The organism is Aliidiomarina iranensis (assembly GCF_003987135.1).
Lineage (GTDB): Bacteria > Pseudomonadota > Gammaproteobacteria > Enterobacterales > Alteromonadaceae > Aliidiomarina > Aliidiomarina iranensis.
On the sequence record NZ_PIPJ01000009.1, the window covers coordinates 1 to 57,671 of the forward strand.

53 protein-coding genes and 1 riboswitch (1 of these 54 running past the window's edge) are annotated in these 57,671 nt (G+C 47.0%); of the genes, 40 read left to right on the forward strand and 13 right to left on the reverse strand.

All coding sequences use genetic code 11. The annotated features are described in order from the left end of the window. The first annotated feature begins 12 nt into the window (after positions 1-12). From CWE08_RS10240 to CWE08_RS10295, 12 genes are all read left to right on the forward strand, one after another. Complete coding sequence (locus CWE08_RS10240; RefSeq protein ID WP_126768010.1) at positions 13-666, forward strand: RHS repeat domain-containing protein; 654 nt, start codon at positions 13-15, stop codon at positions 664-666. Further along, positions 663-1,370 carry a hypothetical protein gene (locus tag CWE08_RS10245; RefSeq protein WP_126768012.1) on the forward strand — a complete coding sequence of 236 codons (708 nt, stop codon included), beginning with the start codon at positions 663-665 and terminating at the stop codon, positions 1,368-1,370. Before CWE08_RS10240 ends, CWE08_RS10245 begins: the two co-directional genes overlap by 4 nt. Further along, complete coding sequence (locus tag CWE08_RS10250; protein WP_126768013.1) at positions 1,358-1,861, forward strand: hypothetical protein; 504 nt, start codon at positions 1,358-1,360, stop codon at positions 1,859-1,861. The genes CWE08_RS10245 and CWE08_RS10250 overlap by 13 nt, the downstream gene beginning before the upstream one ends. Before the next feature lie 97 nt (positions 1,862-1,958). Continuing rightward, the gene (locus CWE08_RS10255) at positions 1,959-2,372 is read left to right on the forward strand and encodes a hypothetical protein (protein WP_126768015.1); all 414 of its coding nucleotides are present in this window, start codon (positions 1,959-1,961) and stop codon (positions 2,370-2,372) included. 6 nt (positions 2,373-2,378) lie between these two features. Next, the gene (locus CWE08_RS10260; protein WP_126768016.1) at positions 2,379-2,651 is read left to right on the forward strand and encodes an RHS repeat-associated core domain-containing protein; all 273 of its coding nucleotides are present in this window, start codon (positions 2,379-2,381) and stop codon (positions 2,649-2,651) included. Positions 2,652-2,664: 13 nt separating this feature from the next. After that, the gene (locus CWE08_RS10265) at positions 2,665-3,624 is read left to right on the forward strand and encodes a hypothetical protein (protein ID WP_126768018.1); all 960 of its coding nucleotides are present in this window, start codon (positions 2,665-2,667) and stop codon (positions 3,622-3,624) included. Then, positions 3,603-4,073: a hypothetical protein gene (locus CWE08_RS10270; protein ID WP_126768020.1), complete on the forward strand. Its 471-nt coding sequence runs from the start codon at positions 3,603-3,605 to the stop codon at positions 4,071-4,073. Before CWE08_RS10265 ends, CWE08_RS10270 begins: the two co-directional genes overlap by 22 nt. 320 nt (positions 4,074-4,393) lie before the next feature. Then, on the forward strand, positions 4,394-5,185 hold the full coding sequence (locus CWE08_RS10275; protein ID WP_126768021.1) for an ankyrin repeat domain-containing protein: 792 nt from the start codon (positions 4,394-4,396) through the stop codon (positions 5,183-5,185). Between the two features lie 202 nt (positions 5,186-5,387). Further along, positions 5,388-6,026, forward strand: a complete 639-nt coding sequence (gene gmk, locus CWE08_RS10280) for a guanylate kinase (protein WP_420837084.1) — start codon at positions 5,388-5,390, stop codon at positions 6,024-6,026. 109 nt (positions 6,027-6,135) lie between these two features. Further along, positions 6,136-6,417 carry a DNA-directed RNA polymerase subunit omega gene (gene rpoZ / locus CWE08_RS10285; protein ID WP_126768024.1) on the forward strand — a complete coding sequence of 94 codons (282 nt, stop codon included), beginning with the start codon at positions 6,136-6,138 and terminating at the stop codon, positions 6,415-6,417. A 180-nt stretch (positions 6,418-6,597) separates the two neighbouring features. Further along, positions 6,598-8,712: a bifunctional GTP diphosphokinase/guanosine-3',5'-bis pyrophosphate 3'-pyrophosphohydrolase gene (spoT, locus tag CWE08_RS10290; RefSeq protein WP_126768026.1), complete on the forward strand. Its 2,115-nt coding sequence runs from the start codon at positions 6,598-6,600 to the stop codon at positions 8,710-8,712. A gap of 1 nt (position 8,713) precedes the next feature. Continuing rightward, positions 8,714-9,106, forward strand: coding sequence for a RidA family protein (locus CWE08_RS10295; protein ID WP_126768027.1), 393 nt, complete (start codon positions 8,714-8,716; stop codon positions 9,104-9,106). A gap of 75 nt (positions 9,107-9,181) precedes the next feature. On the opposite strand, the gene CWE08_RS10300 is transcribed toward CWE08_RS10295, so the two are convergent. Further along, the gene (locus CWE08_RS10300) at positions 9,182-10,555 is read right to left on the reverse strand and encodes a Na+/H+ antiporter NhaC family protein (RefSeq protein ID WP_126768029.1); all 1,374 of its coding nucleotides are present in this window, start codon (positions 10,553-10,555) and stop codon (positions 9,182-9,184) included. 195 nt (positions 10,556-10,750) lie between these two features. Here CWE08_RS10300 and CWE08_RS10305 point away from each other — a divergent pair, with 195 nt between their 5' ends. The 12 genes from CWE08_RS10305 (at position 10,751) to hemB (ending at position 23,378) form a co-directional block, all read left to right on the forward strand. Then, positions 10,751-12,277 carry a carbon-nitrogen hydrolase family protein gene (locus CWE08_RS10305; RefSeq protein WP_126768030.1) on the forward strand — a complete coding sequence of 509 codons (1,527 nt, stop codon included), beginning with the start codon at positions 10,751-10,753 and terminating at the stop codon, positions 12,275-12,277. A 36-nt stretch (positions 12,278-12,313) separates the two neighbouring features. Next, complete coding sequence (gene recG / locus CWE08_RS10310) at positions 12,314-14,398, forward strand: ATP-dependent DNA helicase RecG (RefSeq protein WP_126768032.1); 2,085 nt, start codon at positions 12,314-12,316, stop codon at positions 14,396-14,398. A gap of 100 nt (positions 14,399-14,498) precedes the next feature. Next, positions 14,499-15,251, forward strand: a complete 753-nt coding sequence (ubiE, locus tag CWE08_RS10315; protein WP_338024017.1) for a bifunctional demethylmenaquinone methyltransferase/2-methoxy-6-polyprenyl-1,4-benzoquinol methylase UbiE — start codon at positions 14,499-14,501, stop codon at positions 15,249-15,251. Next, positions 15,251-15,844 carry a ubiquinone biosynthesis accessory factor UbiJ gene (locus tag CWE08_RS10320; RefSeq protein ID WP_126768034.1) on the forward strand — a complete coding sequence of 198 codons (594 nt, stop codon included), beginning with the start codon at positions 15,251-15,253 and terminating at the stop codon, positions 15,842-15,844. Before ubiE ends, CWE08_RS10320 begins: the two co-directional genes overlap by 1 nt. Positions 15,845-15,892: 48 nt before the next feature. After that, a complete protein-coding gene (ubiB, locus tag CWE08_RS10325; protein WP_126768035.1) occupies positions 15,893-17,533 on the forward strand; it encodes a ubiquinone biosynthesis regulatory protein kinase UbiB in 1,641 nt (546 codons plus the stop codon). 146 nt (positions 17,534-17,679) lie between these two features. Then, positions 17,680-17,910, forward strand: coding sequence for a twin-arginine translocase TatA/TatE family subunit (gene tatA / locus CWE08_RS10330; protein ID WP_126768037.1), 231 nt, complete (start codon positions 17,680-17,682; stop codon positions 17,908-17,910). A gap of 2 nt (positions 17,911-17,912) precedes the next feature. After that, entirely contained in the window at positions 17,913-18,272 is a 360-nt protein-coding gene (gene tatB, locus CWE08_RS10335; RefSeq protein ID WP_126768039.1) for a Sec-independent protein translocase protein TatB, read from the forward strand. After that, complete coding sequence (gene tatC, locus CWE08_RS10340; protein ID WP_126768040.1) at positions 18,272-19,003, forward strand: twin-arginine translocase subunit TatC; 732 nt, start codon at positions 18,272-18,274, stop codon at positions 19,001-19,003. Before tatB ends, tatC begins: the two co-directional genes overlap by 1 nt. Then, entirely contained in the window at positions 19,000-19,701 is a 702-nt protein-coding gene (locus CWE08_RS10345) for a hypothetical protein (protein WP_126768042.1), read from the forward strand. Before tatC ends, CWE08_RS10345 begins: the two co-directional genes overlap by 4 nt. A gap of 20 nt (positions 19,702-19,721) precedes the next feature. Beyond that, a complete protein-coding gene (locus CWE08_RS10350; RefSeq protein ID WP_126768044.1) occupies positions 19,722-20,528 on the forward strand; it encodes a TatD family hydrolase in 807 nt (268 codons plus the stop codon). Next, on the forward strand, positions 20,525-22,336 hold the full coding sequence (locus tag CWE08_RS10355) for a sensor domain-containing diguanylate cyclase (RefSeq protein ID WP_126768045.1): 1,812 nt from the start codon (positions 20,525-20,527) through the stop codon (positions 22,334-22,336). Before CWE08_RS10350 ends, CWE08_RS10355 begins: the two co-directional genes overlap by 4 nt. A gap of 31 nt (positions 22,337-22,367) precedes the next feature. After that, the gene (gene hemB, locus CWE08_RS10360) at positions 22,368-23,378 is read left to right on the forward strand and encodes a porphobilinogen synthase (protein WP_126768046.1); all 1,011 of its coding nucleotides are present in this window, start codon (positions 22,368-22,370) and stop codon (positions 23,376-23,378) included. 21 nt (positions 23,379-23,399) lie between these two features. Here hemB and CWE08_RS10365 read toward each other — a convergent pair whose 3' ends face one another. Together CWE08_RS10365 and rhlB are read right to left on the reverse strand one after the other, a co-directional pair. Further along, a complete protein-coding gene (locus tag CWE08_RS10365) occupies positions 23,400-24,881 on the reverse strand; it encodes a Ppx/GppA phosphatase family protein (protein ID WP_157981250.1) in 1,482 nt (493 codons plus the stop codon). Between the two features lie 83 nt (positions 24,882-24,964). Further along, positions 24,965-26,227 carry an ATP-dependent RNA helicase RhlB gene (gene rhlB / locus CWE08_RS10370; RefSeq protein ID WP_126768049.1) on the reverse strand — a complete coding sequence of 421 codons (1,263 nt, stop codon included), beginning with the start codon at positions 26,225-26,227 and terminating at the stop codon, positions 24,965-24,967. Positions 26,228-26,326: 99 nt separating this feature from the next. Between rhlB and trxA the strand changes: the two genes are divergently transcribed. The 4 genes from trxA to fre all read left to right on the forward strand — a co-directional run bounded on the left by trxA (position 26,327) and on the right by fre (position 30,845). After that, the gene (gene trxA / locus CWE08_RS10375) at positions 26,327-26,653 is read left to right on the forward strand and encodes a thioredoxin TrxA (RefSeq protein ID WP_007419984.1); all 327 of its coding nucleotides are present in this window, start codon (positions 26,327-26,329) and stop codon (positions 26,651-26,653) included. Between the two features lie 440 nt (positions 26,654-27,093). Beyond that, a complete protein-coding gene (rho, locus tag CWE08_RS10380) occupies positions 27,094-28,356 on the forward strand; it encodes a transcription termination factor Rho (RefSeq protein ID WP_126768051.1) in 1,263 nt (420 codons plus the stop codon). Between the two features lie 311 nt (positions 28,357-28,667). After that, positions 28,668-30,140, forward strand: a complete 1,473-nt coding sequence (gene ubiD, locus CWE08_RS10390) for a 4-hydroxy-3-polyprenylbenzoate decarboxylase (protein ID WP_126768052.1) — start codon at positions 28,668-28,670, stop codon at positions 30,138-30,140. A 3-nt stretch (positions 30,141-30,143) separates the two neighbouring features. After that, a complete protein-coding gene (fre, locus tag CWE08_RS10395) occupies positions 30,144-30,845 on the forward strand; it encodes an NAD(P)H-flavin reductase (protein WP_126768054.1) in 702 nt (233 codons plus the stop codon). 39 nt (positions 30,846-30,884) lie between these two features. Here fre and iadA read toward each other — a convergent pair whose 3' ends face one another. From iadA to CWE08_RS10410, 3 genes are all read right to left on the reverse strand, one after another. Continuing rightward, positions 30,885-32,066 (reverse strand): beta-aspartyl-peptidase, encoded by a 1,182-nt coding sequence (gene iadA, locus CWE08_RS10400; RefSeq protein WP_126768055.1) that lies wholly within the window; start codon positions 32,064-32,066, stop codon positions 30,885-30,887. 3 nt (positions 32,067-32,069) lie between these two features. After that, the gene (gene yfcC / locus CWE08_RS10405; RefSeq protein WP_126768057.1) at positions 32,070-33,599 is read right to left on the reverse strand and encodes a putative basic amino acid antiporter YfcC; all 1,530 of its coding nucleotides are present in this window, start codon (positions 33,597-33,599) and stop codon (positions 32,070-32,072) included. 93 nt (positions 33,600-33,692) lie between these two features. After that, positions 33,693-36,467: a TonB-dependent receptor gene (locus CWE08_RS10410; RefSeq protein WP_126768058.1), complete on the reverse strand. Its 2,775-nt coding sequence runs from the start codon at positions 36,465-36,467 to the stop codon at positions 33,693-33,695. A gap of 483 nt (positions 36,468-36,950) precedes the next feature. Between CWE08_RS10410 and CWE08_RS10415 the strand changes: the two genes are divergently transcribed. The 8 genes from CWE08_RS10415 (at position 36,951) to CWE08_RS10450 (ending at position 46,175) form a co-directional block, all read left to right on the forward strand. After that, positions 36,951-38,657: a cyanophycinase gene (locus tag CWE08_RS10415; protein ID WP_126768060.1), complete on the forward strand. Its 1,707-nt coding sequence runs from the start codon at positions 36,951-36,953 to the stop codon at positions 38,655-38,657. A gap of 78 nt (positions 38,658-38,735) precedes the next feature. Beyond that, a riboswitch (TPP riboswitch) is annotated at positions 38,736-38,844 on the forward strand. A 94-nt stretch (positions 38,845-38,938) separates the two neighbouring features. After that, positions 38,939-41,065 (forward strand): TonB-dependent receptor, encoded by a 2,127-nt coding sequence (locus tag CWE08_RS10420; protein ID WP_126768061.1) that lies wholly within the window; start codon positions 38,939-38,941, stop codon positions 41,063-41,065. A gap of 107 nt (positions 41,066-41,172) precedes the next feature. Further along, the gene (locus CWE08_RS10425; protein WP_126768063.1) at positions 41,173-41,427 is read left to right on the forward strand and encodes a YkoF family thiamine/hydroxymethylpyrimidine-binding protein; all 255 of its coding nucleotides are present in this window, start codon (positions 41,173-41,175) and stop codon (positions 41,425-41,427) included. Beyond that, positions 41,420-42,058, forward strand: coding sequence for a nicotinamide riboside transporter PnuC (pnuC, locus tag CWE08_RS10430; protein WP_126768064.1), 639 nt, complete (start codon positions 41,420-41,422; stop codon positions 42,056-42,058). The genes CWE08_RS10425 and pnuC overlap by 8 nt, the downstream gene beginning before the upstream one ends. Positions 42,059-42,084: 26 nt before the next feature. Next, a complete protein-coding gene (locus tag CWE08_RS10435) occupies positions 42,085-42,876 on the forward strand; it encodes a phosphotransferase (protein ID WP_126768066.1) in 792 nt (263 codons plus the stop codon). A 91-nt stretch (positions 42,877-42,967) separates the two neighbouring features. Continuing rightward, positions 42,968-44,323, forward strand: a complete 1,356-nt coding sequence (locus tag CWE08_RS10440; protein WP_126768067.1) for an MFS transporter permease — start codon at positions 42,968-42,970, stop codon at positions 44,321-44,323. 12 nt (positions 44,324-44,335) lie between these two features. Beyond that, on the forward strand, positions 44,336-45,448 hold the full coding sequence (locus tag CWE08_RS10445; RefSeq protein WP_198677156.1) for a sensor histidine kinase: 1,113 nt from the start codon (positions 44,336-44,338) through the stop codon (positions 45,446-45,448). 40 nt (positions 45,449-45,488) lie between these two features. Further along, complete coding sequence (locus CWE08_RS10450) at positions 45,489-46,175, forward strand: response regulator (protein ID WP_126768070.1); 687 nt, start codon at positions 45,489-45,491, stop codon at positions 46,173-46,175. A gap of 3 nt (positions 46,176-46,178) precedes the next feature. Here the strand turns inward: CWE08_RS10450 and CWE08_RS10455 are convergent, their stop codons facing one another. The 6 genes from CWE08_RS10455 to pheA form a co-directional block, all read right to left on the reverse strand. After that, the gene (locus CWE08_RS10455) at positions 46,179-47,537 is read right to left on the reverse strand and encodes a TrkH family potassium uptake protein (RefSeq protein WP_126768072.1); all 1,359 of its coding nucleotides are present in this window, start codon (positions 47,535-47,537) and stop codon (positions 46,179-46,181) included. Continuing rightward, positions 47,534-48,187 (reverse strand): potassium channel family protein, encoded by a 654-nt coding sequence (locus CWE08_RS10460; protein ID WP_126768073.1) that lies wholly within the window; start codon positions 48,185-48,187, stop codon positions 47,534-47,536. The genes CWE08_RS10455 and CWE08_RS10460 overlap by 4 nt, the downstream gene beginning before the upstream one ends. 135 nt (positions 48,188-48,322) lie before the next feature. After that, entirely contained in the window at positions 48,323-49,243 is a 921-nt protein-coding gene (gene trhO, locus CWE08_RS10465; protein ID WP_126768075.1) for an oxygen-dependent tRNA uridine(34) hydroxylase TrhO, read from the reverse strand. Positions 49,244-49,552: 309 nt separating this feature from the next. Further along, the gene (locus CWE08_RS10470) at positions 49,553-50,026 is read right to left on the reverse strand and encodes a Dps family protein (protein ID WP_126768076.1); all 474 of its coding nucleotides are present in this window, start codon (positions 50,024-50,026) and stop codon (positions 49,553-49,555) included. 157 nt (positions 50,027-50,183) lie between these two features. Continuing rightward, positions 50,184-51,983 (reverse strand): ExeM/NucH family extracellular endonuclease, encoded by a 1,800-nt coding sequence (locus tag CWE08_RS10475; RefSeq protein ID WP_126768078.1) that lies wholly within the window; start codon positions 51,981-51,983, stop codon positions 50,184-50,186. Positions 51,984-52,032: 49 nt separating this feature from the next. Beyond that, complete coding sequence (pheA, locus tag CWE08_RS10480) at positions 52,033-53,196, reverse strand: prephenate dehydratase (protein WP_126768080.1); 1,164 nt, start codon at positions 53,194-53,196, stop codon at positions 52,033-52,035. A gap of 199 nt (positions 53,197-53,395) precedes the next feature. Between pheA and CWE08_RS10485 the strand changes: the two genes are divergently transcribed. From CWE08_RS10485 to CWE08_RS10500, 4 genes are all read left to right on the forward strand, one after another. Further along, positions 53,396-53,989 (forward strand): hypothetical protein, encoded by a 594-nt coding sequence (locus tag CWE08_RS10485; RefSeq protein WP_126768081.1) that lies wholly within the window; start codon positions 53,396-53,398, stop codon positions 53,987-53,989. A 141-nt stretch (positions 53,990-54,130) separates the two neighbouring features. Beyond that, positions 54,131-54,763, forward strand: coding sequence for a uridine kinase (gene udk / locus CWE08_RS10490; protein WP_126768083.1), 633 nt, complete (start codon positions 54,131-54,133; stop codon positions 54,761-54,763). A 43-nt stretch (positions 54,764-54,806) separates the two neighbouring features. Further along, positions 54,807-56,018, forward strand: a complete 1,212-nt coding sequence (locus tag CWE08_RS10495; protein ID WP_126768084.1) for a NupC/NupG family nucleoside CNT transporter — start codon at positions 54,807-54,809, stop codon at positions 56,016-56,018. Positions 56,019-56,097: 79 nt separating this feature from the next. Continuing rightward, the gene (locus CWE08_RS10500; protein WP_126768086.1) at positions 56,098-56,772 is read left to right on the forward strand and encodes an MlaC/ttg2D family ABC transporter substrate-binding protein; all 675 of its coding nucleotides are present in this window, start codon (positions 56,098-56,100) and stop codon (positions 56,770-56,772) included. A 53-nt stretch (positions 56,773-56,825) separates the two neighbouring features. On the opposite strand, the gene CWE08_RS10505 is transcribed toward CWE08_RS10500, so the two are convergent. Further along, positions 56,826-57,671, reverse strand: the 3' portion of a protein-coding gene (locus CWE08_RS10505; RefSeq protein ID WP_126768087.1) for a hypothetical protein. 195 nt of this gene lie beyond the right edge of the window; only the last 846 of its 1,041 coding nucleotides appear in the window; the start codon falls outside the window, past its right edge — the gene reads right to left on this strand; it ends in the stop codon at positions 56,826-56,828.

A 57,671-nucleotide genomic window follows, 5' to 3' on the forward strand; every position in this document is an offset into this window, starting at 1 on the left:
TAAGTTTAAAGTATGGTAGCAAAGGCTACTGCTAAAGACTTAGCTCCAATAGAGTTTGATAGTTGGATAAAGCCGGCCCATACGGAAAGCAGCACCAGCACCGAGCAAGGCAAAACCACCACCATTACGCAGCATGGCGTAGCGGAGCTTATCAGTGAGGGGGGCGAAACCTGGTTCCGGCGTAACTTGGGCAATGCGATTGTTGAGTTGCGACAGGGAGAGCGCGGTGAAAGCATCACCACCCGCTATGTATACACGGACCATTTAGGTAGCGTGGATGTGATTACCGATGACGCGGGGCAAGTAGAAGAAAAGCTCAGCTTCGATGCCTTTGGTAAGCGCCGGGCGGTGTTTAAAAGCAATAACCAAGCCGTGAACTTTACCTTGGCCTCGATATTAAGCCTCACGCACAAAGGTTACACCGGCCACGAGCAGGTAGACCACGCCAGCGTAGTGCAAATGGGTGGGCGGATATACGACGCCCACATTGGCCGTTTCCTACAAGCCGCCCCATTCGTACAAAGCCCAAGCAACAGCCAGAACTTTAACCGCTACAGCCATGTATTCTCGGCTCTAGTCTATTGCGGGGCGCAGCGGTTGCCGGCGCTTCAACATGGGCGTTTACGCCATCAGGCGGACCGGCAGCACCGACAGCGAGTCAAGTGACGGTTCGCTTGGGAATAAATATCGTTGCGGCACACAATCCGAATATGGGTCAGGCGTTGATGTATATCTCTGGGAGTTTAGGTGAAGATTTTGGCGGTTGGGTGCGAAATGCGGTAGGTAGTTACGGGCAATACAAAGCGCAATCCGAGTTAACACGCTTTGCGGCTAAAAATGGCTTGAGCTTGCAAGAGCTGAACCTAATTTTGGCGCTCAATTCCAAGATAGGGCTTGAAGTGGCGGGGACGACTTACAACTCTGAAAGTGGTACTGTTGAGGGATTCCTGTCAAGAGAAAAACCTGGTGGCATATTTGGACGAGCCTCGCGCTATATCGGAGTGCTTTGGGATATTAACGATACACTGCTTAATGCTCAAGGGTTGTTGGATGCTGTGTCATTGCAAGTGATTAACTCCGGCCATACTGGTCATCTAACAGGGCATAGCCTCGGCGCGTGGCGGGTCAATAATCTGGTGCGGCAAGGCTTTATCGAGTCTGGCACTTTGTTGTCGTTACCTGGATTTGCTTACCCGGCTGCAGGAACATCCGGAGCTTGTGCAACATTGGATCTGATTTGCGGAACCGGGGCTATGACGATATTCAGACCGGGGACAACATCAGTGGAAAGCCCGAGTTGGTGGCGTTGGATATATAGAAATCACACCATTGGTACGGTTGATGGTTATGGAGAGAGGTGGCCTGGCTGATGAGATGTATAAACTATTCGCTTATAGTGCTCCTTACCATGCTGCTCTCAGGGTGTGCGTTAAAACCAACGGAGAGTCAATGGGTTGGTGCCTGCAAGGAACTGCTGATTGAGCACAAAATATGGGATGGTTCTGAACAAGCATCTATGGGTACTACTTTACTGGCTCCCAGTGACGTGGAAAGTATATTCTGGCGGAAGCAGATTATCGGTTTGCTACCACCAGGGACGCAAGTCCGCATTGCTCATATCTATCAGGACTGGAATGGTTCTTGGGGACACTTCTTAAGAATAGAGGTTGAGGTACTGGAAGGGGAGTTTCGCGGATTGATAGCGGAGGTGCCAAGTATTGCACCCCATCATCCAAGGCCTCGCTGGATTTTGGCATGGGTGTCGGATCCTGATGCTTTACAGTTTAATCCAGAGCTACTAAAAGAATGTCCCGCTCCAGCCGTTCACACGGCAGGGGCGGGCAAAAGGCTTTTTGTTTAAACCTTAAGCAACATCCGATTCCAACTGCTTGAATACAGCGGTTAGACAGGTTTCTGACCGCGTCAGTTCTTTAACACCCCCTTAAAGTTAGGGTTAGGTGAAAATTAATTTAATGTTTAGCGTTTGTTCTACTCTCAATTTTTATTACAACTTCAGCTACGACAACAACGGCAATGTGACTTCGGATGGCAGGCACAACTTTACCTACGCCGCCTTTAACAAGCCGAGCCGCATTACCCAAGGCAGCGACCAGACCGAGTTCTGGTACGGCCCGAATTGCGAGCTGTACCGCCAGCGCGATGTACGCGGCGGCGAAGTAACCGACAGCCTACTGCTGGATGGGCTGTATGAGCGGGTGCAGTTGCCGGGAGGGGTGATTGAGCACAAGTTCCGGGTCGGCAATGCCCAGGCGGTGCAGCGCAGCAATGGTACCGGTGAAGAGCACTACTTTCATAGCGATGGCTTGGGCTCTACCGTGGCTGTGACCTCGCAGGCCAAAAATGTCTTGTAACAGCTGATGTACGATCCTTGGGGCCGGCAGTACGCGGTGCATACCCGCAGTGTAATGCTCAGCTACAGCTTACTGGGCGACTCTAAAGGCTACACCGGCCACGAGCAGGTAGACCACGCCAGCGTAGTGCAAATGGGTGGGCGGATATATGACGCCCACATAGGCCGCTTCCTACAAGCCGACCCATTCGTGCAAAGCCCAAGCAACAGCCAAAACTTTAACCGCTACAGCTATGTACTTTCAGCTTATGTTTTAAAGAAAGCCACTGAGCTACACTGACCCGAGTGGGTATTTGTTTCAGAAGCTTGCTTCGCCTTTTAAACGTGGCATTCGTGGGGTGTTTAAAGCATTGGGTGCGGATATCAGCCAAACCATTGTGAGTATTGGCTCTCTGTTCTGTGGCCCGTGGGCGCCCGCTTGTTCAGCCGCGGGAACTTATAATGTTGCGCGCGCTCATGGCGCATCCTCTAGTCAAGCCTTGCGGGGCGCAGCGGTTGCCGGCGCTTCAACATGGGCGTTTACGCCATCAGGCGGACCGGCAGCACCGACAGCGAGTCAAGTGACGGTTCGCTTGGGAATAAATATCGTTGCGGCACACAATCCGAATATGGGTCAGGCGTTGATGTATATCTCTGGGAGTTTAGGTGAAGATTTTGGCGGTTGGGTGCGAAATGCGGTAGGTAGTTACGGGCAATACAAAGCGCAATCCGAGTTAACACGCTTTGCGGCTAAAAATGGCTTGAGCTTGCAAGAGCTGAACCTAATTTTGGCGCTCAATTCCAAACTGGGGCTTGAAGTGGCGGGGACGACTTATAACCCTGATAAGCAACAGGTTACGGGTTTTAGCACTAGAGAAAATGGATTGTTGGGAAGCTGGGGTGGTGTCATCGGTGTGCTTTGGGATATCAATGACTCTCTACTCAATGTTCAGGGATTACTTGATGCGGTTTCAATGAGTGTAGTGAGTTCTGGTTACACAGGGCATTTAACCGGGCATAGTCTTGGTGCATGGCGAGTAAATAATCTGGTGCGTCAGGGCTTTATTGAATCAGGTACTTTGTATTCATTACCAGGGCTTGCGTATCCTGCTTCTGGAACATCTGGTGCATGCATCAGTACCGATCCGGTTTGCGGTGGCGGGTTACTGAATCCGTTGCGTGTAGGTACCATGCGTTTCACTAAGCCCAACAGTATTTGGGCTTCTCACAACTTTGATGAGTATGTACGACAATGGCAACAGCGAAGACACTAAACAGAGGGCGGGCACTGTTGCTTGCCTTACCACTTGGCTTGACGGCTTGTACTGGCGTAACCTCTTTATCCGAAGAAGAACTTTATTCGGACATGATTGGACAGTGCTATGTATTACAGCAAGATATGAAAATCCATGAAAATGGATGCTGGAGCCTTGGTGGTTTAATTTTATCACCGGATGAGAGTTACTGTTTCAAAGGAAATGTAAGTGATGTAGAACAAGGGGCTCAGATTAGGCTCTTTGATATAAGGCAACAGCAATGGGGTAGCGCTGGGTTTTGCCCTCAAGCCGTAGTGAAAGTGAAAGGCACTGAAACCTCTGGCAGAGAAGTATTCATTCCTCTTTGTTTTTCAAATGACCATATAAGCTGGCTGGAAGATCCTCTTTGGCAGCGCGGAGATGCGATTAGATTGAGAGAAGAGTATGTACTTCCTTGCGGTAATTAACGGTGTTGTTTTGTTTAATCCTGCTAGTTTTACATGCCGGCGCATCCATTACGCACTTTCGGAGTTCTGCCGATGCGTTACGGCTGATTAATGCCGTGACGCCTACCACAGTTTATGGCCAGAAAGTATCGTTGGGTCCGGCTGGTTGGCATACTATGAGCCATGCGTGTCGACGCGCCGCCAATGCCTGTTAATGAGGGAATATGATGAATTATAGGATTACATTGCTCGTTTGTATCAGTGCAGCACTGTTGCTTAGTTGTACGAATACGATACCTTAACAATCGGCACCTACAGAATTGAATGAGTTGATAAAGCGAATGGATGCAAACCAAAAAGAAGCGAGTCAGCGAGAAGATGAACAACCTGCTGTCAGTCGCATGTCTTTGCGCCGGATGTTCCCAGATAGGCAGGTGCGAGCATTGGCAAGTGCTGCAGGGAGAGGGCGACTTGAACGGATAGAGCAGTTAGTGGCACAGGGCGTTGATGTGAATGCTCGAGGTACAAGTGGTGCTACTCCATTGTACTGGTCGTTTCGTCGTAAGAATTTATCAGGATTTAAGAAACTTCTGGAGCTTGGTGCCGATCCCAATGTGATTTACGAGGACGGCACCTCGATCATGTATTTTGTTGCCGCCGAGGATAATCTGGAGTTTTTGAGGTTGGCATTGGAGTTTGGTGCTGATCCGAATTTGGTTTCCGGGCGGCGGGAACGGAGTATCGACCATCCTGAGTGGGCTTTTTCTGGGCATACACCATTGTTTCATGTAGCTATTTTCAATCCAAATGCGATTGAAGCGGTTGATCTGCTGTTGGAGTATGGAGCAGATATTAATGCCCGTACTCGACGAATAGGTCGAACAGGTCGGTCAGTATCATTGCTTATGTCTTCAACTTCTGGAGGGAAATATTATCTAACCCTTCACTTACTCGAACATGGCGCAGATTACACATTTGTGAATGAGGTCGGTGATAGTTTGATGACTCGCCTTACAAGGGACTGGTTAGGATACAAGCCAGATACACCCTTGGGTAGAAAAATCACTGCAGACATGGAAAAAGTGGTAGATTGGCTGGCTGATCGGGGTATTGAAATTCCAGAAAGTAACTAAGTTTTATTTACCTCGGCAGCCCTAGCCAAGTAAGGGATTGGAGCACCGAGCAAGGCAAAACCACCACTATTACCGAAAGGCTACACCGAACATGACCAGGCAACCCCCGAGCATGGTGCGGTAGCCGCAGATTATATAGAAAAGTGGTTTTTTGGTGGTATTCGGTGTACTTTATTGTGCACCTTTGAACTCACTTGTAAGCGTGCTTATGTCGAACGTTAGTGGAAATCTTTTTGTGATCGCTGCGCCAAGCGGTGCTGGAAAATCAAGTATGATTAAAGCCTTGCTGGATCGGCACCCAAAAGGCTCTATGCAAGTATCGGTGAGCACTACTACTCGTGCACCGCGGCCTGGTGAAGTAGATGGTGTGCATTATCACTTCGTAAGTGAAGAGGCTTTTTTACAACAAGTTGAAAAGCATGATTTTTATGAGTGGGCAAAAGTGTTTGATAACTATTACGGCACTTCGCGCACGGTAATAGAAGATACGTTAGCCAGTGGTATTGATGTGTTTCTTGATATTGATTGGCAAGGCACTCGGCAAGTGAAAGCCGCTTATCCCGGTGTGCACACCATATTTATTCTCCCGCCTTCCAACGAAGAACTTGAACGCCGTTTACGTGAGCGTGGGCAAGATAGCGATGAAGTGATTGCAAAACGCATGGCGAAGGCCCAGCACGAAATGTCGCATTACGCTGAATTTAGTTACTTAATTGTGAATAATGATTTTGCTACATCAGTGGATAATTTAGAGCATATCGTGATGAGCCAGCGCTTACGCCGTTCGAAGCAACAAATTCGGCATCGAGAAATATTACATAATCTACTTGCTGAAGAATAAAAACCCAAATAAAACAATGCAATGAGCAATAGATCTTGGCGGATCTGTTACTTTGCAGTACACTATTTGCCCTTTCAAAGAATCAATTTGAGTTTCGCGGAGTAATAAGATGGCACGGGTAACAGTAGAAAACGCAGTAGAACGCATTGGAAACCGGTTTGATTTGGTTCTGGTAGCAGCACGTCGTGCGCGTCAAATAGCGAACTATGGCAAAGAGCCTATGGTGCAAACCACAAACGATAAACCAACTATTATTGCACTTCGCGAAATCGAAGCAGGGTTTATCGATGCTGGCCGCCTTGATCAAGACGATCAAGATGCGCAATATGCGCAAGATGAAGCGGAAGTAGCAGCAATGGCCGCATTGAAATCGAGTGATACGAGCGATTAATCGATTTTCTCAACGGGGGCAATCTGCTCCCGTTGGCATTTCCCCCGTTGGCAAATTGTTTGTTTCCCCTTATCCTCTCTGTTATACCTAAAAAAATACCTAAAAATAGTATTTAAAAATAATCTTATAAATTATTTGAACAAACAATAAAGTAGTTAACAGAGAAGTGAGAGCGCTGAAGTGTATCTTTTTGAAGGTTTGCGCACATTAACCGAAGCTTATTTACCTGCTGATCAAGTAACACGCCTTGAGCAGGCTTTTGTTGTGGCTTTTGATGCGCATGGTGAGCAAAAACGCCAAAGTGGCGAGCCCTATATTACCCACCCAGTAGCGGTAGCATGCATGCTTGCCGAGATGCGGCTTGATCATGAAACGCTCATGGCAGCCTTGCTGCACGATGTGATTGAAGATACACCGGTAACGCAAGAAGATCTTGCTGAACAGTTTGGCCCTACGGTGGCGGAACTGGTTGAGGGTGTTTCGAAGCTCGATAAGCTACAGTTTAACAGTAAAGAAGAACATCAAATTGAAAACTATCGCAAAATGATTATGGCGATGGTGCAAGATATTCGCGTGATTCTAATCAAGCTAGCTGATCGTACGCATAATATGCGTACCATTGGTTCATTGCGCCCCGATAAACGCCGGAGAATTGGCCGGGAAACCCTCGAAATTTATGCCCCGCTGGCGCATCGCCTAGGTATCCATAACATAAAGAACGAGTTAGAAACTCTCGGCTTTCATGCTCTTTATCCTTGGCGTGCCCGGCTGTTGGATAGCCAAGTTCGCAAAGCCCGAGGCAACCGCAAAGCGCTGCTGGAGCGCACCCACAATGAGGTGCTATCGCGCCTTGGTGAAATGGGAATCAAAGCCCGTGTGTATGGCCGTGAAAAGCATCTATACAGTATCTACAAGAAAATGCTGAATAAAGAGCTTAAGTTCACGCAGGTAATGGATATCTATGCATTCCGCGTAATCGTTGATTCGGTAGATACCTGTTATCGCGTGCTGGGAGCCGTACACAATTTATATAAACCCATTGAAACGCGTTTCAAAGATTACATTGCGATTCCGAAATCGAATGGTTATCAATCGCTGCATACGTCGTTGAAAGGGCCTCATGGGGTGCCGGTAGAGATTCAGATTCGCACTGAAGAAATGGATTTAATGGCTGATCGGGGTGTTGCGGCACACTGGTTATATAAAGATATTGAAGATAACAACACTACCGCACAGGTGCGTGCGCAGAAATGGATGCAGAGCCTTATTGAACTGCAACAAAGCGCGGGTAATTCGTTTGAATTTATCGAGAATGTGAAATCGGATTTATTCCCTGATGAAATTTACGTTTTCACTCCCGATGGCCGTATTATTGAATTACCGCAAGGTGCTACAGCCGTAGATTTTGCCTATGCAGTGCATACAGATATTGGTAACACATGCATTGGCGCGCGGGTTAACCACAAGGCTTATTCGCTCAGTAAACCCCTAGAAACTGGCCAAACCGTTGAAATTAGAACTACCCCGGGCTCACGGCCAAATATTGCATGGTTGAATTTTGTGGTAACTGGCAAGGCACGTTTAAAAATTCGCCAGTATTTGAAAAACCAAGAATTCGATGAAGCATTGGTGTTGGGCGAACGCTTGTTGCGCGCCTCGCTCGGCAATATCAGTATGGATGATATCAATGAAGCCGAATTTATTCGGGTTGCCCAAGAGTTGAAACGAGCTGATAAACAGAGCCTGTTGCGCGATATTGGCTTGGGTAACTTAATGGGTGTTGCAGTAGTTCGCCGGCTGATTGGCGATGAGCAACGGTTAAAAGCAGCAGCAGGTGATGATGAACGTGGCCGAAGTTTGGCAATAAAGGGAGCTGATGGCCTGTTATTATCGTTCGCGAAATGCTGTAGGCCGATTCCTGGCGATGATATTATCGCCCACGTTAGCCCCGGGCGAGGCCTTGTGATTCATCGCCGAGAGTGCAAAAACGTGCGGGGCCATGAAGAAGAGCCGGGCCGCTATTTCCCTGTGCAGTGGGATAATAAACCTGATTCTCAGTTTGTTTCTGAGATTCGAGTAGAGGTAGTGAATCATCAGGGAGCGTTAGCGCAATTAACGCAGCAAATTGCGCGCACGGGCTGTAATATTCAGGGCTTAAAAACCGAAGAAATTGATTCTAGTATTTATTACATTGATGTGGCGCTCACGATTAATGATCGCAAGCACCTAGCCGATGTTATGCGGCAGATTCGCAAGATGCCGCAAGTTCAGCGAGTTTCTCGTTTAAGGAAATAAAATGTCGAAAGTGATTATTGCTACAGATAAAGCGCCTGCGGCTATTGGAACCTATTCGCAAGCCATAAAAATTGGTACCACAGTGTATCTTTCAGGCCAAATTCCATTGGTGCCCGCTACCATGGAAATGGTTTCTAATGATTTTCGCGCGCAAGCGGAGCAGGTATTCAAAAACTTAAGTGCCGTTTGTTCTGCCGCCGGTGGCGAATTGCAAGATATGGTGAAAGTGCAAATCTACTTAACTGATTTAAATCAATTCGCGGTGGTAAATGAAGTAATGGCCGAGCATTTTGATACGCCTTACCCTGCGCGTGCAGCGATAGAGGTTTCGGGGTTGCCAAAAGGCGCTCAAATAGAAATCGATGGCGTGATGGAATTACCCTCCACAAATTAATGAACACAGGTAAAACTAAAAAACGCCCGAAAGGGCGTTTTTTAGTTTCGATTGATAGCCTTTGGCCACTTGAACCTATACCGCAGGCTCGTGTTCATTCACTGTATTCGGTTCAGCTTTGATCGGGCCAATAATAAAGATAGTTGCTATGGCTACTACACCCAAAATAAAGCAATAGAAGGTATTTAAGCTTACTGCGAGCGGAGATATACCGAACGTAGCCCCCATGAGTAACGCTTGGGCTCCGTAGGGCAGAACACCCTGCACAACACAGGCTGCAATATCGAGGTAACTTGCCGCTTGCTTGGGTGCAATATTGCCTTCTTTGGCCAGCCGTTTACTTACCTCGCCGGAAATTAATATCGTTACCGTATTGTTGGCAACAGCGAGATCGGTGAGTGCGGTTAAGCCCACAATACCAAATGAAGCTGAGCGGTCGGCTCTTTTACTCAAGCGGTTGGTGATGCGCTCAACGGTGTTAGATAAGAACTTTAAACCCCCTTGTTGGCGGATAAGTGCGGATAAACCACCGATCAATAACGACAACAGGAAAATTTCTTGCATGCTAGTAAAGCCTACATACACATCTTGGCTAAAGGTTACCAGTTCGTAATCTACGGCCACGAAACCAAACACTGCCGCTAAAATAATACCGAGTGTAAGTACTACAAAAACGTTCAAGCCACTAACTGCCAGCGCAATGATGAAAAAGTAAGGCAATGCTAACCAAAAATTTGCCTCTGGCACATCAATAGGTGCGCTTCCGGTATCGAAGAACGAAAGCACAATAATTGTGAGAATAGCAGCAGGCACGGCAATGCGAAGGTTAGCTTTAAACTTATCTTTCATTTCACAGCCCTGAGTGCGCGTAGCGGCAATGGTGGTATCGGAAATAAAGGATAAGTTATCGCCGAACATTGCCCCGCTTACTAACACACCGGCCATCAGCGCAGGGTTTATGCCCGCGGCCTGGCTTAAGCCCAAAGCTACCGGTGCAAGTGCTGCCAACGTACCCATGGATGTACCCATTGCGGTGGAAACAACTGCGGCAATTAAGAAAATACCGGGCAAAATAAACGATGCGGGAATAATGCTTAGGCCCAACGCTACCATGGCATCAACCCCACCGGTAGCTGCAGCTACTGTGGAGAAGGCACCGGCCAGCAAATAAATTAAGCACATCGTAATTATATTGTTGTGCCCCACGCCGGCTACGAATGTTTCTATGCGATCGTTGATGGCTTGTTTGCTTAAGATTATGGCAAGAATAATTGCGGGCATAATCGCAACTGGGCTCGCTAGTTGATAAAAAGCCATATCAACGCCATCGAAATGGAAATAAATGCCGGTTCCTAAAAACAGAGCAAGGAAAAGCGCGAGAGGTAAAAGCGCTACGGCTCTTGGTTTTACGGATTCCGTTGGGTTATTGGTGTTTGCATTAGAAGACATAAATATCCTGATTTTATTTTTAGACGTCCAGAAGCATAAACATCTTGGTTCTGGCATGCAAGTAAGAATTCACATAGATGTTTTCCGTGCTGCTGTGAATCGGTGTACACTCTGTCTATAGTTTGAGCTTTGCGATATGCCCCGAAAGTATAGCCAAGCTCTGGCAAATATGATGGTAAAAAAGAGAGAATTGGAATGAGCCCAGAAGATCTGCATTTACAACTGCGCAATTTACGCGATGAAGATTACCCCCAACTAAAGGCCCTTATGGATCGTGTATACGATGACATCGGTGGTGCTTGGGAGGAACATACGATTCATGCGCTTATTCGCGATTTTCCTGAGGGTCAGATTTGCCTAGAAGATAATGGTGTGATTGTGGGGGTAGCCCTTACGGTACAGGTTATTTACGATAAGTTTAGTAACCCTCACAAATACGATGATCTATTAAGTAAGCGCGATAAGATTTTGAATGAAGCCGATGGCGATGCCTTGTATGGCCTCGATGTGCTGATTCACCCAGATTATCGCGGCTACCGTTTGGGCCGCCGGTTATACGATGCCCGCAAAGAGCTGTGTATACAGCAGAACTTAAAAGCCATTTTAGCGGGTGGCCGTATTGTGAATTTTCATAAATACGCCGATGAAATAACAGCTAGTCAATATTTAGAGAAGGTGCGCCGCCGGGAAGTTTACGATCCGATTTTGAGCTTTCAGTTAGCGAATGATTTCGTGGTAAAACGCCTGCTGTATAAATATTTGCCGGAAGATAAGCGTTCGAAAGGTTATGCCACATTGTTGGAGTGGAGTAATTTCCTTTACGAGGCTTCGGAAACTGTGATTCATTCGCGTTCTCGGAACGTGCGTATTGGTGCGGTGCAATGGCAAATGCGTGCGGTTAAATCAGTTGAAGAGTTGCTGCAGCAAGTGGAATATTTCGTGGATGCGATTTCCAGTTATAAGAGTGATTTTGTGCTCTTCCCAGAGTTTTTTAATGCGCCATTAATGGGGCTTTCGAAAGATGGCCAACAAATGAGTGCCATTCGTTTTCTCGCAGGATTTACCGAACGGTTCAAAAAAGAAATGTCGCAGATGGCGGTGAGCTATAACGTGAACATTATCACCGGCTCGATGCCCCTGAGTGAAGGTGATTCGCTCTACAACGTAACCTATTTGTGCCGCCGCGATGGCTCTATTGAAGAGCAACGTAAGATTCATATTACCCCCCATGAAAAACGCGATTGGGTAATTGAGGGCGGTGATAAAGTTGAAGTGTTTCAAACCGACGCCGGCCGTGTTGGTATTTTGGTTTGCTATGATGTGGAATTCCCAGAGCTTGGCCGCTTAATGGCTGATGAAGGCTTAGAAATTCTGTTTGTGCCCTTCTGGACGGATACGCGTAATGCCTATTTACGCGTGCGCCATTGCGCACAAGCGCGGGCTGTAGAGAATGAATGCTACGTTGTAATCTGCGGTAGTGTAGGAAACTTACCTGAAGTTGAGAGTTTGGATGTGCAATATGCGCAATCATCGGTATTTTCACCTTCGGATTTCGCATTTCCCCATGATGCCGTGATGTCGGAAACAACACCAAATACAGAAATGTTGATGTTCTCTGATTTAAACTTGGATGAATTGAAATATTTACACAATGAAGGTTCAGTAACTAACTTAAAAGACCGGCGTACGGATTTATATGATGTTGTTCGTAAGTGGGATTAAGCCCAGAAGCCTAAATTCGTTGGTAGCGCAATACTGATGAGTAATCGTTCAGCGCTGGCTGAAATTTCGGTAACAACACTCAAAGGTGTAGGGCCGAAAATGGGTGAGAAGTTGCAGCGCTTGGGCTTGAATACAGTGCAAGATGTTCTGTTTCATTTGCCTTCGCGCTATCAAGATCGCACTCGCGTAACGCCAATTGCGGCGTTACGCACTGGCGAATTCGCCACTGTGGTAGCGGAAGTGTTAGATAATCGCGTGCATTTTGGCCGCCGCCGAGCGTTGTTAGTGCGGGTAAATGATCGCAGTGGTACGTTAACGCTGCGATTTTTTCGTTTTAGCGCAGCACAGCAAAAACAGCTAGAAAAAGGCAATTCTGTGCAACTTTATGGCGAGATTCGGCCCGGGCCCACAGGCCCTGAAATGGTGCACCCGGATTATAAAAGCTTACAGCCCGGCGAGCCCATTCAGGTTGATGAGAGCCTCACGCCGATTTATCCCGCTACCGAAGGGGTGCATCAACTTACCTTGCGTAATCTAGCGTTGCAGGCTCTTAGCTATTTAAATGCGAAAAGTTTGCCAGAGCTTTTACCGGAAACGCTGCGCCAAGGGCTGCCTAATCTGCACGAAGCGATTCAAATATTACATGCGCCCCCTACAGATAGTGATCAAGAGCAACTTCTTGCGGGCTTGCACCCAGCACAGCGGCGTTTGGCGCTGGAAGAGCTTTTGGCCCACCAATTGAGCATGCTGCAGGCACGGCAACAAGCGCAAGCTGTAAAGGCGGTAGTATTGCCGCCGGCGCAACGGCTTAAGCAGGCATTGCTGGCGCAGTTGCCGTTTTCTCCCACAGCCGCACAAAGCCGAGTTGTTGGTGAAATTGAGGCGGATCTGCAATCGCCCATGCCGATGTTACGTTTGGTACAAGGCGATGTGGGCTCGGGAAAAACCCTGGTAGCCGCTCTCGCCGCACTTTCGGCATTAGAGGCGGGGTATCAAGTAGCATTGATGGCACCTACCGAGTTGTTGGCCGAGCAACATGCCCGAAGTTTTGCCATGTGGTTAGAGCCTTTGGGAGTTCGCGTGGGTTGGCTTGCTGGTAAGCTTAAAGGCAAGGCTCGCAGCAGCACCTTAACCGCCCTTGCTGAGGGGGATATCGGTTTTGTGGTGGGAACTCATGCGTTGTTTCAAGAAACGGTACAATTTCGCAATTTAGCGTTGGTGATTATTGATGAGCAGCACCGTTTTGGCGTGCACCAACGGTTAGCATTGCGCGAAAAAGGCGAGCAGCAGGGCTTACACCCTCATCAATTGGTAATGACAGCAACACCAATTCCACGAACACTGGCAATGACAGCCTATGCCGATCTCTCAACCTCCATCATTGATGAGCTACCGCCGGGCAGAACGCCAGTACAAACGGTGGCGATTCCTGATAGCCGGCGGCCTGAGGTGGTGCAACGGCTGCATGATGCGGTGAAAAATGAAGGCCGGCAAGTATATTGGGTATGCACTCTAATTGAGGAATCCGATGTGTTGCAGTGCCAAGCGGCCGAGGATACAGCTTTGTATTTGCAAGAAGCCTTGCCCGATTTACGTGTAGGTTTGGTGCATGGAAGGCAGAAAAGTGCGGAAAAAGAAGCCGTGATGCAGCAATTCAAAGCACATGAGCTCGATCTTTTGGTGGCTACCACCGTAATTGAAGTTGGCGTTGATGTACCAAATGCTAGCTTGATGATCATTGAGAACCCGGAGCGCCTAGGTTTGGCGCAATTGCACCAGTTGCGCGGCCGAGTAGGGCGTGGTTCGGTAGCAAGCCATTGTGTTTTACTTTATAAAACGCCCCTTTCAAAACAAGCGAATGAGCGGTTATCGGTTTTACGTGAGAGCAACGATGGGTTTGTTATTGCCGAACGAGATTTAGAGCTTCGTGGCCCTGGCGAGTTACTGGGTGCGAAGCAAACCGGTTTGGTACAAATGAAAGTGGCGGATCTCACGCGCGATAGTGATCTACTTCCGCAAATTCGAACGTTAGCGCAACAGTTGTTTAGTAAATATCCGCAACAAAGCCAAGCGCTGATGCTACGTTGGCTGCCCGATAAAGATCGCTACGCGCAAGTTTAACCCGCGTGCGCTTCTAATATTGCACAAAGAGCATTGGGCAAATGGCCGCCATCGTTTACACTAAGCGCTATCAGCAGTAACCAAAAGCATGGATAACATCATGAAAAACCAAGACGACAACACACATTTTGGCTTCAAAACCGTAGCGAAAGGCGAAAAAGCCAACATGGTAGCCGGCGTATTTCACTCGGTAGCGGGTAAATATGATTTGATGAACGATGTGATGTCGTTTGGTATTCATCGCTTGTGGAAACGTTACACCATTGATTGCAGCGGTGCTCGCCGGGGCCAAAAGGTTCTCGATTTAGCGGGTGGAACCGGTGATTTAGCGGCGAAATTTTCGCGCATGGTAGGCCCGGAAGGCGAAGTAGTATTGGCTGATATCAATGATTCAATGCTACGGGTTGGCCGCGATAAACTGCGCGATATGGGTATTGTTGGTAACGTAAGCTATGTACAAGCTGATGCCGAAAAGCTGCCGTTTGAAGATAACACCTTTGATTTAATAACGATTGCGTTTGGTTTGCGTAATGTAACCGATAAAGATGCGGCGTTGCGTTCTATGCTACGTGTGTTAAAGCCCGGTGGCAGGCTGTTGGTTTTGGAGTTTTCTAAACCAGAAGTAGAAATGCTCTCAAAAGCCTACGATATGTATTCGTTTCATGTGATGCCGAAAATGGGTGAGTTTATTGCCAAAGATAAAGATAGTTATCAGTACTTAGCGGAATCGATTCGCATGCACCCAGATCAGGAAACACTGAAGGGCATGATGGAAGAGGCTGGGTTTGAACAGGTGGAATATCATAATTTAACGGGTGGTATTGTTGCCTTGCATCGTGGGTATAAATTTTAATGTCGGTTTTACAAGTATTGCGAGCGGGTATTGAACGCAGTTTGAATTTTGCGTTAGCTGCCGATGCGGCATCGCCGCAGCGTTTGCGGCCATTAGCCGGCAAATGCTTTCGGTTAAGCATAGAGGGTGCGCCCGAACCTATCACCATTTTGTTTTTTGCAGATCGCATTAGCCTTATGGGGCCTGATTTTGATGTGGTAGATTGCGCGGTAAAGGCATCTTTAAGCGATTTGCCGGAATTAAGTGATGCCGGTAAAGCTACTAAGCTGCTGCAAAGCGGCCGTGTGCAAGTGAGTGGCGATCCGGTGTTGGCGCAGCAAGCGGCGCAGGTATTTAAGCAACTGGATATTGATTGGGAAGAAATGCTCTCTGCTTACATTGGCGATGTTCCGGGCTATTGGGCAAGCCAATTGGTAACAAAGCTAGCCGCCTTCAAGCCCGAACCGGGTACCTTTCAGCGCCGTGCTAGCGAATTTTTAACCCAAGAATTCAATGCGGCAGCGAGCCCACTGCAAATGGCACTGCTAACAGATGATATCAAAGTGCTAATGAAGCGTTTAGATACTTTAGAACAGCGTTTTGCGAACCGTTAATTCAGCACTAAGGTGTAAGCGGTATAGAACATAGGAGCACCATAAAAAGTGCGAGCATTACGATTCTATAAAATTATAAGTACCTTACTTCAGCATGGAGTGGATGAACTCATTCCACGCCGCTGGTTGCCTTGGTATCTTCGAGTAGTTCGCCACAGTGCATTTTGGTTGCGCAATAAGCATAAAGATAAGCCGCTATCGGTGCGGTTTCGCATGGCACTGGAGGCGCTTGGCCCGGTGTATGTGAAACTTGGGCAAATGCTTTCCACTCGGCAAGATTTGTTGCACCCAGATATGATTATACAGCTGAGCATGCTGCAAGATCGGGTGCCACCCTTTCCTGGGCAAGTTGCGCAGGAAATTGTGTGTAAAGCGCTCGAGTTAGACGCCATTACCGATTTGTTTGCCGATTTTAACACCACACCTTTGGCTTCTGCCTCGATTGCGCAGGTGCATACCGCTACCTTAATGCGCCCTGATAATGGCTTAGCGCAAGAAGTGGTGGTAAAAGTGTTGCGGCCCGGCATAAACCTCACCATTGATGCTGATTTGGAGTTGATGGAGGCGGTTGCGGGTGTTGCGGCGCGCTATCTGCCCGATGGTAAGCGGCTTAAGCCGGTAGAAGTTATTAAGGAATACCGCAAAACCCTTTACGATGAGTTGAGCTTAGATCGCGAAGCGGCAAATGCAATTCAGTTACGCCGTAATTTCACTGATTCTGATTTGCTATATATTCCTGAAGTATTCAGCGAATTTACGCGCAACAACGTGATGGTGATGGAGCGCATTTATGGTATTCCGGTAAATGATGTAGTGGCCCTTGAGGCTCAGGGTATTGATTTAAAAACCCTGGCGGAACGCGGTGTGGAAGTATTCTTTACACAAGTGTTTCGGGATAGTTTTTTCCACGCCGATATGCACCCGGGCAATATTTTTGTAGACCCAAACTCCGGCGCCAAGCCTCGTTTTTTTGCTGTTGATTTTGGTATTGTGGGTACGCTTAACAAAGAAGATAAACGATATTTAGCGGCGAATTTTATTGCCTTTTTCAACCGCGATTATCGCAAGGTTGCAGAGCTTCATATTGATTCAGGTTGGGTGCCAAGCCATGTGAATGTAGAAGAGTTTGAATCGGCAATTCGCACCGTATGTGAGCCTATTTTTGAGAAGCCGTTGGCCGATATCTCGTTTGCTCATGTGTTGCTGAATCTATTCAACACGGCCCGGCGTTTTGAAATGGAAGTGCAACCGCAGTTGGTGCTGCTACAAAAAACATTGTTATATGTGGAAGGATTAGGGCGGCAACTTTATCCGCAGCTTGATTTATGGAAAACGGCAAAACCCTTCTTAGAACGCTGGATGCATGAGCAAATGGGCTGGCGTGCGTTATATCGAAATGTAAAAGAACAAGCGCCATTTTGGGCAGAAAAGCTGCCTGAAATGCCTGGCTTGTTGTACGATACTTTGCAGAAGATTCAGCGCGGCAATCAGAGCCAGCAAGCTTGGGTGGAGCGAATTTTGATTCACCAACGGCAGGCTGCCGTAAGCCGGTGGTGGAGCCTTTTTGCGGCAAGTTTAACGGTATCGGCAGTGGCTTTGTTTGTAGCTACTGATTATGTGGTGGCGCCTTATATCGTGGGTGCAGGCGCTTTGGTAAGCTGGATTCAAGCCTGGTTTAGTAAGCCCTAGCTAGTAAACCTTAGTTAGTAAGCCTTAGCTAGTAAGCCCTAGCTAGTAAACCTGGGTTTAATAGGTGTTAGTTTAGTAAGCACTCGTTTTGAAAAGCTGGCGGCGTAACATTGAATAGATTAAGAACCCAATAAGAGGATAAGAGCATGGGCGGCATAAGTATTTGGCAATTATTGATTGTATTAGCAATTGTGGTGTTGTTGTTTGGTGGTAAGCGCCTGCGAAGCCTTGGCTCTGATTTGGGCTCCTCAATTAAGGGCTTCAAAAAGGAAATGGACGGCGATAAATCGGATAAATCGGAGCAAGAAAAAAGCAAGGACGAAATCAAGCCCAGCTCGGCCGATAACGATGATGACAACGGCCCCACGCGGCACTAATTATGTTTGATATCGGTTTTTGGGAATTATTGCTGATTGCGGCGATTGGCCTGTTAGTTCTGGGGCCAGAGCGATTGCCGGGCGCGATTCGCTCGGTTCAGCGCGGCTATGCAAAAGTAAAAGCTTTCGGTAGTAAAATGGAAGCCGAGTTAAACCATGAATTGCGCGTAAAAGAACTGCACGAGCATTTAAAACAAATTGAATCTTCTGCGGATATGGAAAACCTCTCGCCGGAGTTAAAGCGCTCGATGAAAGAACTAGAAGAGGCTGCGGCCTCTGTGCGTAGCCCTTACGCTGCCAAAGATACAGACACGGAAGCCAAGAACAACGATAGCGAGCCTGCGGGCAAAGGCGATAAATAATGCAAAGCCAAGTTGGATTGCTTGATCATTTAGTGGATTTGCGGAAAACGCTGTTACGCTCCTTTGCCGCAGTAGCCATCTTATTTTTATCGTTAGTTTACTTTGCTCGCGATCTATATCGTTGGCTCGCTGACCCTTTAATGGTGCACTTGCCGGCGGGCACGAGCATGATTGCCACCGATGTTGGCGCCCCTTTCTTTGCTCCCTTCAAACTTACTTTGATGGTAGCCGTATTGCTGGCAATTCCCTTTTTACTGCACCAAATTTGGCGATTCATTGCGCCGGGGTTGTATAAACATGAGCGGCGGTTGATTGCACCGTTGTTGATTAGCAGTAGTTTATTATTCTACGCCGGTATTGCATTTGCTTATTACGTGGTTTTGCCAATTGCGTTTGGCTTTTTCACGAGTATGGCACCGGAAGGGGTAACCATTGCTACCGATATTTCTAGCTATTTAGATTTTGTGCTGAAAATATTTTTCGCCTTTGGCATCGCTTTTGAAATTCCAGTGGCTATTTTGTTAATGGTTTGGAGCGGCACTGTAACGCCGGCGCAACTAAGGGCGAAACGCGCTTATGTGATTGTGATTGTATTTATTATTGGCATGTTGCTCACACCACCAGACATTATTTCGCAAACCTTACTTGCAGTACCGATGTGGATTCTGTATGAATTAGGTGTATTGCTATCCCGTTTTTACACAAAAAAATTAGAGGAGCCTGCGGAATGAAGCAAGTACGCAGCAATTTGTTATTGAAACACTTAGGTTTACCGAAGCAGCTAGCGTTAGTTTGCGCAGCAATTGCGATCATGGGCCCTTCTGCAAGCGCGAACGAAAACTCTGAGTTGGCAGAAGAAATGCGCGCATGTGCGGCGATTTCTAATGCGATGGAGCGATTGGTGTGTTTTGATGATTTAACTGCAGAACTGCCCGAATTTGCGGTAGCAGAGGAAGCGCGTGAAGCTGGGCAAACTCGGGGTTCAGAGCGAGCTGCCGATGCAGCAAGTGCTGGGCAAGCACGGGCGCAGCAAGCACGGGGTGAAGCTTTAAGTTCACGGGAACGTGCAGCACAAGAGCGGATTGCAGCGGCTGAGCGCCGAGCCGAAGAGGCAGAAGAGCGGTTAGCGCGGCAGCAATCAGCCCAACAACGGGCTGAAGCCGAAGCTGAACGGCGTAGAGAAGAGGCAGCGCGTAATCAACCACCAAGTAGCAAAACTTATGTTTCGGTTGCTGAGGCTTGGCAAAATCCCAGAGGGCTTTGGCGTTTTCGCTTAGAGAATGGCCAAGTGTGGGAGCAAACCTCATCGGAATCAGGTATTCGCTATCGAGAGAATCAACGCTATTACATTGAACCCGGTGCATTTGGTAGTTTCTTTCTTGGCACTGATGCCAACAATCGGCGCATGCGTGTGCGTTTAGCTGATTAAACGATAACGAAGTAGCGATTGTGTCCTGGGTAGATATCGGCGTTAACTTAACCGCAAGCACGTTGCAGCAGCGCGCTGATGTTGTGATTGCCGATGCTATTCAGGCGAGTGTTACTCGGCAAGTTATTGTAGGCACTTCAGTTGCCGAATCAAAGCAAGCGCTGGCGCTTGCTGATGCTTTGCCGGGTTGTATTGCTACAGTGGGTGTTCATCCACATGATGCGGTTAACGCCAACGCTGATTTTATTTCCCAACTTCAAGATTTAGCAAAGCACCCACTTGCAAGAGCCATTGGTGAATGTGGGCTGGATTATAATCGAAATTATTCCCCTCCGGATGTTCAGCGCAAAGTATTTGCCGCACAGTTAGAGCTCGCGGTTGAATTGCAAATGCCGGTTTATCTTCATGAGCGTGATGCGATTGGCGATCAACTGGCTATACTTGATCGCTATATTGATGCATTACCCGCTGCCATTGTTCATTGTTTTACCGGTGGTACCGATGCATTAGCAGCCTACAAAGAACGCGATTGCTATATTGGTGTTACCGGCTGGGTGTGTGATGAGCGCAGAGGTGTCGCGCTGCAAGCCGCCGTGCCGGAGATATCGCGCAATCGCCTACTTTTGGAAACCGACGCACCTTATTTAATGCCGCGCACCATTCGCCCGCGGCCGAAATCACGAACGAACGTGCCGGCAAACTTGCCTTGGGTTGCAGAGAAAGTGGCTGAGTTATGCGAACTTTCGCTTGCTGAACTGGCAGCAATAACAACTTCTAATGCGCAGCGGGTTTTTGGTATTTGGCCCCATGGGGAGTTAGCACCATGAATGTATTTGCCAAGGTATTGGCGGTATTTGCGCTAAGTATATTTGGGTTATTCACTAACACGAGTGTTGCGAGTGAGCCCGAGCTGCCAAATATTGCTTATTTCAAAGCAGATGATGTGGCGCTTTCGCTTGATGATGTTCGAAACATGCCGGCTGATCAATGGAATAGCATTGGTAATGAAGCACCTTCATTTGGTTATGATACAACCCCCCATTGGCTTCGGGTGGATGTGCCTGCGGCTGATTTCTATCGTTTATTGCAAATAGAGTATCCGTTGCTGGATCACGTTGATGTTTATTTCGTTGCCTTTGATGGCCGGGTTGAGCACCACTACATGGGCGATACTCAACCATTTTATCGGCGGCCGATTGCCGCTGATGGCTTTGTGGTGCCGGTGCCTTTTAACGATGCGCATACAATGTTTATTAGGGTGCAAACAAGCAGCTCGTTAAGCGTGCCTATTCGTATATGGGAAACCTCGGCATTTCACCAAGCCGAAGGCCCGCGTTATGTAGCCATTGGTTTGTATTTCGGTGTGCTGCTGTGCATGGTTGTTTATAACTTATTTGGTTATGTAGTTACCCGTGAAGCAAGCTTCTTTAGTTATTCAATTTATGTGGTGTTCACAGGGCTCCTAATGGCAGCACTCAGTGGGGTAGGGTTTCGTTATCTGTGGCCAAATGGTTTATGGCTGCAGGAGCGAGCGATTACCCTTTTCGGTGGCTTGGCGTTTGTTTTCGCAACCTTGTTCATTACGCAACTATTAAGCTTACGAAAGAAAAGTAAAGGCTGGCACACGGGCCTACTTATTTTGGGTAGCTTTGCCGGTTTAGTGGCGATATGTAGCCTTTTCTTGCCGTACGCCATTACTATTTTCATGCTGCTGCCGTTTTCCGTGATCGCGTGTTTTTATGTTTTGGTGCTTGGTGTTGCCATGTGGGTTAAAGGCATGCAGCATGCACAAATCTTTACTTTGGCGTGGTTTGCGTTTTTAGTTTCTATTATTTTCAATTCCCTTGGATATCTTGGCCTAATTGATGGCCAATTCATTCAACGTTACGCCATCATGATTGGCTCTGGCATTGAAGTATTGCTGCTTTCATGGGTTATTACCTTGATGTATTCAGCTGAGCGCACTGAGAAGCTTGGTGCCCAAGAGCAAATGTTGCAGCATGCAATGGCAGCACAAGAGGCACAGCGGGTTTTGAATGAAGAGCTTGAAACCCGGGTGGAAGATCGCACCCGTGAATTGCAAAGCGTGAGTGAATCCTTGCAACGGGCGAATGCTGAGCTTGAGCGGCAAAGTAATGAAGATGGATTAACCAAGTTGTTCAATCGGCGGTTCTTTGATACGCATATTTATGCAGAGTTTCAACGCAGCCGCCGAGCACATACACCACTGGCACTCGTGTTGTTAGATATCGATCATTTTAAAGTATTGAATGATACCTATGGGCATCAGGCTGGTGATGCGGTTTTAGTGGAGTTTGCACAGCGTTTACAAAAAGTGGCAACGCGGCTAAATGATGTGGTTTGCCGTTACGGTGGTGAGGAATTTGCAATTATTTTGCCGGCTACCGATTTAACGGCGGCCGAAACGGTAGCTAAACGCTTGTTGCGAGCGGTTGGCGAAACGCCATTTGCGAGTGTAGGCAATACCAACGAACCAATGGAAGTTACCGCGAGTGCCGGAGTTGCAGTAATTCGGGATAATATGGACAATGTGGCCGATTTGATTGCCGCGGCGGATCAAGCGCTCTATGGCGCGAAGAATCGCGGCCGCGATATGTTAGTGTTGGCGGATTGAACGTTAATGCATGTTGAGAATCTGGAGTGAAATGATGTACCCATATGGTGGTTTTCCTGTTCGTCGCCCTCGGCGCCTGCGCCGACACGAGTTTAGCCGGCGCTTAGTAGCCGAGAATGAGTTAACGGCTGCTGATTTAATTTATCCGATGTTCGTTCTTCCGGGCGCAGGTAAGCGTGAAGCCGTGCCTTCTATGCCGGGTGTTGAGCGAGTATCCATTGATATATTGGTGGCGGAAGCAAAAGAATTACACGCGCTTGGTGTACCGATGATCGCTATTTTTCCAGTAACCCCTGCTTCGGCAAAATCACTTATGGCGGAAGAAGCTTATAATCCGGACGGTTTAGCGCAAGAAGCAGTGCGGGCGATTAAAGCGGCCGTTCCAGAGATGGGTGTAATGACGGATATCGCTCTTGATCCGTTCACTAGCCACGGCCAAGATGGCATTATCGACGATGATGGTTATGTGCTCAATGATATGACCATCGAGATTTTGAAGTTACAGGCGATTTCACATGCAGAAGCTGGCGCTGATGTGGTAGCCCCCTCAGATATGATGGATGGCCGCATTGGCGCTATCCGTGAAGCGCTTGAGATGGCTGGGCATGTCAACGTACAAATTATGGCGTATTCCGCTAAATATGCATCTCATTACTATGGGCCGTTCCGCGATGCGGTAGGTTCTGCCGGAAACTTGAAAGGCGCTGATAAGAAAACCTATCAAATGGACCCTGCGAATTCTGATGAAGCTTTGCATGAAGTGGCATTAGATTTAGAAGAGGGCGCCGATATGGTGATGGTAAAACCGGGTATGCCGTATATGGATGTTGTGCGCCGTGTGAAAGACACCTTTAAAGTACCTACATTTGCCTATCAAGTGAGCGGCGAATACGCCATGCACATGGCCGCTATTGAAAATGGTTGGCTTGGTGAGGCCGTGATTCATGAATCGCTGTTAGCGTTTAAACGCGCCGGCGCCGATGGCATTCTTACCTATTTTGCGAAACGTGTGGCTAAAGATCTCGCCAAAAATAACCGCTAGATAACGCACTTGGTTTGGTGGTTAGCCTAAGCGCAAGCCACCAAACTGTTGCTGCCATTCACTTTCCGATTGATAGAGGCTTGATAAGTAAGGGTTTTGCTCTAAAAAACCTTCAGGAAAGCTCAGCACTATTTCATCTTCCTCAATGCTCAAGCTGGCTTCTGCGATCATGGCATCATTTCGGCGCTGGCACGCCAATACAGCGAGCCGCAGTAAACGGGCCAAGCGCGCGAGTAGCAAATGCTCGGGCAGATTTTCAGGTTGCTCATCGTCATCAATAATGCCCGCTATCGCCTGAACTAATGTTAATAAATGTTCGCGTTGCCGGGCATTGAAGCCAGGTAAGTTACTATTAGCGAGTAAGTAATGGCCATGGGAGCTGGCATGCTGGTAACTCAAACTTAAGCCAATTTCATGCAGATAACTAACGGCTCGAATCAGGTTTAAAGCTTCATCTTTGGCCAGTTCGCACCAATGCTGTGGCGCTTGTTGATAATAATTGAGTGCTACTTTATGTACTCGAGCGGCCTGGTGTTGATCAAGATGATAAGTACGAACCAAGCTATCAAGCGTACGCAACTGCACATCAGAGTGCTGGAGTTCCGCTAGCATGCCATAAATCAAACCTTCACGAAGTGCTCCTTCAGTGGCTTCAATAGTGGTGAGTTGTAGCCCCCGAAAGATCCCAATGAGTATACATAACCCGGAGATAAAAGTTGGTTTTCGGCTTTCTTTTAGGCCATGTAAATTCAACATATCGATATTGCCATGTTGAATCGATTCGCTAAGTAATTGCTCTAACCATGGGAGCGTGATGCGCTCCGGCATGCGGCGTTCCTGCGCAATTTCTTGCAATGCTTTGAAGGTGCCTGAAGCGCCAAGGGCGGTATCCCAACCATGTTCTTTATAAGGTTTCGCGTGGGTATTCACGATGCGCTCAACTTCGGCAATAGCCGCCGCACAATTGTGCTCAGTAATTTCGCTATCGGCGAAGAATCGATTGATCCACGTAACGCAGCCAAAATCTAAACTCCGCAAAATATTGGGTTGAAAGCCCTGACCAAGTGCCAGCTCTGAGCTAGCACCGCCAATATCGATGGCTAACATGCGGCCGTGATAAGCTGTTGTGTGGGCTATGCCTTGAAAAATAGTGGCAGCTTCTTCTTCACCAGAGATTATTCGCAAAGGATGGCCAAGTGTTTCTCGCACTTGAGTGAGGAACGGATCGCTATCTTTTAGTTTACGTAAGGTGGCGGTACCAACGGCAGTGATATTTTCCGGGGCAATATCGTTTACTCTATCAGCGAATATCGCTAGGCAATCTAAAGCGCGCTTGCGGGCTTCCGCATCTAAACTACCATCTTCTTGTAAACCACTGGCCAAGCGCACTTTCCGGCGTATTTTTGAAACAACCTGAACCGAACCTGCTACCAACCGAACCACCAGCATATGGAAGCTATTCGAGCCTAAATCAATAGCGGCATAATAATCGGTTGAGCGCATAGGTGAGGCACCTTCGTTGTTTGAACACATAAAAATGATAGAAAAAAGCGCAATCAAAATAATGATTGCGCTTTGCTGTTTGCTTAACTGCGGCGCTGGCGCGGGCCAGAACTACGCCGGCCATCTCGGCCGCTTTGTAAACGCCGTTTCTGCGGAATATGTGGGCGTTTCAAATCACTTAACAGTGCTTCGGAATCGTACTTGGTAACCGCAATTTCATGCTGAATATAGCTTTCAATCGCGGGTAGGTTATAGACGTACTCTTCACAAGCAAAACTAATGGCCTTGCCGCTGGCGCCGGCTCGGCCGGTACGGCCAATACGGTGCACGTAATCTTCACAATCGTCTGGCAAATCGTAGTTAAACACATGGCTAACCGCAGGAATATGTAAGCCGCGTGCTGCTACATCAGTAGCTACCAGAATATCGATTTTACCGGATGTGAAATCATCCAAGATTTTTAAGCGTTTACGTTGCGGCACATCACCGGTAAGTAAACCAACGCGGTGCTTATCTGCTAATAGCCAGTGATACACATAGCTACAGCCGTGCTTTGTATTACTGAACACAATGGCTTTATCTGGCCAATCTTCTTCAATTAAGGTGAGGAGCAACTTAATTTTATCGGGTTTCGAAGGGTAGAATAATTCTTCTTCAATACGAGCACCCGTCATTTGCTCTGGCTCAATCTCTACGCTGGTTGGATCATTCATTTGCTCGTAAGCAAGCTCACGAACGCGGAATGAAAGCGTAGCCGAGAATAATAAATTCAAACGTTCTTCGGCTGGCGGCATAGCACGCAACATGTAGCGCACATCATCAATAAAGCCGAGATCGTACATGCGATCGGCTTCATCGAGCACTACAACATCAATGTTGTTCAGCTTGTAAGCGCCTTGCTTGAAGTAATCGATAAGGCGGCCGCAGGTGCCGATAAGCACATCAACGCCTTCTTGCAATTCAGCACGTTGCGAATCGTAACCTTCGCCACCATAAACTACCGACATCTTCAGCCCGCAACTTTTTGCGATAGCTTCAGCATCGTTAGCGATCTGAACGGCGAGTTCTCGCGTAGGTGCCATTACTAGAGCGCGTGGCTGAGTTTCACCAGGAACACGCTGGGGGTGAGTCATTAAATGGTTGAATAATGCGACGAGAAACGCGATAGTTTTCCCAGTGCCGGTTTGTGCTTGGCCGGCCACATCTTTTCCCTGCACGGCAATAGGCAAGCTCATTGCTTGTATTGGGGTACAGTACTCATAGCCGATTTGCTTTAAGGCATCTAGCACTTTAGGATGCAATCCCAATTCGGCGAATTGGGTTTCAGTTAAATGTTTTGTAGTCATAGGTTCCAAGTTTAACAGGTTTAGACTTGTATTAAAAAACAGAATATAATGCGGTGCGTTAAAAATATACCCACGCATGCAACCGATTGGAGATGCAACATGAGTGACAATATTGTTCAGCTGAGCGACGAAGGCTTTGAAGCAGACGTACTAAATGCTGATCAACCGGTCTTAGTAGACTTTTGGGCCGAGTGGTGTGGACCATGTAAAATGATCGCGCCAATTCTCGATGAAGTGGCAGCAGAATACTCTGGCAAGCTTAAAATTGGCAAGCTTAATGTCGATCATAACAACGAAACGCCTCCGAAGTACGGTATTCGTGGTATTCCTACACTATTACTGTTCAAAAACGGTGAAGTAGTTGGCACCAAAGTTGGTGCAATGTCGAAAACTCAGCTCGCTGAGTTCTTGAACGAACACGTTTAAGTTTAGATAAAACGCCTTTTCGTTGCATAGTTTGCAATCTCGCGCGAAAAGGCGTTTAAAAACTGGACGATTTTTCAATTTAGTGTTACTTTTACTTCGCAGCAATTAATTCCTACGCGCTGCTGTCTGTGAACGAGCCCGTTACAGATTTGAAATCCGAATATTTGTATTACACTTTTTCGATAGTTCAAATTCGTGCCTTTTCGATTCTGCCGTAAGTTGATAATTGTACCTTCTGTAGATCCGAAAAATCACGCAAAGCGTTTAATCAACGGAACTGGCGAAAGGAAGCTTAGAAACGAATTTAATTACTATTAACGCAACATTGCTGAGCGCTATCACTTTGGCGTTCAAGCGGCTCTGGTTCTTTGGTTTACCACTAAATCAAACGCCCTAACCTGTGTTGCTCTCATCCAAAAACCTTGAAAACCAATCAAACTATGAATCTAACCGAATTAAAGAATAAGCCCGTTAACGAACTGGTAAACCTCGCTGCCGAAATGGGCCTTGAGAACATGGCGCGTTTGCGCAAACAAGATATTATTTTCGCGATATTGAAAGCGCATTCTAAAAGCGGCGAAGATATTTTTGGCGATGGTGCACTTGAAATCCTCCAAGATGGCTTCGGCTTCTTACGTTCGGCGGATTCTTCATATCTTGCTGGCCCGGATGATATTTATGTGTCGCCAAGCCAAATTCGACGCTTTAACTTGCGCACGGGTGATACCGTAGCCGGCAAAATTCGCCCGCCAAAAGATGGTGAACGTTACTTTGCGCTATTAAAAATTCGCGAAGTGAACTTCGATAAACCAGAGAATTCGCGCAACAAGATCTTGTTCGAGAACTTAACGCCACTGCATGCTAATGAGCGTTTGCGCATGGAGCGCGGCAATGGTTCAACTGAAGATATCACCGCCCGTATTTTAGATTTGGCCTCGCCAATTGGCAAAGGCCAGCGTGGTTTGATTGTTGCACCACCGAAAGCAGGTAAAACCTTGCTATTGCAAAACATTGCCCAATCAATTGCAGCCAATCACCCCGAGTGTGAGCTCATGGTATTGCTAATTGATGAGCGCCCGGAAGAAGTAACCGATATGCACCGTTTGGTGAAAGGTGAAGTTGTAGCTTCAACCTTTGATGAGCCAGCTAGCCGCCATGTGCAGGTAGCCGAAATGGTTATCGAAAAAGCCAAACGATTGGTAGAGCATAAGAAAGATGTTGTTATTTTACTCGATTCAATTACCCGTTTAGCGCGCGCTTACAACACCGTTATTCCAAGCTCAGGTAAAGTACTTACCGGTGGTGTGGATGCCAACGCATTACACAAACCGAAGCGTTTCTTTGGTGCGGCACGGAATGTTGAAGAAGGCGGAAGCTTAACCATTATTGCAACGGCATTGATTGATACCGGTTCAAAAATGGATGAAGTAATTTACGAAGAGTTTAAAGGTACCGGTAACATGGAACTTCACTTAAACCGTAAAATCGCGGAAAAACGTGTATTCCCAGCTATTGATTACAACCGCTCAGGTACTCGCCGCGAGGAATTACTTACTTCACCAGATGAACTTCAGAAGATGTGGATTCTGCGCAAAATCGTACACCCAATGGGTGAACTCGAAGCAATGGAGTTCCTCATTGACCGTTTAGCGATGACCAAAACTAACGATGAATTCTTCGATTCAATGAAGCGTTCGAAGTAACTCTCTCACGTTATTCGAAAACCGCTCTACTTGTCTTTCGTGTTGGAACAACCAACATAGAAGGGAAGTAGGGCGGTTTTTTTTGCACGCTGCTAAAGGCATCTCATGAAGCTCAGCAGACACCTAATTGCTGCTCTTCGCGCTAAAGATGCTGGAGATTTTCGGGCTTTATTGGCGTTCGTTGATGCATCTAGTTACTAAAAAGATTTGGTTTGTAGGGATCCTATAATGCAGCTTTCACCGTTCTTAAAGATGATCGCTGCGGCGAAACTGATATACTTCATTTACTCTTCACTGAATTGGCAGTTTGCATGAAATATCGTGATTTACGTGATTTTATCGCGCAACTTGAAGCGCGTGGTGAGTTAAAACGCATTTCTCAAGAGATTGACCCGTATTTAGAAATGACGGAGATAGCCGACCGCACGCTGAAAGCGGGTGGGCCAACGCTACTCTTTGAAAACCCCAAAGGCCATAATATTCCGGTGCTTGCTAACCTGTTTGGCACCCCAGAGCGGGTTGCCATGGGTATGGGGCAAACCGATGTGGCGGCATTGCGCGATGTGGGTAAGCTTTTAGCGTATTTGAAAGAGCCCGAGCCGCCGGCTGGTTTTAAAGATGCCATGAGTAAATTACCCTTGCTGAAAAAAGTATTAAGCATGGCGCCGAAAGTTTTGAAGAAAGCGCCGTGCCAAGAGGTGGTGATAGAAGGTGATGCGGTAGATCTTGGGCAGATTCCCATTCAACATTGTTGGCCGGGCGATGCGGCACCGCTCGTTACTTGGGGCTTAACCGTTACCCGTGGGCCGCAGAAAAAACGGCAAAACTTAGGAATCTATCGGCAGCAATTAATTGCAAAAAATAAACTGATTATGCGTTGGCTTAGCCACCGTGGTGGTGCGCTCGATTTCCGTGAATTCTGCCAGCAGAACCCGGGCCAACGATTTCCGGTATCAGTAGCGCTTGGTGCCGATCCAGCCACTATTTTAGGGGCCGTAACACCGGTGCCGGATACCTTATCGGAATACGCGTTCGCGGGGCTGTTGCGCGATAGCAAAACCGAAGTAGTGAAATGCCTTAGCAACGATTTGCAAGTTCCAGCGCACGCAGAGTTTGTGCTTGAGGGTTACATTGAAGCGGGCGAAACTGCGCCGGAAGGGCCGTATGGCGATCACACCGGTTACTACAATGAAGTAGATGAATTTCCGGTGTTTACGGTAACCCATATTACCCACCGTAAAGATCCTATTTATCACAGCACTTATACCGGCCGGCCACCTGATGAGCCTGCTATTTTAGGTGTGGCTTTGAACGAAGTGTTCGTACCTATTTTGCAAAAGCAATTTCCAGAGATTGTAGATTTTTACTTACCGCCGGAAGGCTGTTCCTACCGAATGGCCGTAGTGACCATGAAGAAATCATATCCTGGGCACGCTAAACGCGTGATGCTCGGGGTATGGAGTTTTCTGCGGCAGTTTATGTACACCAAGTTTGTTATTGTATGTGACGACGATATCAATGCTCGCGATTGGAAAGATGTTATTTGGGCTATTACCACGCGTATGGACCCAGCCCGCGATACGGTAATGATTGAGAATACACCAATTGATTACCTAGATTTTGCATCGCCAGTTTCTGGCCTAGGCTCGAAAATGGGGCTCGATGCCACTAATAAATGGCCGGGTGAAACGAATCGTGAGTGGGGTACGCCAATCGTAATGGATGAGAGCGTAAAAAAACGTATTGATGATCTTTGGGACGACCTCGGAATTTTGGATTCTTAATTTATGCCAGTATTTGATAGTAACGTACGCCGTTGCGAAGCGGTGAGTGAGTTTGTATTTTTGGTAGAGCTTGAACTGCCAGAGCCGATATCTTTTGTGCCCGGCCAATATTTAATGGTGGTAATGGGCGAAGGGGATATGCGGCCTTTCTCAATAGCCTCTACCCCAGCAGAAACGGATTTCGTTGAATTGCATATCGGCGCTACGGCCGATAACCCTTATGCGTGGGAAGTGATTGAAAAAATAAAGGCTGAGGGCGAGCTTACGATAAACCTACCAAGCGGCGATGCTGGCTATTTAGCCGGTAGCACACGGCCATTGTTGCTGGTTGCCGGTGGTACCGGATTTTCTTACACGTGGTCGATTCTGCAGGCGCATTTAGCCAGTGATAACAAGCGGCCGATTACGTTATTTTGGGGCGGGCGCAAAGCTAGCGATTTATACATGCATGAACAATTGCAAAAGCTTGCAGCAAACGACACGCGTTTTCAGTATGTGCCAGTAGCCGAGCAGGCAGAGAGTGAAAGCTGGCCAGGAATACGTGGGCTGCTGATTCCAGCCGTACTAGAGAATGTTCAAAATTTAGCGGATTATGATGTGTATATCGCCGGCCGATTTGAAATGGTGCGGGTAGCACGCGATGCGTTTTCCGCGCAAGGCCTGCCGAAAGAACAGCTTTTCGGCGATGCCTTGGCGTATATTTAAGCGCTTGTGTAAGCGCTCATGTAAGTGCTTATGTAAATGTTATGGCTCTCGCTGAAAGGTTGAATTCACGAGAGCTTTACCCTCACCCACTAAACGTTTCCCTCGCGCCCATACGGAATGAATTGCAAGGTTGCCTTCTTCTACTAAAACAATATCGGCATCAGCGCCAGGCGCAAGAATGCCTTTTTTCTTTAATCCTAGGTAGCGCGCAGCGTTTGAGCTAACTGCATGTAAGGCAACAGAAATATCAATATCATAGTTGTTAACGGCCTCAACAAATGCATCGTACACCGATCGCACTTGGCCCACCTGCAAACCAACCAGTGTTCCGTGAGCGTCAAAATCGGGCAAGCTAGCATTACCATCTGAACTAATGCTTATTTGAGTATGTGCAACACCATCCGCAAGTGCCTGAGCCAAGGCCGCTGCTGCGCTGAGTTCTCCTTGCGCTAATAATTCTGGTGTAGTGCTGGCAGTAACATCAAGCACCATACCCTTTGCGGCTAAATCATAACCATGGCGGAGCAAACTGAGCGATCGATTCATATGCGTGGGGTAGAACTGTGTTACTGGTACGGCAAAATCTTCAGTAACACTTCGTATTAAATCGAGCTTTTCTTCGGCTTCACCAACATGCAGAAATACAATGCCACGCTTGCCGCTAAGCATACCACCCACCCGAGCCTCAGCCGCAATTCGAGCTAATTCGCGAGCACTGGGGTGTGAACCGCGATGATCGGCTATGGCAACCTCACCAACACCGATGAACTTATCAATCAGCAAAATATCATCACGCACTGAGCCTAACAATGTGCGCACGGGCACTTCATAAGACCCTGTGTAACAATAAACTGTGAGCCCTTCGGTGCTGAGGCCGTTCGCCTTGGCTAACAAATCAGGTAATGTGCGGGTAGTAGCGTCGGTGCCTAAACCCGCTATCAGAGTTGTTACGCCAAACATTGAAGCATCGGTTAATTCCATGGCGGGTGTACGGGTGTGAAATCCGCCTTCACCGCCGCCGCCGGTGATATGTGCAAGTGGATCGACAAAGCCAGGGAGTGCGCACAAACCACTACCATCAACAACATCGATTTCTATGCCGGTGATTTCGAATTGTAGATTTTCAGCAATGGCTGCAATGCGGCCATCAACGATTAAGATGTCTTTTTGCTGCAGATATTCGGGCGCGTATAGGTTGGCCCCTTTAATTAAGGTAAGCATTACTTATTTATATCCTGTTATAACGGCTACAAGCATAATAATGATGCAGCACCCAGCGAGAAAAACCTGAAAACGCCAAATCGTTTTTAACCATGTTGCCCAATCCAATTTTACCGCTCCTAAACAGCCGATTAGTGCCGCTGATGTTGGAACAACGATATTGGTTAAACCATCGCCAAGTTGAAAAGCGAGTATGGCGGTTTGCCGGCTTACGCCCGCTAAATCTGATAACGGTGCCATAATGGGCATGGTTAGGGCAGCTTGCCCCGAGCCTGATGTCATGAAGAAATTAAACCCGCCTTGAAATAGCAACATACTTACCGCTGCAACATGCTCGGACATACCCGATAAGCTAGATCCCGCATAGTAAAGTAGTGTATTCAAGGTTGATGGCGTATCGGGTTCACCGCCACCGAGAATGAGAATAATGCCCTTGGCGAAGCCTACTATTAGTGCCGCAGGTAATAAATCTTGAGCACCTTTTACAAAGGCTTCAGACATATCATTCGCGCGAAAACGCTGCCCGAATACAGCCAATAAACCAATAATGATACCGATGGCAAAGAATTGGCTAGCCAGTTCAGGTATATAGTATCCGCGGGCAACCACGCCCCAAACAACCCACACCATTCCTAAGGTGAACACACTCAAGATGGCAGTATCGAGGTGAGTGAAAGGTTGCGTTGAGCTTTGAGCGTATTTCTCGTTAGCGGTACCTTCGTTAACGGTATCTTGGTTAGCGGTATCTTGGTTAGCGCTATCTTCGTTAGCGATTTTTGGGTCACTAGCGGCTGCACGTTGGCTCTGTGGTTGCCGCGTTCGCTTCGCGTAGCGCAAGGTATAAACCACACCAACGGTTGTGAGCAGTAACCAAACCATCATCCGAAAACCGGCGCCAGATAACAAGGGTACCTCAGCTATTCCTTGAGCAATCGCCACACTAAATGGGTTCATCCAAGAGGCGGCAAAACCAATTTGTGTTGCCACATAGGTTACTAACACAACGGTTACTTTATCGTAACCAAGCTTACTCATTACGGGCAGCAATACTAAGCAAAACGCAATCGCTTCTTCCCCCATTCCGAATACTGCACCACCGAGTGAGAACACGAGGAATAGTAGGATTAAGAAAAGTTGATCATAGCGTTGAGTTCTATGTATTAAAGCGAGAATGCCTCGCTCAATACTCGTGGTTTTCACAATGATACCGAACGAGCCCCCAACGAGAAGGATAAAGGCCATTACGCCAATAGCCGCGCCCCATTTAGAGCCAGAAACCATGCCTTCGAAAGGAATATTTGCAAGGCCAATTTCGCCACCTTCGGCAAACCACTTAAAGCCGCCGTCTCGAGGCACCGCTTGATACGAATCGGCTACTAGAACTTCGCGTTCCTGCACTCCAGAGGGTGTTTCGCGCACTACTGTTTCGGTACTAAATTGCCCTGCAGGAACCCACCACGAGAGCGCGCTTGCAAGCAATGCTACAAAAAACAGAATAACGAACGTATCTGGCATGCGCCAATGTTGTTGCATAACTTTCCTACGTCACTTAATTAGCACGGTTTATGAAAACACCCTAAAGAACAGCTTAATCTTTAGGGTGCCCGCTCATCAATATTGTTGCTCTTAATAGCGATAAGTGGCGCTTAAACGGTAAAAACGGCCCATTGTATCGTGGTTAAAGTGATCAACATTGGCGCTTGTACCATAAGCAAATGGTGCGTCGCGATCGAATAAGTTTTCGATATTAAAGCGCAGTGTGAAGTTCTCGCTGAGCTCGTAACCAATCGTTGCATTCACTTTTGTCCAGCTCGGCACTTTACGATCAGCACTGATACCTAAACGATCTAAATCGGATTGCAGAAATGCTTCGATATCATCATCATAACCGCTGGTATACTGCACGCGCAGGTTGCCAAACCACTCTTCACGATCCCAGCGTAAGGTATTCGTTACCACCGTTCGTGGGTATCGGAAGGTTCCGGCGAGTGCTTCCTCTTCAGCATTTTGCGAAAGCTGGCGATCAAAATCGAGCAAATGCGTAATATCCACAAGCCAAGTAAAATCGGCGATACCATCAACATCAAAATATTGGGTATAGGTGAAATCGAGCCCTTGGGTAGTTTGCTTCCCTAAATTTTCAAGTTGCAGGTGAACATCGCCCGCGAGCCTGCTGGTAACAATACCTACGCCATCTGCATCGCATTCTTCAAAGCCAACACCTTGGCTAACATCAGCGGGTAATTCGCCACAAAAACGCAGGCTCGGGTCGGTTAAGCTGCGAAGCAGCATGAATTCACCATCAACTCCCACAATGTTGTTATGTTCAAAACGCCAATAATCTGCTGTTACTGTAATATCTCGGTTTGGACTCCAAGCAAAACCAGCACTAAAGGATTCTGAATCTTCAGCCTCTAAATCTTCGTTGCCGAAAACTTTGGTGAGAATGTTGGTTTCAATTTGGGTATCGCCGCAATAATTGCCCCGGAATTCCTCTTTACACTCAAGGTTGAAGGAGCTTAGTGTAATTTCTGCGCCTACTTGGCTTAATGAAGGTGCTCGGAAAGATTGCGCCCAAGATCCGCGTAAAACCAAATCCTCAGAAGCCTCATAGCGAATGCCCACTTTGGGATTAAATTCACCACCAAAATCATCATAATAATCATAGCGGCCGGCCACTTGCGCATTTAATCGTTCGGTAATAGGAATAAAGAACTCGGCAAAAGCAGCCCATTGATCGCGGCTCGCTTGCGCGCCAGTAGAGCCAAAGCCAATAACACCAGGCATGTAGTTGTTTTCGAAAGTGCCACGCGCTAGAGGATCTGGATTATCTGAAATTTCTTCACGGCGAGCCTCTACACCAAACGCGGCAGAAAGCATACCATTTGTCATCTCGTATAAATCGCCTGAAGTACGAAAATCAATGCCATATAGCTTCGATTCGCCGTTTCTTGGTAATTGCTCCGATAACAATCCTAAAACTTGCTCGGAATTATTAGCTTGGCCGCCAAAAGGGTTATACCAAAGGCCATTTTCATCTGGAGAGCAATTCGTTGTTCCATCAGCGCAAAGTTCACCGAACAGAGCAGCCTCGAAGCGGGCGCGGTTATAAATTCCAGCTATAGCGCGTTGCTCAGAACTTGATTCCGAATACGTACCTGCAGCTTCCCAAAACCAGCTCCCCCAATTACCCTCTAATCCTGAAACTAAGCGTAAGCTTTCGGTTTCGTTACTAATGGTGCGGCCATCAGCAAAACGGCCCCAACCACGAATTTCGCTAAGCGGTGCTTCACCCAGTGAATCCCATAAATCTAGGAATCTATCACGCAGCTCTGCGGGCATGTCTGGATGATCGAAGGCGACATCATAACCGCTCCAAGGCGCAGCGGTGGAGTTGCTCGAAGCCTCTGTGCGTGAAAACATCAATTCGTTGAACCAAGTTACGGAATCGAATTCGTGTGTGAGCATTAAACCGGCACCGTAGGATTCGAGCGCAGTGTAGGTGGGCATAACGGCATTTTGGTTGTATTCGCAATACTCGCCAAATGCACCCGATTTACTCAAATCATCCGGGCATGTTGCCTCTACATAATCATCGTCATCAAAGAAACGCGTGTTCCAGCTCGGGTAAATACCTTGCTGGCTTGGAAAGAAGCTATTCGCGGTTTGCGCTCTATCGCGATCAAAAAGTGGCTCGCGGTCATAGTAATCGAAAAACGCGGTAATGTTGGTATCGCCGTAATTCTTACCCACAATCACATTCACGTTGGCTTTGCCATCGTTCGAGCTAGCCTCAGAGTTACCGTAGCTAATATTCACTTCGGCACCCTCAAAATCTCGCCGAAGTACATAGTTAATAACACCGGCAATAGCATCTGCACCGTAGGTTGCAGAAGCACCCGTGGCAAGAATATCAACGCGCTCAATTGCGGAGAGCGGTATCGAGTTAATATCAACAAAGTTTTCAAAATTATTGGCAAAAGAGCTACCGGTAACGCGGCGGCCATTGATCAGCGTTAATGTTGATGACGCGCCTAAGCCGCGAAGTGAGGCTGCAGCTTGGCCTACCGGTGAATCGCCCTGTAAAGCACCACTGGAAAAGGTTGAAAAACTTCCTTCGCCACCGCGAGTTTGCCCCACATCGCGAAGAAGCTCGCTTACCGTGGTGGCTGATGAGTTACGGATATCATCAAAGCCTATGGTAATCAGTGGTTGCGCGCCTTCCAGATCTACGCCGCGAATTTGAGAACCTGTTACTTGAATACGTTCCACTTTTTCCTGTGATTCGGCTTCCTGATTGTTGTTGTCGTCATCATCGTTTGCAAGCGCACTGCCCATAGCAAGGGTTAGAGCAGAAAGTGAGAAGCCGAGCAACGGCAGATGTAGTTTCCGGTTCTTCATAAAAGACCTCAGATTTTAATTATTAGTTTGCGCAAACGAACGATAAGGAGAAGCCCCAGTTCGATGCGAGTAGCCAAAATACAGACAGAGTGATCCCAGCGCGAGAAACTCGAAATATTTTTAGCTAAAGTTAAACGTTAATTTAATTAGTTGTGCGAAGTAGTTGAGCGATGGACACAAGGCCGCCGCAGCTAAACAAGAGTTGTTAGCTGGGTTCCTATTCGTTCCACCACTCCGAGAGGTAAAAGCTCTGGTAGTGATAGGTTGATAAACGTAACGCTTTTTTCAACATAATTTAAAAAGCTTGCGCTATCTCCTAGTGAGTTGTAACTATAAATAATAGAGAGCCGGCGAGCGAATTGCAACATCGGCTTTACATATGGTTTAGCATTCGTTTTCTTAACTGTCAACGAAATGAAATTTTTCTAACGCGCAGCTGAATCTAATTTATTAATGATATTAAGGGCCTTAATTGGGTGGAATATGTTTGTTGTTAAGCAGTTTAAGTATCTATTATTTATCTATTTTATTTTTAACTTCGGCGTTTCGCTAGCTGCTTCGGAAGCAACATCAGAGGATGCAAACCTCGAAGCGTTTGAATGGAATTTGATGTTGGTGGGAGGCTCGATGAACACCTGCTCGAGTATGGCGCCCGGGCGGTGTGCGGATACATCTTGGATTGATCCAGAAAAAATGCGGACGACAAATTTCGTGGATGTAAGCGATGAAAATATCCAACGAATTTTAGCAGAAGTGAACTGGCAAGGTGATGCAGAAATCAGGGCTAAAGTTGCTGAAATGCTCGCATCAGCGAAGCGGCGTTTTGCGGGTAGATCGGCAACAATGGAGGATTTTACCGGATTTTTCCGCGATCTTTATACAAACCTGTGGCGTGAGGTTACCACGCCGCAGTGGTATTTGATTCGCGATAATTTGCAAGCTACTGAACAGCCAGATCAACATGAAATCAGCAGGCCTGAATTGAGCAAGGAGGCTGAAGGAGCGGATTTGTTTGCCGCCTTTGCACAACGCGCTAAATACTTAGCTGACGCGCAAAACCAAGAGCCGCTCGTGTTAGTGGTTACGGCATCGGGCAGGGATAGTTTCGATGCCGTCGATTTCTATTTAGACACGTTTCGCTCTCAAGGCGTGCAAGCCCAATGGTTGCCAATCGATGCGGCTTTTGGGCACGCGGTTGCAGCAAATAACTGCGAGGCTATCTCGCAGTTGCGCGAAGTGCATCAACAAGCCTTCGCACGGGAACGTGTTTACCCATGGCTTGCTGAACAACAGAAAAAGGCCTGTGAGAATCCAGAAATGCTCTTATCGCTGATTGCAAAGGCTCAAGGTGTGTTTATCAATGGTGGTGATCAATCATTAACTCGGCAGGCTTTTTACTCGCCAAATGGTAACGCCAGCAGTTGGTTTACTGCGATTCGAGCACGTATGAATGAGGGAATGATGGTTGCGGGCGGAACGAGTGCAGGCACAGCTGTAATGTCCGGTGCGCCGATGATCAGCAACGGTAGCAGCGAGGCGGCTTTGCGTGAAGGTGCTTTTGCCATGGCGCAACCACCAGCGGCTGATTGCGCTCGTTTTGCAAATTGCGAGCCTGCAGTTTCTGCAAATAGCCTCACTTATCACCCTCAAGGTGGTTTAGGGTTGTTCCCATTTGGTATTTTAGATACTCATTTTTCTGAGCGCGGAAGGCAAGGGCGGTTATTATCACTCCAACATGCAACAGGTACACCATTGGGTGTGGGCGTGGATGAAACAACCGCGTTGTTGGTAAACGCACAATCGGGTGAATTTCGAGTGCAGGGAGCTCACGGTGTTTTCATTCAGGGCTTTCCTGAAGAAACAGAAAGTGGCGTGCTTGCGCGGTTTAGCTATTTACGCAATGGCAGTGGCGGTCGATTTTCTCAAGAAAAGGCGCTCACTGAGGCTTTTTTCAGCACTGAGGCGAACTTAGATGCCGGGGCGAGTGGCTCGCATGAGTTTTTGCGCGACCGCTCGATAACGGCCGCTTTGGCCACATGCGATTCCGAGGCAAATACGGCTCATTATTATCGTGAGCAACAAGATTTAAGCGTATTGATCGTGTTTGATGAGTATACCCAAAGAGCGCATAGTGAAGGCGCTTGCGAAATAGTAAATGGTATTATTCATTTTGCGGCTGAAAGTGATTAACTGGCGCGTTGCTTGCCTGTGTTTGCAAAGAGCCGCGCATTGGGTATACTGCGCGGCGTTGCAGTGAATAACTGACAACAATTACCAAAGGGGTGCCAAGCTTTTTATAAGTGAGGCTGAGATACGTAGTGAACTCTTTGTACCTGATCCGGTTAATACTGGCGTAGGGATTGGTAATCAGCATCTATCGTTGGCACATAACTACACTTGCCAGCGATCTCACCAATACAGCGTTTAACCGGATCTCATCTTTAAAGCATTATCAAAAGAAGAGATCCCAAATGAAACTAACACAAATTTCTCTCGCGGTTGCTACCGCACTTTCCATTAGCTCGGTTGCGATGAGCAGTGTTGCCATTGCTGATGAAGCGCCTACCGATTTGAAACAAAATATAGAACGAATTACCGTAACGGGTGATTTTCGTAGCCGAGGCATTGAAGATGTGGCGGCGAGCGTTTCTGTTTTATCGGCGCACGATTTAAACAACCGCGCTGCGGCTCATATTGAATCAGCATTAATGATGGCTCCGAACGTGAATTTAGCCGCGGGCGCCTCGAGAGCCAGTTTTGTGCAAATTCGCGGTATCGGCGAGCGTAGCCAATTTGTTGATCCAATTAACCCCTCGGTTGGCTTGGTTATTGATGGCATAAATTACAGCGGGTTAGGTGCGGCCGGTACTCTGTTTGATATTGGCCAAGTTGAAGTATTCCGCGGCCCGCAAAGTACTCGTTTCGGCGCTGATGCCATGGCCGGAATGATTTATTTGCAGAGTGAGGAAGCCACTTATGCTCCATCAGGGCAGTTTGAAACCATGTGGGCGAACTATAACTCTTATGCGGCAGGGGTTGCCTTTGGTAATCGCGTTACCAACAACTTGGCGGTGCGCGGCTCATTGTATTCGAATGTGAGCGATGGTTTTATCGAAAACATTCACCTTAATCGCGAAGATACCCAAGATATTGATGAGCTTACGTTGCGTTTGAATGCTACTTGGGATGTAAGCGATGATTGGCACTTACAGCTTACTTATCATCGGTTTGATATTGATAATGGCTACGATGCCTTTAGTTTAGATCGGAACCGGCAAACGCTTTCTGATACACCTGGCCGCGATACATTAGATAGCCATGCCGGCAGAGTAGCGGCTACCTTTACAGGGGCAGAAGGTTATGAACTGCAGCTGTTTGCCAGTTATTTGCAGGCAGATTCGGAATACAGTTTTGATGAAGATTGGGCATTCGAGGGTATTCGCCCAGAACTTGAATATAACTCATTCGATGCCTATTTTCGTGAGCGCGATCAGCTTGAACTAGAATCACGGGTGCTTTCAGCCGCGCCAGTTTCAGTGTTTGGTGTTGATACCGATTGGTTAGTGGGTGCTTACTTCCAAAAGCGCCAACAAGATTTAACCCGCGAATATACCTACTTAGATGTGCCCTTTGCGAGCACTTACGATACCGAGCGCACCGCTATTTATGCTGAACTGCAGCAAGCGCTTACCGATCGGTTACGTTTAACCTATGGGCTGCGATGGGAGCGTTACAGCAATGAGTATTTGGATAGCCGCAGTATCGCCGCAGCACCAAGTGATAGTGCGCTAGGTGGCCGTGCTAGTTTGGAATATAGCCTAGCGCCGATGCAGCAAGCGTATGCGAGCCTTACCCGAGGCTTTAAAGGGGGTGGTGTTAACGGTGAAGCGTTAGGTCGAGTAGAAGATCGAAATTTAGAAGAGCATCGTGAATTTCTTGAATCGCGCGCCACTTTTGCCCCGGAATATCTTACCAGTGCGGAAATTGGCTATAAGGCTTTTTTACCGGAGCATAATTTACGTGTGCACTTAAACGCCTTTTACAGCTGGCGCGATGATATGCAGGTAAACGCCTATGTAGAGCGAAGTGCGGTGTTCGTTAGCTATTTAGATAACGCATCAGATGGCAAAAACTATGGTTTGGAAGCGCAGTTTGATTATCTGCCGAGCGATTCTGTGCGAGTATTTTTAAATCTCGGTTGGTTGGCTACTGAATTGAACAATCTTGTATTGCAAGATGGCACCAATTTAGCGGGCCGTGATCAGGCCCATGCACCAAGCTACCAAGTGAACCTGGGCTCAGAGTTATTATTGCGAGAAGGGCTTACACTTCGCATTGAAATGGATGCGCGCGATAAGTTCTATTATTCCAACAGCCATGATGAGCAATCAGACAGCTATCAGCTGTTTCATGCACGTTTGAACTATCAATTGCAGAACTGGGAATTCAGTTTATGGGCTCGGAACTTATTTGATAAAGATTACACTACGCGTGGTTTCTTTTTCGGTAATGACCCGCGCAAAGATTATGCACCAGAAAACTACGTGCAATACGGAGAGCCACGCCGAGTGGGAGTTACCGCGCGTTATCGTTTCTAAATTCGCCTTAGGTTTGCCGTACTTTCGGCCTATTTTAATAATGACAAGAGGAGAGGCTTTGGATGTGTGAGCCGAAGCTCTCCTCGCTAAAATTAAAAGGAAACACCATGCAATTATCAGCTGAAATTAGCTTATATCCACTAGCTGAAGAATACCGCCCAATTATTCAAGAATTTGTGGAGCGCTTGGCGGAACATAAAGAATTAACGGTAAACACCAATACCATGAGCACACAGATTTTTGGTGAGTATCGTGCGTTAATGACAACACTTACCGATGAATTGGAGCGGGTTTATCAACAAATTCCGCCACAAGTATTGGTTTGTAAGTTCATTAACCGCGATTTAAATCCAAATGGATAGGCTATTAGAATTATTGGCGCTTTCTTCGCCCGCAGAATTAGTGGCGGTGAGTTTAGCGATTGCCTATGTGATTTTGGCAATTCGGCAAAGCCTTTGGTGTTGGCCGGCCGCCGCAATTAGCGCCAGTATTTACACGGTTTTGTTTTTTACTGGCCGATTATATATGGAATCTGTGCTGCAGGTTTTTTATGTAATTATGGCCGGCTATGGTTATTGGAGCTGGGTGCAAGGGAAGGCAACAGTTGAGGCAGATGAGCATGGGCGCCGCGCCCAAACCCTAGCAATCAGCCAATTGCGTTGGCAGTGGCATGCATATTGGGGCATAGCTTTGCTGGCCATTAGTTTACTTCTGGGCTTTACCCTAAATCGTTATACCAACGCCGATATGGCGTACATTGATACCCTCACTACAGTATTTAGCTTCTTTGCTACCTTCCTTGTAGCAAGAAAGGTTTTAGAGAACTGGTTATATTGGATAGTGATTGATGTAGTATATATAGGCCTATTTTGGGTGAAGGGTTACCATGCCACCGCGTTGTTGTTTGTTGTTTATGTAATAATGGCTGCGATAGGGTATTGGCGCTGGCGCCAAGATTTTCAGCGAAACTTGGCATATGCTCAACCTAGTTAATTCTGCTACTAAAAGGAAAAAAATCTATGGCATTTCCAACCTGGTGTCTGGCCCATTTGCCGGTGCATGGTGTTTGGAAAACGCGTTCGGTAGGCAAAGATCTTGCTAATGCCACTTGGTGTATTGAAAGTGATGAACATCGCTTTTTAGTGAAGCAATACGCCCACGATAGTGCATTTGGAAGAGCTACCGGCGAAGCTGTAGAAACTGATATCAAGCTTGCCGAAATGGGCATAGCCCCCGCCATCATTTTTACCGATAGTGAACGCGGTGTTGTGATTACCGAGTGGCTAACGGCTGAACCTCTTGCTGCAATTTTTGATCCGCTAGCTCGTGCTGAAAAGTTAGGTTTAGTGCAACAAAAAATTCATCAACTCACGCCCGATATTCAACCTTGGTCGTTGTGGAAGCGCGTGATAGGTTATTGCAATGCCCTTGCCGTATTGAAGCCGGGACAAGGGGCGCAGGCACGAGAAGATTGTGAAAGCTACAAAGCACTCTTCGCCGCTTGGCAACTCGGGCCGCGCGTATTTTGCCATCATGATCTAAATGCTGAACATGTTTATAACGAGCCGGAAACCAAAGTAATTGATTGGGAATACGCGGGCTACGGCCACCCCGGTTTTGATGTTGCATCTACTATTGTAATAAATGATTTTTATGACGATGAAATAGAAACGTTTTTACACGCCTACAACACCAATTCGGAGGTTCTAGTAAGCCGAGAGGAGTTGCGTGATTGGATTCGGCTTATTGCATTGATTAATCGTATTTGGTTTGCATTACAAAGCGCTTTAGCCGAAAGTACAGATAGTTAAAGTGGCTTACGTATAGCCTAGGCTGAGTATGGAGCCGGATGCGGTAATGCTGGCTTAGCCAAATTTTTCGCCATGGTTACAGGAGCGAACAATGAGCAAAGAATCGGAAAACGATATCACCGATCGTATGTACCAATTCTTATCGGAAGATGAAGATGCCCGCGTGTGTAAAGATATTCCCGATGAAGCCTGCGGTGAGCAACCCACGGCATTCGTACTCCACCTTCTTTCATTAACCCTTACCAAACTCGGTGATTCCATTGTAAGCGCTCGCTTAGTGCTACCTTGGATGCTCTCTGTTGTGGGCGCGCCAGCTTTTTTTATCAGTATGTTAGTGCCTCTCCGTGAATCATTATCGTTATTGCCGCAGCTCTTTGTGGCTCAGCGTATGCGCGAACAACCGGTGCGGAAGTGGTTTTGGGTAGCCGGTAGCCTAGGCCAAGCGCTGGCGCTAGTTCTTATGGCCGCGGGTTTTCTGATGCTCAGCGATTATGGTTTATTAGGCTGGCAAGCAAGCGCAACTACGTTCGGCTGGTGGGTAATTGGCTGGCTAATCGTTTTTAGTTTATCTCGCGGTATTTGTTCAGTAGCTAGTAAAGATGTGTTGGGAAAAACTATATCGAAAACTCGGCGTGGCCGGCTTACCGGTTTAGCCGCTACAACGGCTGGTGTGCTCACTTTAGCCACCGCGATAGTGATCATATTTGCCCCCGAGGTTGAAGGCAGCTATGTGTTATTCATTGCGTTACTACTTGCTGCCGCTGCACTTTGGTTGGTTGCCGCCGTATGTTACGGCCGCATTCCAGAGACACCGGGCGCTACTGAGGGGGGCGGCAATGCTATCACCGAGGCCGTTAAATCGATTGCATTGATCTGGCAAGATAAGCAATTCGGCCAATTTGTGGCTACGCGAGCCCTGCTGGTTTCTTCCGCGTTCTCGATACCTTACATTGTGGTACTGATTCAGCGCCAAAGCGCCGGAGAGCTTACCGGTTTAGGTGGCATGCTGCTTGCAAGTGGTTTAGCAGGCATGTTGGCAGGGCGCTTCTGGGGCCGTTGGTCGGATAGCGCGAGCAATCATGTTATGGCCGCAGCCGCCTTTATGGCCTCGGCGGTAATGGCAATCACTTTGCTTATGGATTTCACCGCGCAGGCCTGGCTTGGCCAAGTATTAGTGGGTGGCGGTTTAATATTCCTAGCGGCGGTAGCCCACCATGGCGCACGCCTAGGCCGCAAAACCTACCTTGTGGATATGGCCAACCAAGAAAACCGAGCGCAATACACTGCCGTAAGCAACACGGTAATCGGCATTTTACTGTTGCTTGGCATGCTGCTCGGCGTGCTCGATGAATTAGCCGGAACTCATGCGGTGCTTGGGCTACTCATCGTTGTGGGCGTAATAGCCGGCGTTCGCGCACTTACGTTGCCGAACGTAACCGACCAGTAACGGGAGCTGTCATTGCAACGCTATTTTCCTCTGATACAAGGCACACCACAAGCGATTGCGGCAGGAGCGGCGTGGGTTGTTATCGCGACCCTTTTGGGAGCTTTGTTTTTACCCTGGCTAACGATCGGTAACATATCCTTATTATATGTTGCAGGAATTGTTTTCGTGGGTGTTCAGGGAGGGTTAGTTGCGGCGATTACCACGGCAATTATAAGTTTTTTGAGCTTTAATTTCTTTCTTACCAGCCCGCAGTTTACGTTTCGTGTGGATTCTCAAGACGATATTATTACGCTAGTTTTTATGATGGCCTTTAGTTTGCTGGTGGCACCCGCTGCATCATTAATTCGCAAGCAGATCATAACAACAGAATCTTTGCGCAAAGCAAAGTTAGAAACTGAAATGGAGCAGTTAAAAAACGCGCTTTTATCGTCAGTTTCACATGATTTACGTTCTCCGCTGAGTGCCATTATGGGGTCTGCTGAAATGCTTCGCGATAAGCAAAGCGTGCTTTCGGATGACAACAAGCACGAGCTGGTTAGCGGCATTTACATGGAAACGAAGCGGCTAGATAAATATATTCAAAACCTTCTTGATATGACCCGATTGGGTTACGGCGAGCTTGAATTACAGCGAGATTGGGTAACGCTAGGCGATATTATTGCTTCGTTAACTAAACGGTTAGCCCGATACCCCGTTCGATTAGATAATAATGAATACCGCCATGTTCCCCAGTTTGATGTTGTTCTGCATGATCATGATGCGCTTCTGTATGTTCATGCGGCATTGATCGAACAAGCCCTTTTCAATATTGTAGAAAATTGTTGTCGTTTCACGCCGGTAAATATTCCCGTACGGATTCGTTCTTATTTGATAACTACTGATACGCTAAGAATAGAGGTTGAAGATGAGGGGCCGGGAATACCGGAAGGTGAAGAAGAACAGATTTTCACGATGTTCTGTTCAAAAGGCTCTAACCTTAATGAGAGCTCGCCAAGAGGAATGGGGCTTGCAATCAGTAAAGGTATGCTAGGTGCTCATGGTGGCTCTTTAAAAGTAGATACAGAATACGCAATGGGAGCGCGGTTTATAATCGACTTACCAATGCATAGAAACGAGAATAAATGAACGTGCATCATCGTTGAGTCGGGTGGTAAGTAGAGGCGTTGTGAGCAGTAAAGTTCTAATTGTTGAAGATGAAGCGAATATTCGCCGAATGTTACAAATTGCTCTTCATAGCGAAGGCTATCAAGCGCTTGAGGCTGAAAGTGCATTTGCAGCAAAGCAGTGGCTGAATACCACAGCGTTTTCCTGCATTCTTCTCGATCTGGGGCTCCCTGATGAAGATGGGAAATCGCTGGTGCGTTTTATTCGAACGCTAGTTGATACACCTATCATCGTGATCTCGGCGCGAGAGCACGAGCAAGAAAAGATTGCGGCACTCGATGCAGGCGCAAACGATTATATTACAAAACCTTTCAATGTAGGTGAGCTGTGCGCGAGAATTCGTGCAGCAACCCGCAGTAAAAAAGTAATTGAAGTAGCTGAGCAGCTAAGCGACAAACTTTTAACCATCGATTTCGCCGCTCGTTTGGTAACCCTAAATGGTGAGGTGGTTGAGTTAACTCGTAAAGAGTATCAGGTGCTTGAAGCACTCGCGCGCGCACCTGAAAAAGTAGTTACCCAAACCCAATTGCTATGTGATATTTGGGGGCCAACGCACGCCGAAGATAGCCATTATCTCCGTATCGTTATCAGCCATTTGCGCCGTAAACTAGATTGCCGGGAATTTGATCACGACCATCATTATATCCACACCGAACAAGCCGTAGGTTATCGGCTCAAGCTTTTATAACGGTTAACCAATCGGTACTTTTACCTCAGGATAACCTAAGTGCTTAGGTTTCGGGCTAGCAAGAAAATAAGCCATAGTGAGCGGCCCCAAACGACCAACGAACATGAGCACCATAATCAGCACTTGCCCGAATATTGATAAATCGCCTGTGAGTCCTCGCGATAAACCAACTGTGCCAAATGCCGATACCGCTTCAAATACCACGTCTAAAAACGGTTCATGCTGAAGAACCGTAAGTAGAAATATAGCAACCCAAATGAGCGCTACAGATATCAAAGTTAGCGCTAATGCCTTACGAACCGTGTTACGTGGAATAGTGCGGCCTAATAAAACAACTTCATCACGCTGGCGCAGATAAGCGTAAGTTGCCATAACCAACACGATGAATGTCATGACTTTGATGCCGCTAGCGGTACTTAATGAACCACCACCAATAAACATCAGTAACAGCATTAAAGTGGTTGTACTGTCTTCTAAAGCGCTAATATCGATAGTATTAAAGCCTGCGGTGCGAGTTGTGGTTGCTTGGAACCATGCCGCCCACCATTGCTCCGATGATGTTAGTGAACGCAGGGTTTCTGGGTTATCTAGTTCGAGTATAAAAATAATTAGCATCGCGAAAACGTTGATCAATACCACGCTTGTAAGCAATGCTTTGCTGTAAATGCTGAGCTTTTTCCAGCGTCGCTGCTGCCAAATATCCATCCATACGCCGAACCCCAAACCACCGGTAATAAACAAACCGGTGATAATGATGTTAATCGCGGGGTCGCCGACATACGGCATTAGGCTGTTAGCATCGAGAGCAAATCCGGCGTTATTAAAGGCTGAAATTGCATAGAAGAAACTATGAAATAATGCTTGTTGCCAGGCCATCTCAGGCAACCAGCGCAAAAATAAGATGAGCATTCCCGCGCTTTCAACGATTAAAGCGAAAACAATTACCGCCTTCGCTGTTTGTACCACAGTGGCCCACGATGTTTGATTAAAAGCGGCTGTTGCAATGATCTGTTGCCGGAAACCGATTTTGCCACCAATCGCTATCAGCGCAACGATCGCGAAGGTCATTAAACCAAGACCTCCGGCTTGAATTAGTAAAGCAATAATAAGCTGCCCGAACATGGTGAAATCAGTGCCGGTATCAACAACAACTAGCCCGGTAACCGTAACTGCTGAGGTAGCAGTAAAAGCTGCTTCAAGTAGTGAAATATTGGAATTGGCAGACATCGGCAACATTAATAAAAATGTACCGATAACAATCAATCCTGCAAACCCTAGAGCTAGTATTGTGGGTGGGCTGAGCTGAATTTTCTTGCGGCTATGGTTAACTTTAGGGTGCAGAGCAATATAGCGGCTATTCATTTCAACAACGGCCCAAGTTTGGTGAGTACATCGCGAGCACCCACTAAAACTAAGTGATCTTTATTCTGCAGAGCAAAATTATCGTCGGGGTGATGGAATATCTCTATATCGCGTTTCACCAGTAGAATATTTACTTGGTTTCCTGTTGCTTTACGCAGATTCCCTACAGTTTTAGAGCTTATTTTCTCTGTGATGTTTACATCCACAATGTAGGTGTTGTGTCCTAATCCGATGTAGCTGTTGACCATTGGGTAGTTTAGCGATTGCGCTACGCGAATACCCATCTCTTCTTCAGGGTGAACAATATTACGCACGCCCAACTTACTGAGAATAGAGTGATGCGCAGAATCGCCCGCCTTAACCCATAGGCAACGAATTCCTAAATTTAAAAGGTTTAGAGTGCACAATAAACTGGCTTGTAAATCTTCACCAATTGCTACAACTATCCCATCACAATTACCAAGATTTAGCTCTTTAAGTGCGCGCTCATCGGTGGCATCAGCAATAATAGTTTGTGATAGGCGCTCTGCAAGAGGCTCGGCTGCTTTCGGGTCGATATCAATACCGAGCACTTCATTCCCAAGATGCATAAGTTCCAACGAAGTAGTAGTACCAAATCGGCCAAGGCCAATAACCGCAAAATACGCCATGATTATTCCTTTTTAAATCATATTAGACAGCCATTATTTTAAGAGGTAATGCGATTCGAAGGTGTAAAATTTCCATAAAAAAACCTCGAACTTCAGAAAAGCTCGAGGTTTCTATTGGTCGTTATTTGGCGTTAACTAACCTTCCAAACGCCCATCACGAATGTGTTTTTCGCCGCGTGCTTTGGCGAGTTGAACTTGCTTTTCGCGCTCAGCATAGCGTTCTTTCTGGCTTGGCGTGGTTTTATCAAAACAATGCGGGCAGCTTACGCCTTTTTGATATTGCTCTGATTGCATTTCTTCTTCTGTAATTGGCATGCGGCACGCGTAGCATTGATCATAAGAGCCTTGCTCCAAGCCATGTTTCACGGTTACCCGCTGGTCGAATACAAAGCACTCACCATCCCACATACTCTCTTCGGCGGGTACTTCTTCCAAGTATTTCAAAATACCGCCGTGTAGGTGATATACCTCGTTAAAGCCAAGTTCTTTTAGGTATGCCGTTGATTTTTCACAGCGAATACCGCCGGTACAAAACATGGCTACTTTCTTGTGCTTTTCTTTATCGAGGTGCTCTTTTACGTATTCAGGAAATTCTCGGAAGGTTTCTGTTTTCGGGTTGATGGCGCCCTTGAAAGTACCCACGGCATATTCGTAATCGTTGCGAGTATCGATAAGTAATACTTCAGGATCGCTAATAATGCGGTTCCATTCTTCTGGTGCCACGTAAGTGCCCACGATATTTTTCGGATCCACCCAATCAAGGCCCATGGTGACAATTTCTTTTTTCAATTTCACTTTGGTGCGGTAAAAAGCTTGGGTTTCGCTGGGAGATTCTTTGTGCTCGAGATCGGCAAAGCGGCTATCGCTTTTCAACCAGTTGAGCACATTATCGATAGCATTGCGGGTACCACAAATAGTGCCGTTAATGCCTTCGCGGGCGAGTAAAAGGGTGCCTTTCACCTCGTTTTCAGCCATTACATCGAATAATGGCTGGCGGAGTTCTTCATAATCATTGAGCTCTACAAACTTATAGAGCGCTGCACAAATATATTGCATCACTTTTTCCTTCGGCTGGCTGAATCGTAAATTCAGTGCGGTTAACTTTTTGTATTAATTTGGTGCGTTAATTTATTACGGTTAAATCAGTACGGTTTATTTAGTACGTTAACTCGGTAAGTGTGAAACGCGGCAGCATTATAACGAATAACAAATTACCTCGCTATGGCTCTGTATCACACAATTATTTTCAGCAGCAATAACTACCCGCAATAATTACCCGCAATACTACCAAGCAATGCCTTTGCACACACAAAAAAGCCACGGCAGCGTTAGCAAACCGTGGCTTTGAATAGATTTACCTGAGAATTAGCCTAGGTATGAAGTAAGCATCCAAGCTGTTTTCTCTTGTTGCGAGATGTAATCGCTCATCAAAGCTGAAGTGCCTTCATCGCCCAACTCCGCTGCCTCGGCTAAAATTTCACGCTGCAATTGGATTACGGCTTTGTAGCTTTGCAAGATGTGCTCAACACACTCACGGCCATCGTGCACATCTTTAGCTTCAGTAATGCTACTTTGCTCAAGGTATGCGGAATATGCATGGCGCGGGCGCTGGCCTAGAGTAAGAATGCGCTCTGCTACTTCATCAACTTTTAATAACAAATCGTTGTAGGTTTCCTCGAACTTCACGTGAAGCTCAAAAAATCGTTCACCACGCACGTTCCAATGAAAACCCCGAACATTCATATAAAATACTTGGTAATTCGCCAAGAGTTCGTTCAGCTTATCAGCTAATGCTTTTGCACCTTGCGCTTCCAAGCCAATAACATTTAATTGTTGCATATATAAACTCCTTCCGTGCGTTAAAAAAATGCGCTTAAACTTCTCAACGCGATTACTTGTATTCTATATATTAGCATTTCCGTATGTAATTACGAAGAATACTTATCTATCGTGCTATTCGCTTTTATCAATACAGCTATTATCAACTTTACGGTTATCAATTTAATTGCGCTGAATCAATAACCGTGATGATAGGATCGTGATCAGAGGAGCGGTACGGCGAAGGTGCATACCATTGCGCTTGTTGTTCCTCACTTTTACCACGGGTTGAGTATTGAAACGCAATTGGCTCATCGGCGTTAATATACCAATGGGCCATTCCTTGCACCGCATCCCATATTGAATCATGCACCAATACATGATCTAAACTGCCTTTCTCACCGCGAAATACATAAGAGTAACCATCGGTATCAAAGTAATTTGCAAGGTTTGGAAACCCGGCACCGGCCAATGCCGCAAGTGGATCTTCCATTTTGTAGGCGTTGAAATCACCGAGTACAACATAGTTACTATGATTTAAATCTTTGGGGTTGCTCGCTAACCAGCCTACTAACGCTTCGGCAGTTTCTACCCGCAACTGATTCCAGCAGGATTGGCCATCGTTTTGGTTTGCATTCTCATCATCAGGCTCACTTGGGCAACTGCCTTTCGATTTAAAGTGATTCGCCACTACGGCAATCTCTTTACCCGAGCTCTGGATTAAAAAGTTTTGTAAGAGTGGTGGCCGGCTACCCCAGCCGAATGGGCCTTCTGTTGTCCACTGTGCTTCACCGCGGGTGGTTACTCGGTCGTTGCGGTAAATAATGGCCTGAGTAATGGCATCACCACCGATTTGCTCGGCATCAGCGCTAACGTATGAATAAGGCGAGCCCGCAACGTTTGCATTCAGGCCGCGGGTTAAATCGGCGAGGGCACTGTATTCACCAAAACCATCATTTTCCATTTCCATTAACGCGTAAATATCAGCATCCATGGCTAAAATTGCCGCTATTGTTTTCGCCCGTTGGCGTTCAAATTCTTCCGGCGTATCGGCGCCTCGAGGTGTTGGGAAATCTCCACCTTGGCCATCACCATTAAAATAATTCAACACATTGAACGCAACTACCTTTAAATCACCCTCGGGTAACTCAGGAACACTTGTGCGCGGGTTGGTATGATTAAATGTTGGCTCTACTACTGGTTGAATGTGGTAATTATTACCAACGCGCACCAAAATACCTTCAATGTTGCCAACTTCATCGCCGCTACGAATGGAGTTTGCCATGCTCAGGCCGCCATTGGGGTAGCGCACCACCTCAGGGTTTTCCGCCCATGAACCATCATCGAGCACTAATCTGCGCGCGTTGTTGTAGGCTGTACGGGCTGAAACATCGGGGCCGGGCTGTTCTACTTGTGTGGCTGTCCATAACCGCTCTGTTGCAATATCAAGGGTTCCGAAGCGGCCTAGCTGGTAATGGCCAATCACAACCATATCCTGCTCCAACGCGATACGTTGGTGCAGATAGTTATCCAGCGTTTCGGTGTTTTGCAGTGGAAGGCTTACCGCCGTAGTGTTGATTTCACCGGTACCACAATTCGCAAAATCACTAATATCGGTAAGCTGCCAACCACCATAATAAGCATCAATATTGCCTGTTACTTGAACACGTTGGCCTTCAGAAACTTCGCCAATGAGAGCGCTATTAGCTACAAATGCGGCCCCATTATCGGCCTGAATGAAAAAACCTTGTAGGGCTTGCTCACCCTGAAATACGCCATGCACAACACCATTAACCGTAACGGACATGTTCTCGTTAGCGCGCACTAAATCACCTAGTTGAGCCAACTGGGCAGTTGTATTTTCACACTGCGCATCAACCATAGTATCGCGTTCAGCGGTACCGAAGGTGCCTGAGCATGCGGTTAAGGCAATAACAGCGGCGCTGGCGGAAGAAAATTTTAATAATTTAACGTTCATAAGTTTCGATATCCAAAATGATTTCAATAAGTGTAGCTAAGTTGTGAAATTAAGCACCAGAACTTTGCTCTGGCGCAATTACTCGCGTTGCTTTTACGCGTTCATCGGCGTAGCTGCCGAGTACTTTGATAAATCGTGTCATGGCTTTTAATTCACGTAAGGCATCTTGCCATTTTGGGCTTTGCTCGTGCACCGCTAAATCAACATAAAACAACTCTTCCCAAGGATTACCAGGCATGGGCCGCGATTCCAACTTAATTAGGTTGAGTTCATGCTGGCGCAAGATGATCAGCGCATCAGCAAGAGCCCCAGGTTGGTTGTGCGTGGCCATAATCAAGCTCGTGCGAGCGGGAACTTGCTGCGGTACATGGCAGGATTCACGCTGAATTAAGATAAAACGCGTTTGATTACCCGGTTGATCAGCTAAGTTTTGGGCAACTGCCACAAGATTAAACAATGCGGCACCGCTTTGTGAGCCTAAAGCAGCGATACCCGGCTCTGAGCTACTCGCTACTAATTCCATAGCGTGTGCTGATGAAGGGCAGGAAAGAACGGTTACATTGTCTAAATGGCTCAAATAACGAGAGCACTGGGCAATTGCTTGGGGGTGCCCATAAATCGTGTGTATATCTTTATCTTCATCACCTTTGGCCACCAAAAGTTGGTGCTCAACTGAGAGGTAGGTTTCGGCAACAATATGTAAGTGGGTGTGGCGAAGTAAATCGTATACTTCATTGATCGAGCCGGAAGTTGAGTTTTCAATAGGTAAGATGCCGAGGGTAGTATTGCCATCTTCTACAGATTTTAAAACATCATTGAAAGTTTCGCAGGAAATGCCTTGCAGGTTGCATTGGCGCCGGTGTGCATAACCCTGAGCGGCCAAGTGCGAGTAGCTTCCAGCAGTACCCAGATGAGCAATACTTAAGCTGCCGGTACCATCACCTTGCTGCATCCAAGCTTGTTGAGTAAGTACCGAATCTTCGATAATGATTTGGTACAGCCGAGTTAGATAGCTGGCATCCAAACCAAGCTCATTACCAAGTTTCATGAGGCGTAATAGTAAAGAGGCTTCGCGCTCGGTATCACGCACCGCGCCGGCTTTTTCGGCTTTACTACGGGCAACGGCTAACGCTACTTCACGGCGCTCGGCAAGCGCTTCCAGAATGCGCTTATCAATATCTTCAATGCGTGTTCGAAGCGATTGTAAATCCATAATTTCGCCCTCTATTTTGCTCTATTGCGGATTTTATTTGCAATTAGGCACCGATAATCTAGTGAAGTTATGAAGATACCATGAAATTTGTGTAAATTGGTGTGATATGTTTGCTTAGTACTGATGTTGATTAATCAATGCTGGGCTTGAGCCTGCTCGTGTTCATGGGGAAATGTGACGTATGCAAATGAGGAATAGCATGCTGGATTCGAAGTTCATAGTAAAAAACACCGGGCTGGTAGCTCTCGCTTTGTTATTAACAGCGTGTAGCGCGCCCGATGAACAACCACAGAAAGAGTTCTTTGCTGCACTTCAGAGCCTTTGTGATAACGCTTATGCCGGAGAGCGAGTGGTGGCGCGGCCGGGAAACGATCTCCTAAACGGTGATGAGGCCTTAATTGTGCATTTTCGGAAGTGTTCCGATAACCAAGTGCTCGCCCCTTTTCATATTGAACAACCAGAATCTGGTGATTGGGATCGTTCTCGTACTTGGATTTTTACGCAATATCATGATCACCTCAGCTTGAGCCATGATCACCGTGAACCAGATGGAACCCCAGCAAGTGAAACAGATTATGGTGGTGTTACCGAAGATGTGGGCACCGCTGAGCAGCAAATGTTTATATTTTCAGAGCGCCGCGGTGAGAACGATGAAACCTTAGGTTGGCGCATTGAAGTGGTGCCCGGTGAACGATATAGCTATGGCACTATGGCCGATGGTGAATGGACATGGCGTGTTGATTTTGATTTAACTGAAATCGTTGCTACGCCACCGAGCCCTTGGGGTTACTGATATTTACAATCAATGGTGTTCTGAAAAGTGAGTTTGCGATATAGAAAAGATGATTTACCGAATTACATGTTTATAAATGAGGCGTAATTCGGGATAATGTCGGCTATTGTGCAGTTAGCGATGTAAAGAATAGGGTTACTTGTGGGAAAAACAACGGTTATTGCCATTGCAGGGCCTTCGGCCTCTGGGAAAAGCTTATTTGCTTCAACGGTTTATCAAGAGTTAGTTGCGGAGCTAGGCGGCGAGAGGATTTCCGTGCTTTCGGAAGATGCGTATTATCGTGATCAAAGCCATTTATCGCTCGATCAACGTGTTCTTACCAACTACGATCATCCAAGTGCTTTTGAACATGAATTATTAGCGAGCCATTTGCAGAGTTTGCGTGATGGTGAAGCCGTTGAAATGCCGCAATATTCCTACAAAGAGCATACGCGAGTAAAAGATACGATTCCGGTAACGCCAGCTCGGGTTATCCTCGTTGAAGGTATTTTGCTACTCTGTGATCCGAAATTACGTGAGCAATTCGATATCTCTGTATTTATGGATACGCCGTTAGATATTTGTTTGTTGCGCCGAATAAATCGTGATATTGAAATGCGTGGCCGTTCCCTGAGCTCCATTACTGAGCAATATGAGCATTATGTTCGCCCAGCATTTTTTGAGTTTATTGCACCTTCGAAGCAATTTGCCGATCTTGTGGTTACCCGCGGCGGCCAAAATGAAATTGCCATTGATATTATTAAAACAAAAATCCGGCAGTTGTTAGCTGAGTAACGCTAATTAAACTAAATACCGGCGAAAAAAATAGGGAAACAGAATGATAAGCCTTATCGGAATGGCTGTGTTGTTACTGGTTGTATTTGCATTTTCAACAGCACGAAAGAGTATTCGGTGGCGTACCATCGTTTTAGCATTTGCACTGCAAGCGGGTTTAGGCGCTTTTGTGCTTTACGTGCCGCTTGGGCAAGATGTTTTGGGTGGCATAGCGTTTGGCGTTGCCAGTGTTATTGAATACGCCAATGCAGGTATTAGCTTTCTCTTTGGTGAGATTGGTGATTACTCACAGGGCTTTATTTTTGCCATTCACGTGTTAAGCGTTATTGTTTTCTTTTCATCACTTATTGCCGTGCTCTACCACATCGGCTTGATGACAAAAGTAATCAATTTGATTGGTGGTGGCTTACAAAAGTTGCTTGGCACTAGCCGCCCTGAATCTATGTCGGCTGCGGCTAATATCTTTGTTGGCCAAACTGAAGCGCCGCTGGTAGTACGCCCCTTTATTCCGAACATGACCCGTTCCGAGCTTTTTGCCGTAATGGTGGGTGGCTTAGCTTCAATTGCCGGTTCGGTGTTAGCCGGTTACGCTGGGTTGGGCATTGAACTTAAATACTTAATTGCAGCCTGTTTTATGGCAGCTCCCGGCGCTTTGTTGATGGCCAAAATAATAGTGCCGGAAACAGAAGAGCCGAACAACAACCTACAACACGTGCCAACAGAAGAGCGCCGTGCGAATGTTATTGATGCCGCAGCCTCTGGTGCATCCAGTGGTATGCAACTCGCACTCAACGTTGGCGCAATGTTGCTCGCGTTTGTTGCCCTTATCGCGCTGATCAATGGTGTGCTCGGTTATTTTGGCGGGTTCTTTGGCTATGAAGAGCTCACCATGCAGGTGATTTTTGGTTATATTTTCCAACCACTTGCTTTCATTATGGGTATCCCTTGGGATGAAGCCCAGATTGCTGGAAGTTTTATTGGCCAGAAATTAGTGATAAACGAGTTCGTAGCCTACTTAGATTTTGCGAATTTTAAAGATGATTTGAGTATGCAAAGCCAAATCATTATCACCTTTATGCTTTGTGGTTTTGCTAACTTCTCATCGATTGCTATTTTGCTCGGTGGTTTAGGCGGTATGGCTCCGAGCCGGCGTAAAGATATTGCAACGATGGGCATGCGCGCTTTGCTAGCTGCTACACTTGCTAACTTAATGAGTGCCTGTATTGCTGGGTTCTTTTTTGTTTTATCTACCTAGTTCATAGGTTAGTTAGATAGCAATGAAAGGTTTTAAAAAATAAACAAAGGAAGTGTTCTGTGAATCGAGGAGTAATCACATGAAGCAATTAACAATATGGATGAGTGCTATTTTGCTTGCGTTCACGATAAGTAACGCCGAGGCTCAGGAAATTGATACGAGTAATCCTTATAAGATGCTCGAGCAAATTGCTGAGCGCATGACGGTGCGTATCACCGAAGAGCGAAATGCTATTGAGAATAACCCAGGCTTTTTGCGCGATATCATGCGTGAAGAGTTATTGCCGCATTCTGATTATCAATTTGCCGCTCGCCAAGTATTAGGCCGTAATTGGCAACGCTTAGATGATAGCCAGCAAGAAGAGTTTGTGAGTGTATTCCGCGATTACTTGGTAACCACCTACGCGCGAGTTTTCACTCAGTATGATGAAACACGCCATAAAATTACCTTTGGCCGGGAAGGCGATTATGCCAGAGAGCGCAGAGTAACCGTGCGGGCACAGCTAGTTGAAGAGGGTGGGCGGCCACCGATTCGTTTAGATTTTCAAATGCAGCGCCGAAGCCCAGATGCACCTTGGATGGCATTTGATTTAGTGGCTGAAGGTGTAAGCATGCTGAATGCGCAACGCTCTGAAATGGAAGCGTCGCTGCGGCAAAATGGTGTTGATGGCACGATTGAGCTCTTGCGTGAGCGCGCAAATCGAGAAATTAATTTAGATGAAGATTTAGACGTATCAGATTTTACTAATGATTAATTGAATAAAGTTTTAAAGCCGGCCTCGATTTTTGAAATCGAGGCCGGCTTTTTTTAATCACCAAACCACATTTCAAACTCAAAGCCCACCAACCATTTGGCTTCTCGGCGTTGTGAGCGCTCTTCTCGCGGCCAATGTAAGCCACCAAATATCTCAAAATACAACCAATCGCGGGCAAACTGCCGCCGATGAATGGCTCGAACTCCCCATTCTCTTAGCGGTACTTCTTGTTTAGTTTCGCCTTCATACCAAATTTCGCCCGCTACCGCCTGTTCTTCAGCATACAGATGGTAAACCGAAAAAATTCCTTTCCAGCGAATACCATCAATACGCTCCGCGCGGGTAGCATCTATGGTGAAACGGCTGAGCCATTCAGGGCTCGCGCTTTTTTCCACATCTAGCCGTTGATTGAAGCCAAAGCCATCGCTATCTCGCCAAAATAAGCTCGAGCGAGTTCGAACTTGCGTGGCCTCGTTGATGCGATACTGGTAGAGGTAGCGGGCATGGGTGTACAAATCGGCTTTTAAGCCTCCGCGAATGCCAGCATTGATAGAAAACTGATTAGTTTCGCCTTGATTTGGATTGAAACCCAAGCCCACAATCCATTCCTCATCGCCACGATCAGAGGCGATTACCGAATCAAGGCGTGTATTTTCATCATCCAGAATAAAATCATCAAAGTTCGTTTGGCCAATAATGGCTGAGAAGCGCTCTTCAGTGTTGGGTAAAACGAATTCGGCACGAAAGCTTGAGCGTAACTTCCAGCCTTCGTATTGGCTCCACTCTGGCCGCAAAGATAGCCTACCTCGGCTATTATAATCGCCCTCAAATGCTCGGTTATTGCCAAAAAAATTATCAATCCAGCGAGCCGTATTATCTACTGAGCTTTCCACACCCGT

Excerpts from the sequence above, each read along its gene's own strand:
- CWE08_RS10365 (WP_157981250.1), bottom strand. The coding sequence starts at position 24,881 with ATGCGCTCAACCGATTATTATGCCGCTATTGATTTAGGCTCGAATAGC.
- ubiE (WP_338024017.1), top strand. The coding sequence starts at position 14,499 with ATGAAAAACCAAGACGACAACACACATTTTGGCTTCAAAACCGTAGCG.
- CWE08_RS10425 (WP_126768063.1), top strand. The coding sequence starts at position 41,173 with ATGCAATTATCAGCTGAAATTAGCTTATATCCACTAGCTGAAGAATAC.
- CWE08_RS10435 (WP_126768066.1), top strand. The coding sequence starts at position 42,085 with ATGGCATTTCCAACCTGGTGTCTGGCCCATTTGCCGGTGCATGGTGTT.
- CWE08_RS10460 (WP_126768073.1), bottom strand. The coding sequence starts at position 48,187 with ATGGCGTATTTTGCGGTTATTGGCCTTGGCCGATTTGGTACTACTACT.
- CWE08_RS10410 (WP_126768058.1), bottom strand. The coding sequence starts at position 36,467 with ATGAAGAACCGGAAACTACATCTGCCGTTGCTCGGCTTCTCACTTTCT.
- CWE08_RS10415 (WP_126768060.1), top strand. The coding sequence starts at position 36,951 with ATGTTTGTTGTTAAGCAGTTTAAGTATCTATTATTTATCTATTTTATT.
- CWE08_RS10495 (WP_126768084.1), top strand. The coding sequence starts at position 54,807 with ATGATAAGCCTTATCGGAATGGCTGTGTTGTTACTGGTTGTATTTGCA.
- CWE08_RS10305 (WP_126768030.1), top strand. The coding sequence starts at position 10,751 with ATGAGCCCAGAAGATCTGCATTTACAACTGCGCAATTTACGCGATGAA.
- rho (WP_126768051.1), top strand. The coding sequence starts at position 27,094 with ATGAATCTAACCGAATTAAAGAATAAGCCCGTTAACGAACTGGTAAAC.
- CWE08_RS10320 (WP_126768034.1), top strand. The coding sequence starts at position 15,251 with ATGTCGGTTTTACAAGTATTGCGAGCGGGTATTGAACGCAGTTTGAAT.
- CWE08_RS10440 (WP_126768067.1), top strand. The coding sequence starts at position 42,968 with ATGAGCAAAGAATCGGAAAACGATATCACCGATCGTATGTACCAATTC.
- CWE08_RS10420 (WP_126768061.1), top strand. The coding sequence starts at position 38,939 with ATGAAACTAACACAAATTTCTCTCGCGGTTGCTACCGCACTTTCCATT.
- iadA (WP_126768055.1), bottom strand. The coding sequence starts at position 32,066 with ATGCTTACCTTAATTAAAGGGGCCAACCTATACGCGCCCGAATATCTG.
- CWE08_RS10240 (WP_126768010.1), top strand. The coding sequence starts at position 13 with ATGGTAGCAAAGGCTACTGCTAAAGACTTAGCTCCAATAGAGTTTGAT.
- CWE08_RS10485 (WP_126768081.1), top strand. The coding sequence starts at position 53,396 with ATGCTGGATTCGAAGTTCATAGTAAAAAACACCGGGCTGGTAGCTCTC.
- CWE08_RS10470 (WP_126768076.1), bottom strand. The coding sequence starts at position 50,026 with ATGCAACAATTAAATGTTATTGGCTTGGAAGCGCAAGGTGCAAAAGCA.
- rhlB (WP_126768049.1), bottom strand. The coding sequence starts at position 26,227 with ATGACTACAAAACATTTAACTGAAACCCAATTCGCCGAATTGGGATTG.
- trxA (WP_007419984.1), top strand. The coding sequence starts at position 26,327 with ATGAGTGACAATATTGTTCAGCTGAGCGACGAAGGCTTTGAAGCAGAC.
- fre (WP_126768054.1), top strand. The coding sequence starts at position 30,144 with ATGCCAGTATTTGATAGTAACGTACGCCGTTGCGAAGCGGTGAGTGAG.
- CWE08_RS10355 (WP_126768045.1), top strand. The coding sequence starts at position 20,525 with ATGAATGTATTTGCCAAGGTATTGGCGGTATTTGCGCTAAGTATATTT.
- CWE08_RS10295 (WP_126768027.1), top strand. The coding sequence starts at position 8,714 with ATGTCGAAAGTGATTATTGCTACAGATAAAGCGCCTGCGGCTATTGGA.
- recG (WP_126768032.1), top strand. The coding sequence starts at position 12,314 with ATGAGTAATCGTTCAGCGCTGGCTGAAATTTCGGTAACAACACTCAAA.
- pnuC (WP_126768064.1), top strand. The coding sequence starts at position 41,420 with ATGGATAGGCTATTAGAATTATTGGCGCTTTCTTCGCCCGCAGAATTA.
- CWE08_RS10345 (WP_126768042.1), top strand. The coding sequence starts at position 19,000 with ATGAAGCAAGTACGCAGCAATTTGTTATTGAAACACTTAGGTTTACCG.
- tatC (WP_126768040.1), top strand. The coding sequence starts at position 18,272 with ATGCAAAGCCAAGTTGGATTGCTTGATCATTTAGTGGATTTGCGGAAA.
- pheA (WP_126768080.1), bottom strand. The coding sequence starts at position 53,196 with ATGGATTTACAATCGCTTCGAACACGCATTGAAGATATTGATAAGCGC.
- yfcC (WP_126768057.1), bottom strand. The coding sequence starts at position 33,599 with ATGCAACAACATTGGCGCATGCCAGATACGTTCGTTATTCTGTTTTTT.
- CWE08_RS10500 (WP_126768086.1), top strand. The coding sequence starts at position 56,098 with ATGAAGCAATTAACAATATGGATGAGTGCTATTTTGCTTGCGTTCACG.
- hemB (WP_126768046.1), top strand. The coding sequence starts at position 22,368 with ATGATGTACCCATATGGTGGTTTTCCTGTTCGTCGCCCTCGGCGCCTG.
- CWE08_RS10270 (WP_126768020.1), top strand. The coding sequence starts at position 3,603 with ATGGCAACAGCGAAGACACTAAACAGAGGGCGGGCACTGTTGCTTGCC.
- CWE08_RS10300 (WP_126768029.1), bottom strand. The coding sequence starts at position 10,555 with ATGTCTTCTAATGCAAACACCAATAACCCAACGGAATCCGTAAAACCA.
- CWE08_RS10455 (WP_126768072.1), bottom strand. The coding sequence starts at position 47,537 with ATGAATAGCCGCTATATTGCTCTGCACCCTAAAGTTAACCATAGCCGC.
- trhO (WP_126768075.1), bottom strand. The coding sequence starts at position 49,243 with ATGCAATATATTTGTGCAGCGCTCTATAAGTTTGTAGAGCTCAATGAT.
- tatB (WP_126768039.1), top strand. The coding sequence starts at position 17,913 with ATGTTTGATATCGGTTTTTGGGAATTATTGCTGATTGCGGCGATTGGC.
- ubiD (WP_126768052.1), top strand. The coding sequence starts at position 28,668 with ATGAAATATCGTGATTTACGTGATTTTATCGCGCAACTTGAAGCGCGT.
- CWE08_RS10260 (WP_126768016.1), top strand. The coding sequence starts at position 2,379 with ATGTACGATCCTTGGGGCCGGCAGTACGCGGTGCATACCCGCAGTGTA.
- rpoZ (WP_126768024.1), top strand. The coding sequence starts at position 6,136 with ATGGCACGGGTAACAGTAGAAAACGCAGTAGAACGCATTGGAAACCGG.
- tatA (WP_126768037.1), top strand. The coding sequence starts at position 17,680 with ATGGGCGGCATAAGTATTTGGCAATTATTGATTGTATTAGCAATTGTG.
- CWE08_RS10475 (WP_126768078.1), bottom strand. The coding sequence starts at position 51,983 with ATGAACGTTAAATTATTAAAATTTTCTTCCGCCAGCGCCGCTGTTATT.
- CWE08_RS10275 (WP_126768021.1), top strand. The coding sequence starts at position 4,394 with ATGGATGCAAACCAAAAAGAAGCGAGTCAGCGAGAAGATGAACAACCT.